Source organism: Dyadobacter sp. HNCC25DJ184, from assembly GCF_056895215.1.
On record NZ_JBXHAQ010000017.1, the window covers coordinates 1 to 57,671 of the forward strand.

48 protein-coding genes and 1 pseudogene (1 of these 49 running past the window's edge) are annotated in these 57,671 nt (G+C 43.3%); 27 read left to right on the top strand and 22 right to left on the bottom strand.

Annotated features, from left to right (window positions below; all coding sequences use genetic code 11):
* From AC1XUD_RS21835 to AC1XUD_RS21845, 3 genes and pseudogenes are all read right to left on the bottom strand, one after another.
* Positions 1 to 243, bottom strand: a pseudogene (locus AC1XUD_RS21835) (sterol desaturase family protein); the annotation flags it as partial.
* A gap of 140 nt (positions 244 to 383) precedes the next feature.
* The gene (locus tag AC1XUD_RS21840; RefSeq protein WP_483363149.1) at positions 384 to 815 is read right to left on the bottom strand and encodes a hypothetical protein; all 432 of its coding nucleotides are present in this window, start codon (positions 813 to 815) and stop codon (positions 384 to 386) included.
* A 227-nt stretch (positions 816 to 1,042) separates the two neighbouring features.
* A complete protein-coding gene (locus AC1XUD_RS21845; protein ID WP_483363150.1) occupies positions 1,043 to 1,813 on the bottom strand; it encodes an LOG family protein in 771 nt (256 codons plus the stop codon).
* A gap of 122 nt (positions 1,814 to 1,935) precedes the next feature.
* On the opposite strand from AC1XUD_RS21845, the gene rpiB reads away from it, so the two are divergent.
* Positions 1,936 to 2,367 (top strand): ribose 5-phosphate isomerase B, encoded by a 432-nt coding sequence (gene rpiB / locus AC1XUD_RS21850; RefSeq protein ID WP_483363151.1) that lies wholly within the window; start codon positions 1,936 to 1,938, stop codon positions 2,365 to 2,367.
* 236 nt (positions 2,368 to 2,603) lie between these two features.
* On the opposite strand, the gene AC1XUD_RS21855 is transcribed toward rpiB, so the two are convergent.
* Positions 2,604 to 4,019, bottom strand: coding sequence for a hypothetical protein (locus tag AC1XUD_RS21855; protein WP_483363152.1), 1,416 nt, complete (start codon positions 4,017 to 4,019; stop codon positions 2,604 to 2,606).
* Between the two features lie 158 nt (positions 4,020 to 4,177).
* On the opposite strand from AC1XUD_RS21855, the gene rbfA reads away from it, so the two are divergent.
* From rbfA to AC1XUD_RS21870, 3 genes are read left to right on the top strand one after another with little or no spacing between them, the layout of a single operon-like run.
* Positions 4,178 to 4,555 (top strand): 30S ribosome-binding factor RbfA, encoded by a 378-nt coding sequence (gene rbfA, locus AC1XUD_RS21860; RefSeq protein ID WP_483363153.1) that lies wholly within the window; start codon positions 4,178 to 4,180, stop codon positions 4,553 to 4,555.
* Positions 4,556 to 4,570: 15 nt separating this feature from the next.
* The gene (locus AC1XUD_RS21865; protein WP_483363154.1) at positions 4,571 to 5,797 is read left to right on the top strand and encodes an FtsX-like permease family protein; all 1,227 of its coding nucleotides are present in this window, start codon (positions 4,571 to 4,573) and stop codon (positions 5,795 to 5,797) included.
* Between the two features lie 40 nt (positions 5,798 to 5,837).
* Positions 5,838 to 8,456 carry a M1 family aminopeptidase gene (locus AC1XUD_RS21870; protein WP_483363155.1) on the top strand — a complete coding sequence of 873 codons (2,619 nt, stop codon included), beginning with the start codon at positions 5,838 to 5,840 and terminating at the stop codon, positions 8,454 to 8,456.
* A gap of 42 nt (positions 8,457 to 8,498) precedes the next feature.
* Here the strand turns inward: AC1XUD_RS21870 and AC1XUD_RS21875 are convergent, their stop codons facing one another.
* The 8 genes from AC1XUD_RS21875 to tsaE all read right to left on the bottom strand — a co-directional run bounded on the left by AC1XUD_RS21875 (position 8,499) and on the right by tsaE (position 17,117).
* Positions 8,499 to 10,106 carry a MutS-related protein gene (locus AC1XUD_RS21875; protein WP_483363156.1) on the bottom strand — a complete coding sequence of 536 codons (1,608 nt, stop codon included), beginning with the start codon at positions 10,104 to 10,106 and terminating at the stop codon, positions 8,499 to 8,501.
* A 20-nt stretch (positions 10,107 to 10,126) separates the two neighbouring features.
* Positions 10,127 to 11,185 (bottom strand): substrate-binding domain-containing protein, encoded by a 1,059-nt coding sequence (locus AC1XUD_RS21880; protein ID WP_483363157.1) that lies wholly within the window; start codon positions 11,183 to 11,185, stop codon positions 10,127 to 10,129.
* 440 nt (positions 11,186 to 11,625) lie between these two features.
* Entirely contained in the window at positions 11,626 to 12,675 is a 1,050-nt protein-coding gene (locus AC1XUD_RS21885; RefSeq protein ID WP_483363158.1) for a 2Fe-2S iron-sulfur cluster-binding protein, read from the bottom strand.
* A 4-nt stretch (positions 12,676 to 12,679) separates the two neighbouring features.
* Positions 12,680 to 13,789, bottom strand: a complete 1,110-nt coding sequence (locus AC1XUD_RS21890; RefSeq protein ID WP_483363159.1) for a hypothetical protein — start codon at positions 13,787 to 13,789, stop codon at positions 12,680 to 12,682.
* Positions 13,790 to 13,870: 81 nt separating this feature from the next.
* Positions 13,871 to 14,467 (bottom strand): NifU family protein, encoded by a 597-nt coding sequence (locus tag AC1XUD_RS21895; RefSeq protein WP_483363160.1) that lies wholly within the window; start codon positions 14,465 to 14,467, stop codon positions 13,871 to 13,873.
* A 187-nt stretch (positions 14,468 to 14,654) separates the two neighbouring features.
* Positions 14,655 to 15,059 carry a hypothetical protein gene (locus tag AC1XUD_RS21900; protein WP_483363161.1) on the bottom strand — a complete coding sequence of 135 codons (405 nt, stop codon included), beginning with the start codon at positions 15,057 to 15,059 and terminating at the stop codon, positions 14,655 to 14,657.
* 162 nt (positions 15,060 to 15,221) lie between these two features.
* Complete coding sequence (locus AC1XUD_RS21905; RefSeq protein WP_483363162.1) at positions 15,222 to 16,448, bottom strand: alanine dehydrogenase; 1,227 nt, start codon at positions 16,446 to 16,448, stop codon at positions 15,222 to 15,224.
* 222 nt (positions 16,449 to 16,670) lie between these two features.
* The gene (gene tsaE / locus AC1XUD_RS21910) at positions 16,671 to 17,117 is read right to left on the bottom strand and encodes a tRNA (adenosine(37)-N6)-threonylcarbamoyltransferase complex ATPase subunit type 1 TsaE (protein WP_483363163.1); all 447 of its coding nucleotides are present in this window, start codon (positions 17,115 to 17,117) and stop codon (positions 16,671 to 16,673) included.
* A 394-nt stretch (positions 17,118 to 17,511) separates the two neighbouring features.
* On the opposite strand from tsaE, the gene AC1XUD_RS21915 reads away from it, so the two are divergent.
* Positions 17,512 to 18,846 (top strand): DUF418 domain-containing protein, encoded by a 1,335-nt coding sequence (locus AC1XUD_RS21915; protein ID WP_483363164.1) that lies wholly within the window; start codon positions 17,512 to 17,514, stop codon positions 18,844 to 18,846.
* Positions 18,847 to 18,854: 8 nt separating this feature from the next.
* On the opposite strand, the gene AC1XUD_RS21920 is transcribed toward AC1XUD_RS21915, so the two are convergent.
* Positions 18,855 to 20,147, bottom strand: coding sequence for a Gfo/Idh/MocA family oxidoreductase (locus AC1XUD_RS21920; RefSeq protein WP_483363165.1), 1,293 nt, complete (start codon positions 20,145 to 20,147; stop codon positions 18,855 to 18,857).
* Positions 20,148 to 20,269: 122 nt separating this feature from the next.
* Between AC1XUD_RS21920 and AC1XUD_RS21925 the strand changes: the two genes are divergently transcribed.
* The 5 genes from AC1XUD_RS21925 to AC1XUD_RS21945 all read left to right on the top strand — a co-directional run bounded on the left by AC1XUD_RS21925 (position 20,270) and on the right by AC1XUD_RS21945 (position 27,158).
* Positions 20,270 to 21,223: a sugar phosphate isomerase/epimerase family protein gene (locus AC1XUD_RS21925; protein WP_483363166.1), complete on the top strand. Its 954-nt coding sequence runs from the start codon at positions 20,270 to 20,272 to the stop codon at positions 21,221 to 21,223.
* A gap of 9 nt (positions 21,224 to 21,232) precedes the next feature.
* The gene (locus tag AC1XUD_RS21930; RefSeq protein WP_483363167.1) at positions 21,233 to 23,329 is read left to right on the top strand and encodes an outer membrane protein assembly factor BamB family protein; all 2,097 of its coding nucleotides are present in this window, start codon (positions 21,233 to 21,235) and stop codon (positions 23,327 to 23,329) included.
* A 239-nt stretch (positions 23,330 to 23,568) separates the two neighbouring features.
* A complete protein-coding gene (locus tag AC1XUD_RS21935; RefSeq protein WP_483363168.1) occupies positions 23,569 to 24,606 on the top strand; it encodes a Gfo/Idh/MocA family oxidoreductase in 1,038 nt (345 codons plus the stop codon).
* Positions 24,607 to 24,713: 107 nt separating this feature from the next.
* Positions 24,714 to 25,136 carry a secondary thiamine-phosphate synthase enzyme YjbQ gene (locus tag AC1XUD_RS21940; RefSeq protein ID WP_483363169.1) on the top strand — a complete coding sequence of 141 codons (423 nt, stop codon included), beginning with the start codon at positions 24,714 to 24,716 and terminating at the stop codon, positions 25,134 to 25,136.
* Positions 25,137 to 25,277: 141 nt separating this feature from the next.
* Complete coding sequence (locus tag AC1XUD_RS21945) at positions 25,278 to 27,158, top strand: right-handed parallel beta-helix repeat-containing protein (protein ID WP_483363170.1); 1,881 nt, start codon at positions 25,278 to 25,280, stop codon at positions 27,156 to 27,158.
* 79 nt (positions 27,159 to 27,237) lie between these two features.
* Here the strand turns inward: AC1XUD_RS21945 and AC1XUD_RS21950 are convergent, their stop codons facing one another.
* Genes AC1XUD_RS21950 through AC1XUD_RS21960 form a run of 3 tightly spaced genes read right to left on the bottom strand, consistent with a single transcriptional unit; the run spans position 27,238 to position 30,849 of the window.
* Entirely contained in the window at positions 27,238 to 28,653 is a 1,416-nt protein-coding gene (locus AC1XUD_RS21950) for a S8 family serine peptidase (RefSeq protein ID WP_483363171.1), read from the bottom strand.
* Between the two features lie 21 nt (positions 28,654 to 28,674).
* Complete coding sequence (locus tag AC1XUD_RS21955) at positions 28,675 to 29,142, bottom strand: protease pro-enzyme activation domain-containing protein (protein WP_483363172.1); 468 nt, start codon at positions 29,140 to 29,142, stop codon at positions 28,675 to 28,677.
* 45 nt (positions 29,143 to 29,187) lie between these two features.
* Positions 29,188 to 30,849 (bottom strand): DUF6345 domain-containing protein, encoded by a 1,662-nt coding sequence (locus tag AC1XUD_RS21960; protein ID WP_483363173.1) that lies wholly within the window; start codon positions 30,847 to 30,849, stop codon positions 29,188 to 29,190.
* 201 nt (positions 30,850 to 31,050) lie between these two features.
* Between AC1XUD_RS21960 and AC1XUD_RS21965 the strand changes: the two genes are divergently transcribed.
* Entirely contained in the window at positions 31,051 to 31,905 is an 855-nt protein-coding gene (locus tag AC1XUD_RS21965; protein WP_483363174.1) for a tyrosine-type recombinase/integrase, read from the top strand.
* Between the two features lie 142 nt (positions 31,906 to 32,047).
* A complete protein-coding gene (locus AC1XUD_RS21970; RefSeq protein ID WP_483363175.1) occupies positions 32,048 to 32,788 on the top strand; it encodes a hypothetical protein in 741 nt (246 codons plus the stop codon).
* Between the two features lie 18 nt (positions 32,789 to 32,806).
* Here the strand turns inward: AC1XUD_RS21970 and AC1XUD_RS21975 are convergent, their stop codons facing one another.
* Positions 32,807 to 33,949, bottom strand: a complete 1,143-nt coding sequence (locus AC1XUD_RS21975) for a DEAD/DEAH box helicase (RefSeq protein ID WP_483363176.1) — start codon at positions 33,947 to 33,949, stop codon at positions 32,807 to 32,809.
* 248 nt (positions 33,950 to 34,197) lie between these two features.
* Between AC1XUD_RS21975 and AC1XUD_RS21980 the strand changes: the two genes are divergently transcribed.
* From AC1XUD_RS21980 to AC1XUD_RS22025, 10 genes are all read left to right on the top strand, one after another.
* Positions 34,198 to 36,639: a heavy metal translocating P-type ATPase gene (locus AC1XUD_RS21980; protein ID WP_483363177.1), complete on the top strand. Its 2,442-nt coding sequence runs from the start codon at positions 34,198 to 34,200 to the stop codon at positions 36,637 to 36,639.
* A 94-nt stretch (positions 36,640 to 36,733) separates the two neighbouring features.
* Positions 36,734 to 36,877, top strand: a complete 144-nt coding sequence (gene ccoS / locus AC1XUD_RS21985; RefSeq protein WP_483363178.1) for a cbb3-type cytochrome oxidase assembly protein CcoS — start codon at positions 36,734 to 36,736, stop codon at positions 36,875 to 36,877.
* 95 nt (positions 36,878 to 36,972) lie between these two features.
* Positions 36,973 to 39,144, top strand: a complete 2,172-nt coding sequence (ccoN, locus tag AC1XUD_RS21990; RefSeq protein ID WP_483363179.1) for a cytochrome-c oxidase, cbb3-type subunit I — start codon at positions 36,973 to 36,975, stop codon at positions 39,142 to 39,144.
* Positions 39,145 to 39,183: 39 nt separating this feature from the next.
* Entirely contained in the window at positions 39,184 to 40,233 is a 1,050-nt protein-coding gene (locus AC1XUD_RS21995) for a c-type cytochrome (RefSeq protein ID WP_483363180.1), read from the top strand.
* Between the two features lie 34 nt (positions 40,234 to 40,267).
* A complete protein-coding gene (gene ccoG, locus AC1XUD_RS22000) occupies positions 40,268 to 41,671 on the top strand; it encodes a cytochrome c oxidase accessory protein CcoG (RefSeq protein ID WP_483363181.1) in 1,404 nt (467 codons plus the stop codon).
* A gap of 232 nt (positions 41,672 to 41,903) precedes the next feature.
* Entirely contained in the window at positions 41,904 to 42,344 is a 441-nt protein-coding gene (locus AC1XUD_RS22005) for a FixH family protein (protein WP_483363182.1), read from the top strand.
* A 15-nt stretch (positions 42,345 to 42,359) separates the two neighbouring features.
* Positions 42,360 to 43,085: a sulfite exporter TauE/SafE family protein gene (locus AC1XUD_RS22010; protein WP_483363183.1), complete on the top strand. Its 726-nt coding sequence runs from the start codon at positions 42,360 to 42,362 to the stop codon at positions 43,083 to 43,085.
* Positions 43,086 to 43,173: 88 nt separating this feature from the next.
* Positions 43,174 to 44,535: an oxygen-independent coproporphyrinogen III oxidase gene (gene hemN, locus AC1XUD_RS22015; RefSeq protein WP_483363184.1), complete on the top strand. Its 1,362-nt coding sequence runs from the start codon at positions 43,174 to 43,176 to the stop codon at positions 44,533 to 44,535.
* Between the two features lie 141 nt (positions 44,536 to 44,676).
* Positions 44,677 to 45,927, top strand: coding sequence for a PAS domain-containing sensor histidine kinase (locus AC1XUD_RS22020; RefSeq protein ID WP_483363185.1), 1,251 nt, complete (start codon positions 44,677 to 44,679; stop codon positions 45,925 to 45,927).
* A 27-nt stretch (positions 45,928 to 45,954) separates the two neighbouring features.
* Positions 45,955 to 47,019, top strand: a complete 1,065-nt coding sequence (locus AC1XUD_RS22025; protein ID WP_483363186.1) for a response regulator — start codon at positions 45,955 to 45,957, stop codon at positions 47,017 to 47,019.
* 121 nt (positions 47,020 to 47,140) lie between these two features.
* Here AC1XUD_RS22025 and lpxB read toward each other — a convergent pair whose 3' ends face one another.
* On the bottom strand, positions 47,141 to 48,250 hold the full coding sequence (lpxB, locus tag AC1XUD_RS22030) for a lipid-A-disaccharide synthase (protein ID WP_483363187.1): 1,110 nt from the start codon (positions 48,248 to 48,250) through the stop codon (positions 47,141 to 47,143).
* Between the two features lie 68 nt (positions 48,251 to 48,318).
* Positions 48,319 to 48,738, bottom strand: a complete 420-nt coding sequence (locus AC1XUD_RS22035; RefSeq protein WP_483363188.1) for a 6-pyruvoyl trahydropterin synthase family protein — start codon at positions 48,736 to 48,738, stop codon at positions 48,319 to 48,321.
* Between the two features lie 217 nt (positions 48,739 to 48,955).
* Here AC1XUD_RS22035 and rfaD point away from each other — a divergent pair, with 217 nt between their 5' ends.
* The 3 genes from rfaD to AC1XUD_RS22050 all read left to right on the top strand — a co-directional run bounded on the left by rfaD (position 48,956) and on the right by AC1XUD_RS22050 (position 54,104).
* Positions 48,956 to 49,921 carry an ADP-glyceromanno-heptose 6-epimerase gene (rfaD, locus tag AC1XUD_RS22040; RefSeq protein ID WP_483363189.1) on the top strand — a complete coding sequence of 322 codons (966 nt, stop codon included), beginning with the start codon at positions 48,956 to 48,958 and terminating at the stop codon, positions 49,919 to 49,921.
* Between the two features lie 359 nt (positions 49,922 to 50,280).
* The gene (sufB, locus tag AC1XUD_RS22045; RefSeq protein ID WP_483363190.1) at positions 50,281 to 51,726 is read left to right on the top strand and encodes a Fe-S cluster assembly protein SufB; all 1,446 of its coding nucleotides are present in this window, start codon (positions 50,281 to 50,283) and stop codon (positions 51,724 to 51,726) included.
* Positions 51,727 to 51,833: 107 nt separating this feature from the next.
* A complete protein-coding gene (locus AC1XUD_RS22050) occupies positions 51,834 to 54,104 on the top strand; it encodes a monovalent cation:proton antiporter family protein (RefSeq protein ID WP_483363191.1) in 2,271 nt (756 codons plus the stop codon).
* Here the strand turns inward: AC1XUD_RS22050 and AC1XUD_RS22055 are convergent.
* Positions 54,091 to 54,996: a 1-aminocyclopropane-1-carboxylate deaminase/D-cysteine desulfhydrase gene (locus tag AC1XUD_RS22055; protein WP_483363192.1), complete on the bottom strand. Its 906-nt coding sequence runs from the start codon at positions 54,994 to 54,996 to the stop codon at positions 54,091 to 54,093. The two genes, AC1XUD_RS22050 and AC1XUD_RS22055, sit on opposite strands and share 14 nt — an antisense overlap.
* A gap of 81 nt (positions 54,997 to 55,077) precedes the next feature.
* Here AC1XUD_RS22055 and AC1XUD_RS22060 point away from each other — a divergent pair, with 81 nt between their 5' ends.
* Both AC1XUD_RS22060 and AC1XUD_RS22065 read left to right on the top strand, forming a co-directional pair.
* Positions 55,078 to 56,109, top strand: a complete 1,032-nt coding sequence (locus AC1XUD_RS22060) for an RluA family pseudouridine synthase (RefSeq protein WP_483363193.1) — start codon at positions 55,078 to 55,080, stop codon at positions 56,107 to 56,109.
* A 52-nt stretch (positions 56,110 to 56,161) separates the two neighbouring features.
* Entirely contained in the window at positions 56,162 to 56,605 is a 444-nt protein-coding gene (locus AC1XUD_RS22065) for a GNAT family N-acetyltransferase (protein ID WP_483363194.1), read from the top strand.
* Positions 56,606 to 56,769: 164 nt separating this feature from the next.
* Here the strand turns inward: AC1XUD_RS22065 and trmD are convergent, their stop codons facing one another.
* Positions 56,770 to 57,444: a tRNA (guanosine(37)-N1)-methyltransferase TrmD gene (gene trmD / locus AC1XUD_RS22070; RefSeq protein ID WP_483363195.1), complete on the bottom strand. Its 675-nt coding sequence runs from the start codon at positions 57,442 to 57,444 to the stop codon at positions 56,770 to 56,772.
* On the bottom strand, positions 57,434 to 57,671 hold the 3' end of the coding sequence (rimM, locus tag AC1XUD_RS22075; RefSeq protein WP_483363196.1) for a ribosome maturation factor RimM. It continues 323 nt past the right edge of the window; 238 of the gene's 561 nt are visible here — the last part of the coding sequence; the start codon falls outside the window, past its right edge; it ends in the stop codon at positions 57,434 to 57,436. Before rimM ends, trmD begins: the two co-directional genes overlap by 11 nt.

A 57,671-nucleotide genomic window follows, 5' to 3' on the forward strand; every position in this document is an offset into this window, starting at 1 on the left:
GGCAAGTTGCTGCTCCTTATCGATGTGTAAACCGCAGGTAGCTCTAAATTCTTTGGGGTTTTTGTAAGTATTGAACAGCATATCCCACCAAACAACATCGCCATAATTGCTGGTATGCTTTTCATATTCACGGTGAATCCGATGCATTTCCGGTCGCTGAAAAATATCGCCTGACCATTGCGGAGTCTTCACTTTGGTATGGTAGAAAAACTCTCCCAATGCGGCACAAAGCGTGTAAATCGCACCCGCCTCTGCATTGAGATCCCTGAATGGTAATAGATTTCATAAAAAAAGAGATTTGAGTGAACAAATAATTGAACACTCAAATCTCTTCTCATTGAATTGCAATTCCTTTGATAAATATCAAAAAGCAATTCAGGAGTTTAAAGAACTATGATACTGTCCTTCGGACATGATACAGAATCTACTTTGGCTACAATATATCGAGGAGCGGGTGCCACGGGTGACTCCAGGTAGCATTCAAGAGCTACATCTTCCTCTTTCGATGGCTTCCGGACAAGCAAATAGATCCGGCGGTTTTCTTTTGCATACTTTTCAGGCAACCCTAATAATCCGATCACGCCTGTTTTTGATATCAGGGAGTCCTCTCCCATCGAATCCAGTGTGTCCTTAGACCAACTGGTTTTTCCAAGTCTATATGCGGAATCCAGCTTTATCGCTGCCACTTCGCATTTGAAGCCAACAATAACGCCGGAAACACACTCCAGTTTCACTTCATTTAGTTCAGTTCCCTTGCAGTTGATCAACATAAAAAGAACAACCATATGTGGCAACATCCGTTTAATCACACCCATTTATATCTTGTTCGTTTTAAAAGTCAATTTTAAGCAGGACGGATAGTCCGGCATGGTTTATCGTTGCAAGTTATGTAAGAAAATATAGACGTGATAATCGAATGAGAAAGTTCTATTTTCGGTATCCCGCCCGAATGCGGCTCAAATGTTCTTGTGAAATTCCCAAATAGGATGCGATGAAACCTAGTTTTGCCTTTGCGTGAAATGTTTGAGACTTTCCGTCCTTCTTAAAAATTAGGCTTGAGCAAATATTTGGAATAAAAGTCATCAATCACCTTCACAGCCTGTTCAGGAGTGTCGACCAGGCTGATCAGCTTCATATCTTCCGGATTGATATTCTTTTCGTTCAGCATCGTTGTTTTGATCCAATCGATTAGGCCTGCCCAGAATTGACTTCCCACGAGCACAATAGGGAATCTACCGATTTTCTTGGTTTGAATGAGCGTCATCGCCTCGAAGAGTTCATCCAGCGTTCCGAATCCGCCCGGCATAACAACAAACCCCTGAGAATATTTCACAAACATCACTTTACGAACAAAGAAAAAGTCGAAGTTCATAAACTTGTCAGAATCGATATAGATATTGCTATGCTGCTCAAAAGGGAGCGTGATGTTCAACCCTACAGACTTACCTCCCTGTTCTTTTGCGCCTTTATTTCCCGCCTCCATGATTCCGGGTCCTCCGCCCGTGATCACACCATATCCGTGGCGTACCAATTTTGCGGCAATATCCTCGGCAATTTTATAATATGGATTGTCCGGAAGCGTCCTTGCGGACCCGAAGATTGAAACACAAGGGCCGATTTTAGCCAGCTTGTCAAAGCCTTCAACAAACTCAGCCATCACTTTAAAAACTACCCACGAATCAGCACTTTTTATCTCACTCCAGTTTCGATCTTCAAATGCTTCCTTTATCCTTTTTTCATCTTCCGGTACCGCAGGGTTTAAAAGAGATACGTCGGTAAGCTTATGTTCTTCATTGTTTATTTCGTCACTCATACTTCTGAATTCAGTTGTGTTGTTGATTTTGATATTACCTTTGCCGAAAAATAAAGTCTCGTAATTCACAGTCCGTCGCACGAACTCTATTTATAAAGGCAGTCACAAATAACAAAAAAGTAATGAGAAAAATTGCAATTGGCTCGGATCACGCGGGCTACGAGTATAAGGCCCCGATCACCGAATGGCTAACCGAAAAAGGCTTTGAGGTTAAGGATTTTGGTACTTATAGCGCCGATGCTGCCGATTACGCCGATTTTGCGCACCCGGTTTCGTCAGGAGTTGAAAGTGGTGAATTTGAGAAAGGTATATTGCTTTGTGGAAGTGGTCAGGGGGTTTGTATTACTGCTAACAAGCATCAGGGAATCAGAGCTGCGCTCGTTTGGGATCCGGAAATCGCGGGTCTTTCCCGTCAGCATAATGATGCAAATGTGATATGCTTCCCTGTGCGGTTTATAGACCTTTCTGTGGCTCTTGATGCACTGGATCAATTTCTCAAAACAGAATTTGAAGGAGGCCGCCATCAGACGCGTGTGAATAAGATAGCTTGCTGATTATGAGTTAGTGAAATCTAATGTTGAATGGGTGAATGTTGCGAGCGGTAAGTTTGCGGCTTTTGGTATAAATATTGAAAATGGGAAATGCCGTCGATCATAAATTGGCGGCATTTTTCTGTTAACGCAGGCCGTTCGAAATTAAAAACTCCGCGCGACTCTGTGGGAATTTCTCCATACCCCCTGTTTAACTTCGACGCAAGACTAAAAGCTAATCGCTAACAGCTAATAGCTCACTACACCCCTATCCGCTGGTATATTCCCTTCCACGGGCTTAAGGTATATTGCTTTTTCAGCGCAGGAACTCTCAGCAACAACTTTGGCATAATCCCCTGTTTGTCAATCACATAATCAGGTGGATCTTTCCGAAAATTGTCATATACGTGGATTACGCTGTCGAAATTATCCAAGTGCTCCAAATCGTAGCTTGCCAATTCCCAGTTCAGATACGGGGTTGCTGAAAAGTTATTCATATACTCTCCCGTGTGTTCACCCAGCACCAAAATTCTTTTGTTTTTTATTTCGTCAGGAAGCGAGGCAGATTTCGCCTGCAGATTTTCCAGCCTTCCCATCGGCGCACCAGGTATAAAACCTTTCAACCCCTGAAGATTTATGAGCACGATAATGCCGGCCATGGCCATAAACTGTAGTTCGTCCGACCAGCTGTTTCTTTTAAAGCTCTGGAAGTAATGCGTGGCAAAAAACGTCACTGGCGGTAAAAAAATCACAAATTGCATTGGCGCCAGATACTGCATCAACGGAATCGTGAATACAGCTATAATAAACCAAAGTGCCATTACCTGCTGGATACGGGTCTGGTAATTGACAAATCTGAGGGATGTGAATATGCGGGTATAACCCATCACCGCCGCGCAAAGTGGAAGAAAAAGCGAGGCAAACAGCGACGTAAAATCATTCAGATTATACTGTTTCACCTGAAAAACGGAGGTCAGCAAGTTTCTGTTCAGACTCTCGACACCGTCGTTCATATAGAAGAAAAGCAGCACCATCAATACCGGAAATACGGATCCAAATAGCCCTAGTAGGTGCTGACGAATAGAGGCGCCCGTGTAAAAAAGCATGGACAAAAATGCCCATACCATAAACAATGTTGCAGGTAAATAAAACAGTGTTGCCACACCGATATATATACCTAACTCAAATATGAGAGGAGAAACCTCGCGCCGGATGATAATTTTGACCACTGCACCAAAGGCAAAAAGCAAAAACGTGGTGGCCATGAGCATGGGTGATAATGTTCCCAAATCAAAGGATATATTGAGAAACAATGCATAAAGCGCACCTGGCACAAACGACCTTTCCGGAAATACTTCCCGTGAGTGGATGATATAGTTAAAATATAAAACCTGTATTAACCCAAGTGCCGTTGCGGCTAACTGAAATGCCAGTTGCGATCGGCCGAAAAGTGAATCGATGAGCCAGTAAGTCATTCCTGAAAACGGACTCACATTATCCCAAACGTCACGATAAAGCATGAAACCGTGACCCATCTGCTCTCCCACCAGCATCCAGCTAAGTTCGGGAACGAGAAGCGGGGCTCCGCCCAGGAAAAAAGGAACCCTCAAAAGAAGAAAAAACACGATCAGGCTGATGTTCTGATACCGCGCATTGACCCGAAAAAAACTAAGCAAAGGGTTTTAAATTTTGAGGCTAAAATCAATTAATTTACCGAAATTACGACTCCGGGATTAACAAAAACAAAATTAGTACGGATATTTGTTGTTATTTAAATAGTAGCCATAAATGATATTCAAGAAATCGCGAGTGGTTGCAATCAGCATTTTGTAAAATGGAATCGAAAAGACAACAAAAGGTAGGAAGGCAGATACAGAAAGATTTGGGGGAGATCCTACAAAAAGATGCGCAACATCTCATCAGCGGTTTCATCGCGACCATTACGGCAGTACGAGTTACACCGGATTTGGGTATTGCAAGAGCGTATCTTAGTTTTTTACCGGAAAAAAATAAGGAATTCGTACTTAAGTCTATCAAAGAAAATACCAAGTTTATCCGTCAGAAACTGGCCGAAAGGGTTAGACATCAGCTAAGAATTGTGCCTGATCTTCAATTCTATATGGACGACACTGCCGAATATGCCGCTAAAATGGATCAGTTGTTTTCTACGATCGAAATTCCTCCGGCCACACCGGACGAGGACGATAACTGAAACGAGTAGGCTCAAATGAATCTTCCGTATCGTATTGCAGTTCGCTATTTCTTCTCAAAAAACAAACGCAGCTTTATCAGTCTGATTGCCAGGATCGCCATGGCAGGTGTCGCAATCGGAACGATGGCCCTTGTGGTTGTACTTTCCGTTTTTAACGGAATGGAAGAACTGAACCGCAGTATCTTTAAGACTTTTGATGCTGACATCACCATATATCCTGCGCAGGGCAGGCGCTTCACAATTTCAGATTCGTTGTTAAAAATAGTATCGTCAGCTGACGGAGTGAAGCTCGTCACTCAGGTAATAGAAGACAACGCGCTTGCCGTTTACAATAACCAACAGAGTATCATCAAATTAAAGGGCGTAGATCGCACTTTCATTGAAAGAAAACAGCTGGATACTGCCATTATCGAAGGCTCATTGCAGCTTTATGGCACTAACGGAACACCTTTTGCACTGATGTCCGAGGGAGTTAGAAATTCACTATCAATTTCGCTTCGTGATATCCTGATTCCTCTTGAACTTTTATATCCGAATACCGGGGCCAAAAATATCAACCTCAATTCTACGGAGGCTTTTAATCAGGTATCCGTTAGACCGGGCGGCGTATTTTTCATTGAAACACGATATGACGACTATGTGATCGTGCCTCTTGAAGTGGCCGAAAACCTATTGCAATATCACGGACAGCGTTCTTCACTGGAAGTGCAGGTCAAACCAGGTTATTCGGAGAGCCAGGTAAGCCAGAATCTTGGTAAAATATTAGGACCCCGCTTTGTTGCAAAGGACCGTGATTCCATGAATGCGGATCTTCTTCGGGCGATAAGCGTCGAAAAACTTTTTGTTACTGTAACTTTGTCGTTCATAATTTTAGTAGCTGGCATTAATATTTTCTTTTCCCTAAGCATGCTGGCGATAGAAAAAAAGAAGGATATTTCCATGCTTTATGCGTTGGGAGCAACACCATCGCTGGTCAGAAGGATATTCCTGATGGAGGGTGCGATCGTGGCTTTTACGGGTGCAATATTTGGAATTATTGCCGGCATTGCCGTTTGCTGGGCACAAATCCAATACGGTTTTGTATCTATGGGTATGGTTTCCTCGATCGTGGACGCCTATCCGGTTAAATTAATCTGGAAGGATATACTTCTGGCAGGTGCTATTATCGTTATGATTACCTTGGCTGTTTCGTTCGTGCCTGCCCGGCGGGCAGCGCAGTCCGCTGAACCAGGGCGACTTTGATAAACAGGCTTTTTGAACTCATTGACTAATCCATTAATTTATGTCCCCACTTGTAGCGGATATTAATATCAACAAATCAAGGAAAACCCCTTTTTCCCTCTGCGGAGCTTTTTTTTTCAGCTTACTATTTATCGCCAATTCGATATATGCAGGTGGATCAAAGTACACGGCTGATACAACTTACCGTAGAAATCCGGGAATAAAAACGCCGGCCGGGCCATATCGTCCAGAAAGACCAATCAAAAACAACATCCTTCACACGCGTCTGGATGTTTCGTTTGACTGGGACAAACAGCAGGTTCCTGGAAGTGCCGTACTACAATTTAAACCTCATTTCTATCCCCAAAATTCAATTGAGCTCGACGCGAAAGGTTTTGAAATAAAAAGCGTGTCACTATTAAAATCCCGACCTGATTTCGGAGATTTGGAAGCCAAAGAAATCGCAGAGAACGTGGTCAAAAAGCTCGAATACAGCTATGACAAGCGGAAGCTCGTTGTTAAACTTGGGAAAACCTATACCAAAGGCGATACGGTGAATATCAAAATAGACTATATCGCCAAGCCAAACGAACTTCCGAAAGGAGCGGATGGCGACCACCCGACGGAAAAAGGGCTTTATTTCATCAACGCTGACGGTCTCGACGAAGACAAGCCGCGTCAGATCTGGACACAGGGGGAGACTTACGGTAGTTCCTGCTGGTTTCCTACTATTGACGCGCCAAACCAGAAGTTTACGCAGGATATATATATGACGGTCGACAGCTCATACAAGACGCTTTCGAACGGCCTGCTAGTGGCAAGTGATATTACCAACAAAGGCATGCGCCTCGATCATTGGAAACAAACTTTGCCTCACGCTCCATATTTGGCTATGGTCGCGGTTGGTGACTTTGCAGTTGCGAAGGATATGATGCCAAACGGAATGGAACTCAGCTACTATGTCGAACCAAAATATGGTCGCGATGCCCATGCCATTTTTGGGAGAACACCTGAAATGGTCGCGTTTTTCTCGAATATCTTCGGAGTTGACTTCCCCTGGGAAAAATATGCGCAGATAGCGGTAAGAGATTTTGTGGCTGGTGCTATGGAAAATACTACTGCGACTGTGCACGAAGAGGGTGTTCAGAACGACACAAGGTCACTGGTGGATGGAAATTCGGATGCCGTAATAGCCCACGAACTGGCTCATCACTGGTTTGGCGATTATGTAACAGCCGAGGAATGGGGACAATTGCCTCTCAACGAGTCATTTGCGAACTATTCTGAATATTTATGGGCGGAATATAACGACGGAAGAGACGAAGCAGATTGGGATAATTTACAGGAAACAAAACAATATCTTGCCGAATCGGAGACCAAGAATGTGCCCATGATCCGGTATTTCTATAAGAGTGCGGAGGATATGTTTGACAGCCATTCTTACGCAAAAGGAGGTCGGATACTGCATATGCTTCGAAACTACGTCGGTGATGAAGCATTTTACGCTTCTTTGACGACTTACCTGAAAAGCCATGCTTTCGGAACCGCGGAAATTGATGACCTGAGAATAGCATTTGAGAAAGTAACGGGAGAGGATCTGAATTGGTTTTTCGACCAGTGGTTTCACCGTCCGGGACATCCGAATATCAAAATTGACCAGGAATACTCGCAGGCTAACGGTAAGGTCCTCTTGAAAGTAAAGCAACTGCAGGATACGCTGGCAACAACGGTATATCGTCTTCCTTTGAAAGTGGATGTGTGGGTCGAAGGCAAAAAGAGCCGATATGAGGTGCTGGTTGACAAGGCTGCCCAAACACTGGAATTCCCTGCCGCCAAGAAACCAGACCTTGTACTTTTCGATAGCGATGCGCAATTGCTGGGCAATATCGATCATACCAAAGACCGGAAGGAAATGATCTTTCAATACCTTCATGCCGATCGTTTCTTGCCAAAATATGAGGCCCTTGCCCAATTAGAAGGAAAACTGGCTGATTCAACTGTTCGTAACCTGTTGGTAAAAGCGATGACCGACCCGTTCTGGAAGCTTCGTCAAATGGCGGTATCAAACTTTGCGGAATATGACGGCCCGGGGTTTGCAGATATTGAGTCAGTTATTCAAAGTCGGGCTCGTGTCGATGAGCATCCTCAGGTACGCGCTGAAGCATTGATTACCCTCGCATCATATGGCGACAACAACAGCGAACAAATATTTCGCGAGGCACTTTCCGATACCTCTTATCAGGTTGTTTCAGTAGCGATAGACAAATACTTGCTTGGCCTGCCAACGGACGCAGCGGACGTAGCTGCCCGGTTTGAAGCATCACCCAACGACGCCATAGTGACGGCGGTTGGCAACTACTACGCCGGATTGGCCCAGCCGGATCGTTTCGACTGGTTTTTGGAAAAAATGAAGCGTATGAAACCCGCGGAGAAATACAATTTCCTACAGGTTTTCGGGAAATATCTTATCAAATCAAAACAGGATATTCAAAGGAAAAGCATACCGGTTCTGGAAGGTTTAGCCAGAAACAACCCCGCTTATTTTGTGAGGTTTGGCGCGTTTCAGGTATTGGGTTTACTGACAGATATCCAAGGTGTTACCGCTCTGAGGAAAGATATAAAGGCTAAGGAAACTGAGCCGAAGTTAAAAGAAATGTATAGTCAGTTCGGGGAGTTTTGATTTGCGGAACTGATTTGGTTATGAGTATTTAAACCAAATCAATTACTCATTATTCTTATTTCTAAGTTCATAAACCTGATTCGCCAATCGGGTTGCCTCGTCAATTACTTCTTTAGGATAATTATTTAATTCTAAAATCCGTATCGCATTGGTATTGGTTAAGTTACCCTGTTTGATTTTATAGTCAAATACCACACTTCCATTCAGCACAACTTCTGTAAAATGAAATAAAGAAAAACCGTCTAAAAGTAAGTCGGCCAATTCAAGGTCGTGGGTGGCTACTAAGGCAATATTATTCCTATTGTTTAAATACTTCAAAACCGCGCAACCCGATGCGATTCGTTCAACCGTATTTGTTCCTTTAAACATTTCATCGAGCAAGAATAAATTTTGATCTCCCGAATTGCTTTCGTCAAGTAGTGCCTTAATTGCCAACACCTCCTCGAAATAATAACTTTTATCGTTCAAAAGATCGTCTGAAATTCGGATCGCAGAATAAACTTTTGAAACAGAAATATTGAAAACTTTTGAAAAGCAAGTATTTAAAGTTTGCGCAGTAATTGTATTGATTCCAATTGTGCGAATAAATGTGGTTTTTCCCGACATATTGGATCCTGTCAACAACGCAGACTTGTTTCTCAGATTTATTGAATTAGGAACAAATTGATAAATAAGTGGATGGTAAATCTCTACTGCTGCTATTTGCTTTGAATGCGGAACAATATTGGGAAAACAAAAATATGGTAAGTCCTCTCGTAAAAAATTAATGGATAAGGCAGTGTCAATTTCCCCCACAAAATGAAATACCTTTCCAATCTCGACTCTTTTCAAATCAAGTTCATTGAGCACATTATATAATACTAAAGGTTCTATGAGAAATATTGCCTTTATCAATTCAACAAAATATTCTACCGCTACTCCAATCTCACTTTGTAACTTCACCTCCAACTTGAAAAGAGACATTTGAAGTCCAAGACTATCCAACGCCCTGATTGACTCATTTATATCCGGGTATATGGCTTTGAAACTTTCAATGCCAGCAATAGATTTTGCGGCCTGATTCAATCTTAACAGTTGTGGAATTGAGCCGCTATACTGATAAAAATTAATCTTATTCCAGTAGTGAAAGCCAAAATTAACGGCCATTACCAAAATAAAAAGAATAAAAATTTTCGGGAAAATTAGCGACAGTATAATGGACAATAAGCTTGTCATTGAGAGTACAGGAATAATCCAAAACCATTTTGGCTTCTGTATATGATCTCCCAAAAATAGCGACGCGATAAAATGAGCTTCATTTTTGTTTAATGAAGATATTTCAAGCAGTACTTTATCCCGAAAATTCGGATCACTTTTTAAAATTTGAATTACTTTCTCAAATTTTTCGATCCTCCTATTATCGCGTGGAATGGTGCGGAACACCTTGTACAAAAACTGTTGCCCGACTTTAGAACTCGTTCGATCAATGAACATGAAAATCTCATTCATATCCAAATCGTGAAATGTTCGATCAGACACGACTTGATGAAAATCCCTTTTATCACTGAGTTGGAAAAAACGTTCGATTCTGTTAAAATCAAAAGTCCCCTCTTTAGCCTTACCAAAATTGGCTCTTAATTGGTCAATCAGTTTCCCTTTGGAGGTAAACATTTAAATCTATTTGAGTGATTTCACGCCGGATCCAGATAATAATCCAGATTCTCTTTTGTAATAATATCCAATGGCAAAAATTTGATGGGCAGGATTTCTTTACTGAAAACCAAATGATTAGCTAATTGATTAATCCCCCAATATCCCTGACCATGGGGATTTTGATTGATCAGGAAATCGATGACATCGTTGTTAAGATATTTCAAATTTTGAGCAAGCAAATCATAGCCAATCAATTTGATATGTGTAAGTTGTCTCTCTGTAAGATAGTCAGCGATTTCGAAAGCCTTAGAAGTCGTTACATATATTGCCTTAAGCTCAGGATTTCTCTCAATGACTTTATCTAATTGCGAAAAGAATTCGGATTTCTCTTTGAAATAGAATTCTTGGCGGAGCACTTCATAGGTTTCCGTCATTCCCGCGAAATAGTCTTTAAAACCTTCTTCTTTTGAAATTAAATGAGCAGAGTTAGGAATATCCTCGTTTACGTGTGCTACCAGTACGCTACACGGAAACGGCAACCCGTAATTCAAAATTTTGGCAGCCAAAGACCCGCTTCGGTAAGAATCCTGACCAATATAGCATAGTTGGCCTCCACCCTCTATCTGCGTATTAAAAAGCACAAATGGGATTTCCTGCCTCTTCCATTCCTCAAAAAATGGCTTAACCTCCTTAAAAAAAATAGGCGCCATCAATATTCCGTCGGGATGTTCCGCGGTCACCTCCTTTGCTTTCGTAATAAAAGAATTTACATCGTGAGGATCGAAAATATACTCGCTAACCGAAATTCCGTACTGGCGTAGTTCGCGCTCGGCTTTCTCCAACCCATGGCGCGGCGACTCCCAGTAGCTATCCACCTTATCGTCCGGAATCAAGGCGGCCAAATTGTATACCTTTTGCGATTTCAGCGATCTGGCGATAATATTAGGCTCATAATTCATTTCCTGAATAATGGCCAACACCTTTTCCCTCACATCGTCCGCTACCCTGCCCCTGTTATGCAATACCCTATCAACAGTCCCTTTGGACGTGCCAGCACGTTCCGCAATGTCTTTGATCCTGACAATTTTCTTTTTCAAAGTGAAGCAACCAATAATTTACAAGACAAAAACTCTTCATTCCTCAAATCTAACATAGGAAACGAAAGTTTTTTACAACCAACTTACCAAGATAGTGTGTATTTGACAATATCAGGTGGTCCCTTCGATCAATCGAAGTAATTTCATGAAATGTCGTCGTGTACATACCCGAATATACAAAATTCTCTGCGTGCTCGTACACTTTTTTTCAGCTGTCCGCTTGGATATTGTAACACAAGAACTAATTTTGCTACATAAACATTTGCTGAAATATTATTTCAGGACACACTAAATTTCCAGGTCTTTGTTTTTAATCCATTAAGAATAACAAATGTTATCTATTAGCCGCACACTTATCCTGACTGAGTATTCCTAAATTCTGAACACATTTGACATCCTGGACCTGGACCGCGCATAAGTGTAACTGCTTATGCGTTTTTTTATGGGATTCGAACTTCTACCTCATCGCCGTCAACATAAGCTGAACAAGTCAATATCCAGCCTTGTGCCAAATCTTTATCTGTAAGCACCTCATTCACTGTCATATGCAATTTCCCGCTGGTACATATCCCGGCGCAGGTTGAACAGCGTCCGCCTTTGCAGCTGTAGGGCAACTCTATTCCTTGAGCCAACGCAGCTTCCAGAATAGTGCTGTGCGCTGGCACGAGCAGGTTGTGTTCTAAATCTTTGAAAGTTAACTTAATCCAGTGCGGATTTGAGTCGGGAGGCGGTGGTGGCAACGGAATAATTACAAAATTCTCCTTCCTGATCTGATCAGCCGATATGCCCATAAAAATCAGTGAGATTTCAACGGTCCGCATCAATTCAGAAGGCCCGCAGATAAAAACTTTTGCATCCTGAATATCAAACCTGATATGTTTTCCAACTAGATGGACAAGCCGGGAATTATTTATACGCCCCTGAATTCCCGTCCAATCATCGCCTGGTTGACTGTGAATATGCACAATATTGAGCCTGTCCGCATATTTCGTTTTCCACTTATCCAGCTCGTTGAAAAACACCGTGCTTGACTCATTCTTATTGGCATATATTAATGTCACAAAAGTATCCGAGTCCCGGGTAAGCGTTTCTTTTAATAGTGAAAACAAGGGTGTAATACCGCTTCCGGCTCCAATTAATATGATATCATGTGGCCCAGGCGACTGCCCATGGTCTAAAACAAACCGGCCTGCCGCCGCCAAAACTTCAAACACTTCTCCCACTTTTGCGATATCAATCCAATATCTTGACGCCTCGCCATTTGATACTCTTTTCACTGTAATCGTCGGAAACTCATCAACCTCGGGAGCAGAACTGAAAGAGTAAGATCGGCGGACGATATGACCGTGGAGCGGAAGCAAAAAAGTCAGAAACTGTCCCGCGCGATATTCCAGCAACTGACCATCCAGTCGCTCAAAAACGAAGGTTTTTATATCATGCCTCTCGACAATGATTTCTCTTATCCTGATTTTGATAGTCTGATCTGACATAATTTTAAACCTGACCGGCAGCTACTGATCGGTTGTTATTCATCTGGAAAAGCATTTCAAATTCGGCAATCAAGGTCCAGCAATGCGCCTCGCATTGCCAGTGCATATGGAATAACTTAGTTCGTGAAATCTTATACAAAATTGGATTCTCATAAGCAGTCAACAGCCCCGCAATGAAGAAATAGAACTTTTCAAAATCGATGCTTTGGATCTTTTCGATATCGATATGCGCTGTCTCAATGCCAAATCTCAACAATGAGGTACTCAGAATTACCTTATCCATGACAGAGTCGCTATTAGCCAAAAGTCGTTTCGCGTCACTGATCAACTTATCTTTTAAATGTCGCAACGGTTCCGGATCAAATGCTGCCATAAGCCGCATGACATGGTAAATGATCAGCTCACTGCGGGGATATTGATGCGCACAGCGAAACGGAACTGTTAAATAGAGATCGCTTTCAATCACAAAACGTATATATTTCAGACTCGCCAAACCATGTTCGTCAGGTTGCAAACCATATTGATACAAACAATATAAAATGTTGCTCAAAACGCATGCGTCGAACTCGATATACATATTTTTCCCAAACCAGGTAGAATACGCTGGTAGATTTTTAACTTCAGAAAAAGTATTACGAATCCATTGCTTGGACCCATTGGCGTGTAAAGCCAGCTTTTGCCGAAGCCATTCCGCGTCCTCAGCATTCCGCCTACTTGTCAGGTAAATAAATGCAGTGTCGTCCACATCATCGGGTATTCTGAAATGTTCAAAATGCCGGAATATATATCCGTTTGGAAAATGACGAGAAGGTTTTGTTTTCCAAAAATTGTAGGTATCAAGCCCGTCTTTGTTCTGGAAATCTTTGTAATTACCAATTATTGAGGAAGTTATATCGTCAATCAAATTCCTTACATCCCCATCTTCCGATGCTCCTCTAAGCTTTTGAAGCGTAAAACAGATGATGGAAGAAAAGAATATCGTGGTATCCGGCCGATGATAGCCAATTTGCCGGTTTGCCCGGCTGGCAGGGAATATACCCGCCGGAAAATACCCATCGCCTTTCGATTGGAGCGACTTAATTTTTTGTAGCAAGTGGAGAACCCGAGTATTCATTCTCTGCAAACTAATGCATTTGCCTATAAAAAAGAAAGCCCTGCAGGTAAGGCAAGGCTTAAATTCGTTAAGAATCAGATATCAGACTCCCTCAGCGATTACTTCTTTCACGTCAGGCACCATTCTGGTCAGCAGATTTTCGATACCTGCTTTCAGCGTTAAGGTTGAAGATGGGCAGCCGCTGCAAGATCCTTGCAAAAGCACTTTCACTACACCTGAATCTTCATTAAAAGAATGGAAATTGATCGCTCCACCGTCTGATTCTACGGCCGGACGAACATATTGATCCAACGCTGCTTTTATTTTTTGAACCGTATCTGAATCTCTTGAATCAACGATTGTAGTATTTTTATCGATTGTTGATTGTTCGAATACCGGTTGATTTTCTTCAAAATAGATTTTGATAAACTGCTTGGTGTCTCTCATCACTTCATCCCAGGTGATATCATCATCTTTGGTGATCGTGATAAAATTGCTGGCGATAAACACGCGTTTCACGTGGGGAAACTGGAACAAATCCCCGGCGAGCGGCGAAACTCTTCCTTCTTCCAGAGCCGATTCCAATGAAGGATAATCAAATGACAAACCATCCGGCACGAGCTCGAAGTTCAAGACAAACTTCATGGAATTCGGATTCGGACTTAATTCTGTATATACAAAAATGGGACGTTTCAACATAACTCGTAATTGTTTATTGCTTGGGTAACACGATTGAGCATCAATTGGTTTTGGCAGCTGTTGGCTTTTAGCAATTAGCTTTTAGTTTAGGAGAATTAATAAGCACAACTAGCTAATATTCAGTTAATTATCAGCGATTCGTTTTTTTGCTATTTTAGAAAGCCTTTTCAACAACCCGCAACCACGCTTAATCTTCCGGATATGGGACATATATGAATCCTGAGAATTCGCCTATCAGCGCGAAGAGGCAGCAGTATTCATCGGGGTCTTTGTAGTTTTCTTTAAACAAAAGAACAGACTCTTCTCCAATCAATTTCCGTTGAACAAACTCTTCCATGTAGGACGCACGGTAGTTATATCTGTTTTCCAGCTCGGTAGCACCTATTAAAAGTGCTCCGAGATCTACCTCATTATGGGTAATTACGAAAATCGGATTCTCTGAAAAATCCCGTTTACGAATTTGGTAAGACGCTTCCTTTAATTGGTCTGACACTTTTATAAAATCTCCCGACACAAGCCCCATGATCTTGATATTCAACTCAGGCGAGTTGGCGTCATCCATCAGAGCATTTTCATTACTATTATTAATCATTTTTTAGCTGTTAGCTGTCAGCTGTTAGGCATTAGTTCGAAAGTCGAACTAAAGGCCCAAAAATTGGCAGTATTTCTTTCAATTAATTTTTTTTATTCTTAGACAACTGATACATTCCAACGCTGCGGCACTAATAGCTAATTGCTAATAGCCAGCAGCTCCTCACATTCTCGCCGCCATCAACAATGTCAGATCTTTGAAACGCATATTGAAACTTCGGGCGATATGGCTGTTGGTCAAAGTACCCTTATGACAATATACCCCTTTCATAAACCAACGATTGGCATAAATCATTTCCTCGATGCCTCCGATTGTTCCTGTTCTTAACAGAAACGGTAGAAAAACATTACTTAAAGCCGTGCTGGCTGTATGTGCGACGCGGGAGGGAATATTGGGAACGCAGTAGTGAATGACGTCTTTATATTTAAAAACGGGATTATTGTGAGTCGTCATGCGGGAAGTTTCGAACGAGCCTCCCTGATCAATGCTGACATCGATCACGACCGAACCCGGTTTCATCTGTTCGATCATTTCCGTACTTACAACCATCGGACTGAAAGAATTCTCAGCACGCATGGTACCAATTACCACATCTGCCCGGCTGATCGCCTCTGTCAAGGTATCCGAGTCAATGATTGAAGTATATAAATTTTGACCCACAGCATATTTCAGCCGTTGCAGACGGTATATATGTTTGTCGAAAACTTTTACATCAGCCCCTACACCCAAAGCCGCGCGGGTGGCAAATTCAGCAACCGTTCCTGCACCCAGAATCACAATTTTGGTCGGAGGAACGCCTGTTATTCCACCTAAAATCACGCCCCGGCCTCCGTTGGAATTGGAAAGATATTCAGCGGCAATCAATAAAACAGTACTACCGGCGATTTCACCCATCGCACGGATAATCGGCTTGCCGCCCACTTTGTCCTCGATCAACTCATAGCCGATACCCGTGATTTTGGCTTCGTTCAGTTTTTCAAAATATTTCTTTTGGAGCGAAGGCAAATTGAGGGCTGAAATTACCGTTGTGCCGGGCTTGATATGCTTAAATTCCTCCTCAACCAGCGGCTCCACTTTTAATATCAATTTGGCTTCATATACCTCTTTGGGGCTGTGGACGATCTGCGCACCAGCTTCGCTATAATCGTGGTCAGAAAGGTTGGCACCATTTCCTGCACCACTTTCCACCCAAACTTCATGTCCGTTACGCACCAAAAGCCGAACTGCGTCCGGCGTAAGCCCAATACGATTTTCTTGTAAAGAAACCTCCTTGGGCAACCCGATATGTAATGAATTTTGATTTTTCTTCACGGCAAGAAGTGACTCTTGCGGATACAAAACCGACTGTTTCGCCAGTTCCTCAAAACCCTTGATCTGCTGTTGCGCCATGTTTTAGTTTTTAGCTGTCGGCTTTTAGCGGTTAGCTATTAGCTGTGGTTTTAGCTGTTAGCAGTTAGCTATTAGCCCTTAGTTTTTAGTGAAACCGAATTCGTAAATTCCCGTTAACCGTCTATCCGTTAACCCATTACCTTTTCCAACGCGCCCCTTTCCTCCTTCTTCCCTTTCCTCCATTCTCCTTTCCTCCTTCTTCCCTTTCCTCCTTCCGCCCCTTCACCCCTTCCTTCCCACCTTCTCAACCACCAACTCCCTCTCCCCATCCTCATTAAGACTCAGATTCAGCAAAAGGTATTCCAATGGCCAGAGTCCCTCGATTTTTTGCGGCCATTCTACAAAACAAAAATCGCCGGAATCAAAATATTCTTCCACACCAATATCCAAAGCTTCCACTTCGTCCATGATCCTGTAAAAATCGAAATGATAGATCGTTAGCCGATTGCTGGTGATATATTCATTGACCAACGAGAAAGTCGGGCTGTGAACCATTGTTGTCACGCCAAGATTCCTGCACAATGCCTTGATCAGCGTCGTCTTGCCTGCACCCATCTGACCCTCAAAAAACCATATTGGAAACTCTCTCCCAAATTTTAACAACTTATCCGAAACTTCATCCAAATCTGACAGTTCCTTAAATCTAAAGACTTCCACTGCATTGCTCATGCAACAAAAATACCACATTTATGAAACACAAAACACTTTTTTAGGACAGGAATTCGACAGCTTGAATCCTTGAAGGAACAATTAAAAATTACAAATGCAAAAACCTTTGTAATTCCTAAGGTAAGTAAGGCAATTAATATTTTACACAGGATGTACCAAACATTATGAAACAATTAAATTAATGTTTTTCAGTGCCATATCACAAATCAAAACGCAAATGCATAACTCAAAGACAATTTCCGAATAATGATTCCGGTTGCAATTTTCGTTGGCCTCCTTATCTGAAAAAAAGGATGCGCTGACTCTCCGGTATATACTTTTGCCGTTAACTCATTGATATGATAAATAATCAGTTTTATTTTTAACTTTAAATGACTGATTATCAAGCATAAAAATGACCCCTCAGAACTCTTTGCAGACCATTGGGCCAGGCCAGCGTATTCATATTCTTGACGCGCAACGTGGCTTTGCACTTCTTGGAATTCTCTTGATGAATATCCCCTATTTCGGACTTCCGGAAGCCGTCGTCGGTGACCTTACCATTCGAAATGAATTTAGCGGGATCAATTACTACACATGGTGGATAGTCAATTTGTTCTTCGAAGGTTCGATGAGAGGAATGTTTTCATTGATGTTTGGCGCAACGATGGTATTGCTTACCGACAGGCTTTCAACCAAAACATCCGTAGATAGTGCCGCTGAGATCTATTATCGTCGTTTAATATGGCTTTTGCTTTTTGGTCTTTTCAATGCATTTGTCATTATGTGGCCGGGCGATATACTTTATTCCTATTCGTTGTGCGGATTATTTCTATTCCCGTTTCGCCGGATGCAGCCCAAATACCTGTTCCTCGTCGCGGGAATTTTGCTCACACTTTTTATATTCAAACGCACCTACGAAACCGGCGAGCCCCTCAGGTTGCAAAACGAGGCGACAATGCTGATGAAAATCGATTCAACCAAAAGGACTGAGGATCAAAAAGAGGTTATCTCAAAATGGAAAGACTTTCAGGAGAATCATACACTGGCAGCCAAGAAAAAAGCTGTTGAAAAAGAAATCAGGATAGTAAAAGGACCTTTCCCTGAATTCTATTCTTACTATACCGACATCAATATCATGCTCCAGACTACCGATTTTTACCGGAGTGGATTTCTGGATTGCCTTATTTTTATGATTGTCGGTATCGCGCTTTATAAACTGAAAATTCTGACTGGCGAAAGAAGTCTGAAATTTTATCTGATCATGGCTTGTGGCGGATATGCAGTCGCCTTACCGCTCACGTACTGGCATATGCAAACAGTAGTGACCGCGCATTTTGATATCATAAAAATCCTTGGGCACATTAAGATTGCATCATACGAAATTCGTCGATTAGGACTCACCCTGGGGCATATTGGTCTTTTACAAGTAGTATATCAACTTGGATTCTTTCAGTTTGTATACAATGCCTGGGCCAAAATCGGGCAAATGGCGCTAAGCAATTATTTCCTTCAAAATATCCTTTGCGGGCTGTTCTTTTATGGTTTTGCATTTAACCATTACAACGACCTGGAACGATATCAACTGTATATAGTGGTCGCCGTTGTTTGGGTTATTAATTTGATATTCAGCTATATATGGCTTATCTATTTCTTGATGGGGCCTTTCGAATGGATATGGAGGAGCCTGACTTACTGGCATCCCCAACCCATGCGAAAAGCCCGAATATTAGAGAAAAGTCTGATATAATTCTCAACCTAAACCTTCCATTCCTTTTTCATCCGGCGACCTAAAAATGCGTTCGCCTCCTTGTCTTTTTTAAATTCTTCGGCCACTGGATCCCAGGTAAGCGAGCGTTTCAAGCGGTATGCGATGTTTCCAATATTGCAGACACTCGCGGTGCGATGACCGACTTCCACGTCGCATATGGGTGGTTTTCTGGTTTTTATCGCGTTCAGAAAGTCCTTGTAGTGGTTTTCACTGACATATACCCCGTCATTGGTTTCTTCAAAGACTTTATCTTTCATCGTTTCCGGTGTCACTTTCAGATCGCCTCGTGCTACCCAAACTTCGCCGTCACTACCCACAAAATGGCAATGCTGTTTTCCTTCCATCGGGCGATGAATCATTTCGACTCCATTGTCATACTTAAAAACAAGACCTTTTCCAGGCTCGGAATAGATTAGTTCACTCGGACCACTTGCATCCATATTCAATCCCCACTGGGCAATATCAAACATATGGGCGCCCCAGTCGGTCATACCGCCGCCACCGAATTCATCATAATCACGCCATCTCGGCCAAAATGTTGCCGCCATATCCGGCGCCAGTTCGTTGTTATATGGACGTTCAAGACTATTCGGCCCCATCCAGCGATCCCAGTTTAGTCCAGTCGGTAATTCTTCTTTTGCCAAATCCCAAGGTTTCGGAGGGCCCCCAACATTGACATATACCTTCGTCACTTTCCCGATCACCCCATTTCTGACCAAACGGACCGCCTGGCGAAATTCCGGCTGCGAACGCTGCATACTCCCGGTCTGAAAAACCCGGTTATTCTTTCGCGTCGCATTCACCATCGCCCGTCCTTCCTTAACCGTCAGCGAAAGTGGTTTTTCACAATATATATCTTTCCCAGCCTCCGCCGCTCTCACGGCTACAGCCGCATGCCAGTGGTCTGGCGTGGCAATCACAACCGCGTCAATGTCCTTGCGATCAAGCAGTTCTCTAAAATCAGGTATCCCAACAGCGGTAGTATATCTGGTCTCGCCCAGTTTTTCGGCATACCACTTATTCACAGCCGCTACGAATGTATCCTGTTTGATTTTATATACATCCGATGCCGCCACAACCTGCGTTTCCATCGTATCCAGAAAACGATTCCGCAATCCACCGCTTTGGCGCCCGCATCCGATGAAACCAAGGGTAATCTTGTCGCTCGGAGCTATAAAACCTTTTCCTCCCAGTACATGTCGGGGCACGATGGTGAAAGCACCCAGCACACCAGCCGCTTTCAGAAAATCCCGACGCTTTAAGTTTTTGCCAAATTCCATAGTTTCGATCAGTAGTTTTGATAGTACCTGCGCATTACTACTTAAAGAATCCAGTCCGGATTTTTACTATATCGCTGATAACCAATTCCACAGCACACTCAAAGTATTTGAAGCAATAAGATATGCAGGTAAACATTTCAAGAAGAAAATTTCTGGCGAGCGCGGCCATTGCAGGCACTATCACGCCATTAATTCAAGCAAAGTCAATTGGTCAAACAGCTCAAATGAGCAGCGAAGTCCCTAAGGTTAATGTATTTTCAAAACACCTTCAATTCCTCAATTATCAGGATATGACGGAAGCCGCAAAAGAAATTGGTTTTGACGGAATTGACCTGACGATCCGGCCAAAAGGACATGTCCTTCCGGAAAATGTTGAAATGGATTTGCCTCGCGCAGTGGAAGCGATGAAAAAGGTTGGTTTTTCGCCTAATATGTTTTGCTCTGCTGTCGAAGATGCCAAAAATCCCGTTGACAAAAAGCTACTTGAAACTGCTGCTGCTCAGGGATTTAAGTATTATAGAATGAACTGGTATCGTTACGGAAAGGATAAAACAATACCGGAATATATCCGTGAGTACCGGGAAAAAATTACGGGCTTGAGCCATCTCAATAAAAAGCTGGGACTGATAGGATGCTACCAGAATCATGCGGGCCGTATGGTAGGCGCGTCTTTATGGGAAATTTGGGAAATGTTGCAAAAAGCTGATCAGTCGGCTTTGGGAGCACAATATGATATTCGACATGCTACGCTGGAAGGTGGACTTTCCTGGCAAACCGGCTTTGAGTTGATTCAACCCAACATCAAAACCATTGTTGTCAAGGATTTCATATGGGAAAAAACCAATGGAAAATGGGGACCCAAAAATGTTCCTTTAGGCGAAGGGATGGTAGACTTCAAAACTTACTTCAAATTATTAAAGACAACTGGCCCCGACGTACCACTTTGTCTCCATTTCGAGTATCCTCTGGGCGGTGCGGATCAGGGAATGGATAAAATTTCAGTCGAGCCCAAAGTGGTCTTTGATGCCATGAAAAGGGATCTGAAGAGATTAAAAGAACTTTGGGTAGAAGCATAACTGAACGATATGTCGCGGAAAATTCTGGTTCTTTTATTAGCCTCTGTCATTGCGATGGCGTTTTTCTTTCCGGAAAATGAACAAACCGATTGGCCTGAATATAACGGCGATGGCACTCGAAACCACTATTCGCCACTTACGCAGATTAATACTAGTAATCTGGAGCGATTGAAAGTTGTCTGGAGCTACTCCTCTGGCGGTGCGGACAATGTCAATAACAGAAGCCAGATTCAGTGTAACCCGATCATTATCAAAGGTATACTATATGGTGTTTCAGCAGGCACTCAGGCATTTGCCATCGACGCAGGAACGGGGAACGAACTATGGAAAACCGACGTCAAAGACAATGGCGGTACTACGAGCCGGGGTGTTGCGTATTGGTCAGATGGAAAAGATGAACGGATATTTTTTGGTGCAGGTAAATGGCTATATGCGCTGGATGCCAAATCAGGAGTGCCAATTACAACCTTTGGACAACAAGGCAGAATCGATCTAATGGAGGATATTCAACGCCCCAACGCGGACGAATACGTTTTGTCGAATACACCCAATACCATTTACAAAAACCTGATCATAGTCGGGACGCGTGTCAATGAAAATGAAACAGCGCTTCTGGGCGATATCCGCGCGTTCGATACCCGAACCGGAAAGAAGATATGGACTTTTCATACCATCCCGGAAAAGGGAGAATATGGCTACGAAACCTGGTTGAAAGGAAATCCAAGACAACATATCGGCGGCGCCAACGCGTGGACTGGAATGGCCATCGACCGTGAAAGAGGTATTGTGTATATTCCAACGGGTTCAGCTGCATATGATTTTTATGGAGGAAATCGCCCCGGCAATAACTTATATGCCAACTGTTTGCTGGCCCTGGATGCGGCAACCGGTAAAAGAAAATGGCATTATCAGTTGGTCCATCATGACATATGGGATCGTGACCCGCCCGCACCACCGAATTTGATATCGGTAACGCATAAAGGAAAAAGAACAGATGCGGTTTCCCTGATCACAAAGCAGGGTCAGATATTCGTTTTTGACCGAGTGACAGGAAAACCCATATTTCCAATTGTTGAAAAAACGTTTTCGAATGTGTCGGCAGTACCGGGTGAAGTTCCTGCGAAAACGCAACCGATACCAACCCTTCCTGTTCCATTTACAAGACAAGGTTTTACAGAAAAAGATCTGAATCCGTTCGTCGCCGATAGGGATTCACTGATCTCCATTATCCGAAAATCAACGACCGGCTCGCCTTACTTACCGATAGGCATTCAGCGTACTATATTCTATCCGGGAACGGACGGAGGAGCGCAATGGGGAGGCGCAGCGGCTGACGAAGACGGGATTTTATATATTCCTGCCAAAGAAATTCCGGTATATACTTCTCTTATAAAAAAAGAAACACCAACTGGTAAAGCATTAAATGGAAGTCATTTATATCAAAATTATTGTTCCGCCTGCCACGGTGCAGACCGCGCCGGAAATCACGACGGATCTTACCCTTCCTTGCTGACGATAGAGAAGCGATTGACTTCGGGTCAGATTGAACAAATTCTTGCGAAAGGCCGCGGAATGATGCCTTCCTTTGCACATATATCCGAGGGCGAACGTAAAACAATTATCGATTTCATTTCCAACAAGCAATCCGGTCAAAATGTGAAAGTTACTACCATTAGCGAAGTACCTTATCAACACACCGGCTATAACCGATGGTATGACAGCGAGGGATATCCGATCAGCAAGCCACCTTGGGGGACATTGACGGCTGTCGATTTGAATACAGGTCAACATCGCTGGCAAATTCCGTTGGGACATTATCCGGAGTTAACAAAAAAAGGCATCCCGGCCACAGGAACAGACAATTACGGCGGGCCATTGGTAACGGCAAGCGGTATCATTTTTATAGCCGCAACCCGCGACGAAATGTTCAGAGCAATTGACAAAAAGACGGGAAAGATATTGTGGGAAACTAAATTACCAGTCGCCGGATACGCCTCGCCCAGCACATATATGGTGAATGGAAAACAATATATAGTAATCGCTTGTGGAGGAGGGAAACTGAATACTAAATCGGGGGATCGATTTGTGGCGTTTGGGTTGGAATGAGTTTTTTCGGGAGGATGGAGGAAGGGGACGAAAGGAAGGAAGTGATCGCGGGACGGAAGGGAGGAATGGTCAAAAGGTAAATGGGCTAACGGCCTTACTTGGTGACGCTCGCGCTAATTGCTAACAGCTAAGGGCTAAAAGCTCTTTTCCACGTCAATTATTCGCTGTTGCGGCTCTGGGCTTATCGGTTACCTTTGTAAATCTAATACCCTTGACCAGTTTTCAAATATTCAAAAATTATGTCTTCAAGAATTGTCAATGTTGGTTTAATAGGCTTCGGACTGTCGGGGCGGTATTTTCATTCTCCGTTTTTGTCAGTCAATCCACGATTTAAACTAAAAAAAGTTGTAGAAAGAAGTAAAAACGAGGCGCAGGACTTTGATCCTACCATAGAAAACGCCCGTTCGGTAGACGAGCTATTAAGCGACGAATCGATTGATCTGGTTTTCATATGTACTCCCAATGAATCACATTTTCCATACGCCATGGATGCCTTGCAAAACGGCAAACATGTGGTGATTGAGAAGCCATTTGCAGCGACGGAAGATGAAGCTAAACAGCTGGTTGCGGTAGCAAAAGAAAAAGGATTGGTGTTGACAGCATATCAAAACCGTCGTTGGGACTCTGATTTTTTGACTATCAAAAAGATAATCGAAAGTGGCCAGATTGGTGACGTAGTTGAATATGAGTCGCGTTATGACCGGTTCCGCCCGGTCGTTCCTACCGAGTCGTGGAAGGAAAAAGCGGTACCTGTTGGCGGCAACCTATACAACCTTGGCCCACACTTGATCGACCAGGCACTCGTTCTTTTTGGTGCTCCAAAAGCTGTTTCCGCAGACATTCGTTCAGCCAGGCCCAATAGTGAAATCGACGACTATTTTGATGTACGCATGATATATGACGACAAAGTGATTATCCTGAAGTCGAGCCTGATGGTTTTTGAGTCATCCAACCGGTATAATATCCACGGCACAAAGGGTTCGTTCAAAAAAGGAGGGCTTGATCCACAGGAAGAAAGACTAAGAAAAGACCATATGCCAACCGACGAAAATCTGGGTGTGGAACCGGAAGAGCGTTGGGGAAAAGTATATACGGAAGGTTTCTCGGGCGTTGTTAAAAGTGAAACGGGCAATTACATGCCGTTCTATGATAATGTATATGAAGCGATTGTTGACGGAGCAGAGCTTGCCGTAAAACCGGAAGAAATATTAAGAACAGCCCGGGTAATCGACCTCGCTTTTGCCAGCCAGAAAGAGGGAAAAGTAATGAAATACTGACTTTTTAAACGCAGAGTTAGGGGAGTTAGAACGCAGAGTTACGCGGAAAATAAACTCAGCGGAACTCTGGGTTTCAACTCCCTTTACGCTGCGTTTAAGCACAACAAATGAAAATATACCAAAAACATATCGTCCTGAAGGAACGCAGGCGTGGGTTTCATCTAATCACGGGTGAAGTACTTCAGGCACTGCCGGAGTTGCGTGAAATTTCCAAAGGAATATGCCAGGTTTTCATCCAGCATACTTCAGCTTCGCTCACCATCAACGAAAATGCAGATCCGACTGTCAGAGTGGATTTTGAAATGTTTTTCAATAAAACAGTCAAAGAAAACGACCCGGACTATGAACATGATTACGAAGGTTCCGACGACATGCCAGCCCATCTCAAGGCCGCAATTCTTGGATCTTCAGTAACTATACCTGTCACCAACGGAGCATTCGCGCTGGGTATTTGGCAAGGCATATACCTTTGTGAGCATCGTAATGCTGGAGGAAGACGTAGTTTGGTGATAACGGTGTGGGGAGAATAGGCGTCCATTTTTCTTTAAAAGGGTTAGCCGCAATAGGCGCCATGGATTACGAGATGGGCGCAAAGGCTGTCTTTCATTGCGACCCTTGCGAAATCTATTGCGACTATCGCGGTTAAAAAAATTGTCAAATCAGCCAAATTGATGAAAAGGTATAGGATTAAATCTCTAATTATCGCCTCATTTTTCTTTATTCAGTTGTCACTTTTTGGGCAAAAATCGTCCTTAAACTTAAAAGTGGACCGTGTTCTGAACAAAAGCTCTAGCCTATATCCTGCTTATAAAAACCGCAAGCAATCGCCGGGAAAAACTATCTACTATATCGACCCCAAAAACGGAAACGATCATAATAAGGGTACGGGCGCCAAACAAGCCTGGAAGACATTTGGACCGGCAAATCAGTTTGTATTTTCAGCCGGAGACGAGCTGCGTATTACCGCTCCGGGCAGTTTCGATCAATCGCTGGTTTTGATGGCCAACGGAAGTAAAACAGCACCTGTTACCGTCAGTTTTGCGCCGGGCAGATATGATATTTTCCCAACCAACTCTTTCAAAGCGACGTTTAATATTTCAAACACCAACGACACGCCGGATTCTTTGAAAGCAGTCGCTCTTTATTTTTTAAATTCGAAGTATATACAGGTTGAAGGCATCGGAGCTAAAATCGTATTGAGGGGCAAAATGATTGAAATGTGCGTCCACAAAACGGACGATATTAGCTTCGATGGCATTTCGTTTGACTATCAGCGTCCTACTGTATCCGAATTAACCGTTGCCAGTACCGGAAATAATTTCGCCGATTTGAAAATTCACCCCGACTCAAAATATAGTATCAAAGACAGCATATTGACATGGGAAGGAGAAGGCTGGCGACATCAGGCGGATTGGTACTGGCAGGTTTTGAACCCCGGGACAGGCGATCTGGCCCGACAGAGCATCAATTTAAAAAATGTAAAATTCTCAGAAAATGGCAATTTTGTGAGAGCTACCTTTCCTAAAAACCCCGGGTTTCAGGCAAATTCCACGTATCAGAACCGCGATGTCACGAGAGATTGTGCCGGTATATTCATGGAGAGAAGCAGCAATATCTCTATCAAAAAAATGCATATCAATTTCATGCATGGAATGGGGGTTGTAAGTCAGTTTTGTACCAACATCAGCATAGATTCGCTTGTTGTAAAGCCAGATGAAAAATCGGGAAGAACCTGTGCCGCATGGGCTGACATTTTACATTTCTCGGGTTGTAGAGGCTTGATAAAAATTGAAAACTCATTCCTTTCCGCAGCCAACGATGACGCGATCAATATTCATGGAACGCATTTGAAAGTTACTGACAGAGTGAGCCCGAAACAGATAAAGGTTCGGTTTATGCACAATCAGACTTACGGATTTGACGCATTTACAGTGGGCGACAGTATCAGTTATATCCATGCTTCGAATCTGCTTGCGACCGGGGATAATGTGGTCAGCAAAGTCGAAAAACTGAACGAAAGGGAAATCATTCTAACATTGCAAAAACCTATTCCTGACAAGATATCTGATTATGTGATAGAAAATACTTCATGGACACCCACAGTCCTGATTAATAATAACATCATCTCCACCATACCCACCCGCGGGATGTTGATAACCACCCGACGGAAGGCAATCATCGAAAATTGTATATTTCAGAATGTGTATATGAGCGGTATACTGGTTGCCGATGATGCCGAAAGCTGGTATGAATCCGGAATGGTGCAGGACCTGACAATTCGTAAGAATAGATTTGAATTATGTGGAGAACCCGTCATCAATATTCACCCTGAAAATAAGGTTCACAGCGCGGCGGTTCACAATAATATCCGAATCATTGACAACTCTTTTCAATTGAAGAATATGGCTTTGTTGAGTGCAAAAAGCACATCCGGCATTCTTTTCAAAGGGAATACTATCAGAGCGAAAACAATTTTACCAGTGGATGATTATTTGAAGTTGACGAATTGCGAGCATATTCAACAAACAGATAATCAAGTTTCGAAGCAATAATCATTGTCTGACATTAAAAAGAGCGGGATCGCACATCACACGCAATCCCGCTCTTTCTTTATATTAACTTTTCACGCTGCTATACCGAATCAACGGCTGCGAAAGCATCTGTCAGTCCGTGACCAGTTGCCAGATCGGGGCCAACTGTTGCAGCATTTCCGCCAGTACTTGCACTGGCGTTTCCGGCTTTCACATCCCGGGCGGTGTTCATCAGTATCTTTTTGATCTCGGCTGGTTTCAGGGTCGATTTCCTTTGTTTAAGCAACGCACAGGCTCCGGCTATCTGAGGCGCAGCCGCCGACGTACCACTGATCGCCGCCCAACCATCTTTTTTGGTCGTTTCATCTCCATTCGGGTGAGTGGAACCGTTGGCTAAATCTTTGTCAATATCGTCATTGGGTTGGACAGGAAGCATGATATAGGCAGCTCGCGGAAGCATACCCACCAATCCGCTTACATCCGGCACTTTTCTTCCGGGATATATATTGCTGGCAAATCCACTCGCATAATCGCTTGCCTGCATCGAACCATCGATTTTCATAAAGACCCCACCGGCAGATATCACATCCGGATGCTGACCAGGGAATCCCCAGTGACCATTTCCAGCCGAAAACACGACCGTAATACCCTTGCTTACTGCCAGCGCAATCGCTGCTGCCAGAGTATTCTGCCCAGCCGAAAGCGGTCCATTTTGAACGCTCCATCCCCAGCTGCAACTGATGATATGCGGTTTCAGTGCGACAGCCGTATTAAATGCAGCAACAGAATCAATACCGGATTTGACCATGGTGAATATTACATCTGGAGCCACGGCGAAAATATTCGCTGATTCGGCGGTGCCGTGTCCCACTTCGTCGTCATCAGGATTGGTCGCGCCGGGCGCCAAAACAACCGGATTTACATTATATCCCCGTTGCACGAAATAGGGATGTTTATACCAGCCAGTATCCACCATCACTACTTTGATCTTTTTACCGGTATATCCTTTCCGGTGCGCTTTGTCAGCATTAAGCCCTAGCGACACGTCACCAGGTACTTTCAGATGCCAGTAAGCCTTAGTGGGCGCGAAAGCATTTTCAAAATATTCGACCGGTTCAACGATTGCCACGCCTTCCAGCAAATTGGAAAGTGAACTTTGGTCAGTAGCAATCAGACCTTGCATCTGACTGTTATTGGAATCTATAAAACTGCGTGTAACCGTTTCATTCAATGAGCTTAACACCTCCTTATCCTGACTAAATACACTGGTTTTGAAAACTCGCTCATATAGCTCCGGCGACCCAGCAATGGAAATCGAGGCTTCGCTCACAAGCAGTACCTCAAACCCCTCTGCTTTTAATTTCCTGACTGCTGCGGCAGTTTTTTGTTTGCTGGAAGTAAAATCCTTTGCGTTATTATGGTTAATGGATTTAGCATCCACATTAAATAATGAGGTCCCGCCCAGTGATTCAACAGAAGCCTGAGCATATATCTTTGGAGGAAGTGGCTTGGCCATATCAATAAATTTTTTAGTGAACTAATGATATTCAACGGGTTCGGGTAGATCTACCGATTCGACTACATTTTTCCAGTGGTTCGGGACGGGAATCTTTTTCTGGGTTTTATATACCGTAAATCGCTTGACTTTGGTTTCCAAAACTTTGACACCCAAAACCTTTTCAAAATTTTCAACAGAAGTCGACGCCGACAATCCGATACCACTCTCAGTCACGTCAAAACCGTCCGATTTCAAAAGCTTTTTAGCCTTGCGAACCGTGGCAGCCGCGGGCTGATATTTGCTAACTGTCTCGCTTGTCACCAAAGCATCTTTGTCCAGAAGCGAGGAGCCTGAAGCCGATTTCAGCGTAATTAGGGCTACAATCATGGGTGATTTGAGGTTTGTCTGTGCTGACAGCTCATTGGATATAAGCATCGGGAAAATACATAACCATTTATATATTAGCACTTTGCAAGCATCCATTTGCCATTCAATTATTGATATCATATAAGATCCGAAAATTATTTCATCTTTCCGGATCTTATATTCATTTTATGAAAACAGCGGCACCCTCACAATGTGAGCTTTCTGAATCGATTCGCCATTGGCTTCTCCGTGATCAACTGAATATTCCCTTTGGGCGGTCAGTTCTCCAGTTTGACCAGAGAAATCATATCCGTCCAATGCTTCGATAATCTCACTTTTGAGCGGACTACCGTTGCGGCTGCTCGCAAATTCAATTCCCGTAACGCGGCCCAGCTCTGAACGGACAGCGTTGTTGAGTGAAATTCCTTCCTGCAACTCAAATTTTAACGCTTTTGAACCTTTCACCGGATCCGGCACAACTCTTTTTGGTTTATTAGTTACCCCAAGAACCTGTTTGGTAGAATTATGAATACGGGTCAGTTTACCGTCGTTATCATAAGTCATCATCACCAAACCGTGGTTGTTATTGATACTTTTCACGCCCTTGTGAGCCTGTCTGAATATCACCGTGGTATCCGTTACAAACGCATCCTCAATCTTTCCACTTCCTTCCAATGTACCGCTTTGAGCCCGGTCAACTCTCAGCGAGTCAAATACCAGCTCAATGCCGTCCTGTTCAAAACGAAGATCTTTCAGTGATTTTTCAGCAGACTTGATCGCCTTATCAGGTTGTAGCGTTTTTGTGTTTTCATAGTTCGCATCACCCAATACTGCCAGCAATCGTCCTTCTGCGTCCACTGTCAGTTTCCTTTCTTCTCCGCTGGCAACAATTGTTCCGTTCCGTTCGAATCCGAAAGTTTCCAGGTCGTTTTTTGTAAAGCCAAGTTCTTTACCCAAAGCCGCCAACCTTTTTTCATCAAAAACCGGTTTTCCAAAAAGTAGCACTTCCGGCTTTTTGGGTAACTCCTGCCGGTCGGCTGCCTGAAATACGGGTCTTTCAAAACCTCCCCATCTCCAGCTATACCAGTTCTTCGCAACGGCCCCCCACTCAAAACTCCGCTCATTAAATAGCCGGTTTTGAGATTCCTGAACATTCGCACCCATTGCACAAACCGTTGGAATTTGGTTATGAGATATTGCCCAACTTGAGTTAATCCATGCTTCGCTGAATTTTTGTCCCGCGTTCCAGTTATTGCCAAAGTTCTTTCCATAATTCGGATTGTCAACACTGTTTGACTGGTATCCAAAGATCATCCGTAAGCCACGGTTGGCAGCGTCCCAGGTTTTCATAGGCGTGATCCGATTAGGGTTAACATCCAATATTTCAGGCACTTTCAATGACTGACAGGTAGACCAGAACAAATACCTCAGCTGTTCATTTCCAATGACCATATTAGAAGAAAAGGCATCGATTCTACCATCCCACGAGCCTCCCATGGGTGCAAAAAAGAGCCCATTACCATCCATACCACCGTGACCAGAGTGATAGAAAGCCACGACGGAGTCCATTCCATACGAATCCTGCCAATTGTCGTAAGTTTCTTCGTAAGCCCACACTTTCACGCCGTCGTCGCGGAACCAAAAGTTTCCGGAATTCCATGTTCCATACCACTCCATGAAACCCTGAGCATCCGCGTGAGTAGCATGAAGGTTTCCAGCCGCACCCATCGAAGGGAATATCTGAATACTGTGAGCACCATATCTATCCTCGGATCCGCTTACATTGAGCGCGAGATTTGCCGCTTTTTCGGCAAATGGTGAAGTTCTTTCAAGCAGTTTAAAATTCATTTTGTTAAAAATATAGGTGAGCGATTCCCAGTTTCGCCGGAAAATTTACACGCCTGCCACTCAAAGGTCAGACAGGATGACCTGCGGTTACCGTTAAAAAAGATAAGCCTCTGAAAACGACCGCTTAATAAGACGAAAATACCACCCGCACCAACATCGATTACATTTGTTGCGTGTAACATGCCGATAATAGATAACATTATGAACACCAAAAACTTAGAACCGTTTTCAGGAGGACTGCTGCAGTTTGTCAGTTTTTTGGAAAAGAACAGATATAGTTACAGCACGATCAAGGCATACAAAAAAGCCTTGTATTCCTTCTTTATTTCTACCGGAGCATCATCTCCGGCGTCCATCGACGAGCGGGATGTGGCGGCCTATCTGGAGGAAAAGCAATCGGAGAATATCTCTGCCTGTTTCCGAAGACAGATCGTCAGCGCGCTTAAGTTGTTTTTTCAGGATGCCTTTCAGCAAAAACTGGAGGTAGTGCATCCCGTCAGCGTTCCGCGGGAATATCGCGTTCCGGAAACGCTGTCGAAAGCTGAAATAGGCAGACTTCTAGAAGCGACAGAGAATATTAAACACAGAGCAATTCTGACCGGCCTATATAGTGGCGGCCTGAGACTAAGCGAGATAACCAGGTTGAAAATCGCTGATATTGATTTTAAAAGAATGATTATTCAGGTGAAAGGAGAAGATGGCGGGAACGGTCGCGAGGTGATGCTCTCTACTATTTTTAAGGATTTGCTCATCCGGTATATGCGTATGTATATGCCGAAGGTATGGCTTTTTGAGGGGAATGGACCGACACGCCAATATTCCAACAGGAGCGTTCAGCAGATATTCTCAAATGCATTGACTAAATCCGGAATTGATAAAAAGGTAAGTGTACATACATTGCGCCACAGTTTTGCGACGCATTTGCTGGAAAGCGGCACAGATATCTACATCATCCAATCCTTCCTCGGCCACCGTTCCGTAAAAACTACGAAGATGTATCAGATGGTCGCCAAGGCCGATAAGCACAAAATTTTGAGCCCGATGGATATGCTTTGAATTGATGCTCACGTTTCATATCAAAAGAAATCAAATTCATCTTATAGCGATTCCAACCATTTCGTTCTGAGATGTGCCATGGAATATGATGCTTTAAATAATTTTTGTCATCATTTTTATGAGCGACCTCAAAATCACGGATATGAAATCTATTTATTTTCTGCTCTTTATTGCACTACTTTTTTCATGCAAAAAGGATAATGTCGAGGCCGATATAAATCCACCTGAGCAGGCTTTGACGAAAATAATTGTGAATGGAAAAGTATCTGAACTGTATGAATATAAGGATGGTAGGTTGGTAAAGGAAAGTTCATATTTCAATTGCGATACACCGAGGATGATATTCAACTATGTGTATGACGGTGATCTGCTGAGCCTATTAAAGACTCAGTCGAGGGGAATGTATTCGTCTTCCAGCACCGAACTCTGCAATCCCAACAGCAAATTTGACGACCGGGAAGAGACTCTGAAATATGATGGAGACAAACGATTGGTCAGAAGAGAAGGCCCCAACACATACTTCTTGTATGAACGAAATGGGCAAAATCAGGTGGTGACGATCACACAACATTTTGGTACAACCAGCAAAAAGACATTTTTAAAATATGATCGCAACGGAAATTTGGCGGAAATCAGCGGAGCCGCCAATATCAACGGAGATCCAATAAGATATGAGTACGACAATCAAACCAACCCATATCACTATATGACCAGGTTTGACAACCTATATGCCTCTCCATACAACGGGCCAAACAACGTGATCAAGGCATTCGACAAAGACGGCAAACAGCTTTGGGAAAGGAAGTTTACTTACAATTCGGCGGGGTTGCCAATTGAATGCCTAGAGACCAATGGGGTTGTGTACGAATATCAGTATCAATAACTTGCGAGTGAACGGGGATTAATATCCCATCAATTCCAGATCATAACTTTCACGCATTTCAACCTTCTTGCCCATCTTTTTCTGGATGATTTTAAAATGGTGGACATCTTCGGGAACGATCAGTGATATAGCTTCACCCGACGCTTCTGCCCTACCCGTCCGGCCGATGCGGTGAACGTAATCTTTTGGTGATCTTGGCAATTCAAAGTTGATCACATAAGGCAGAAACTGAATATCAATACCTCTTGAAACGAGGTCGGTAGCCACCAGAACGGTCAACTTTCCGGATTTGAACTTATTCAACGCTTCCGTTCTTGCTCCCTGACTTTTTTTACTATGCATCGCCGCCGCCTGGATACCGTTTTTAGTCAGTTTTTCAACCAGATTGTCTGCAGTTCTCGTCGCGGAAACGAACACAAGCACTTGCTTCATTTCTTCCGTTTTGATCAGATACCGAAGCAAAGGCCCTTTTCTGTCAGGATCAACAAAATAGCCGATTTGCTTGATCTGATCTATGTTTTGCTCTTCTTCAATGATCTCAATTTTAACCGGATTCCGTAAAATGCTTTTGTGAATGGCGTCCACTTCATCTCCCAAAGTGGCGGAAAAAAGAATGCTCTGGCGCTGCTTCGGCAAAAGGAAAAAGATATCCTTCATCTCGTCGGCAAAGCCCATATTGAGCATTTTATCGGCTTCGTCCAAAACCAGTATTTCGGTATTAGAAATCGTCAGTGCCTTGTGCCTCAATAAATCGATTAGCCGTCCGGGAGTAGCCACCAAAATCTCAACATTCTGTAAACCAATCATTTGTGGATTAATAGAAACCCCGCCATATACCGCCAAAGTCTTCACTTTGCGAGGTAATTTTTCTCCGAATGTTTGAAAAACGACGGCGATCTGAACAGCAAGTTCCCGAGTCGGAACCAAAACCAGTACCCGTATCGAACGATTCTGGGGAGCGCCTTTTGTTTGAAACCATTCCAGTATGGGCAGAACAAATCCGGCTGTTTTACCGGAGCCCGTTTTGGCAATTCCTAATATATCTTTTCCATTTAAAATCGCCGGAATAGCCTCTTTCTGAATCGGATATGGCTGTTCATAGCTTTGATCAGCGATGGATTTTAAAAGAGATTCGGATAGGCCGAGCGATTGAAAAGACATAATAATCTGGAATACTGAGCGGATGTTTTTTGCAAAGATACCATTAATCGAAAGACTATTCGTCTGTATTGGGAAAGCTTAGCGAGGTCCGCACCTGCGTTTCATGACAAATGTCATAATTTAAACCGCACATTAGTCGTCATTTATGCAGTCTCGCAGCTACAATTTTGTATTCGGTTTACTACCTTAGCAGAAATATATAACCTGCTGTTAGAAAGTAAATTACACATCTTACCGATGCTCAATTTATGGAATCAGCATTATATAATACTCAACAAGAAATTCTGGAAAGCAAAACCTGTTATCACTGCGGTGAGAAAATTCAGGACCAAGAGGTCATTCTCGACGAACTGCAATTCTGCTGCCAGGGTTGTTCTGCAGTTTATGATATACTCAAGGAAAACGAGCTTTGTAGTTATTACAATATAGAAGGAGCTCAGGGCAATTCTCCATCGGACAATTTTTTCAAAGGCAAGTTCGATCACCTCGATCTGCCCGAAGTTGAAAGTAAACTCATCGATTTTACCGACGGACGATATTCCAGAGTCAACTGGCACATACCGAAAATCCACTGCAGCTCCTGCATATGGCTGCTGGAACAACTCCACCGACTTAACCCGGCAATTGTTACTTCGCTTGTCAATTTTCCTGAAAAACAGGTGACGATTACTTTTCGCTCAAAGGATATTAAGCTAAGCGAACTGGCGGGATTAATTACCAGGATCGGATACGAACCCTACCTGAGTTTGAATGATATCGACGGAAAGAAAAAAGGCAATATCAACCGTTTGCGCCTTTACAAAATCGGAATCGCCGGCTTTGCTTTCGGGAATATCATGATGATGAGTTTCCCTGAATATTTTCATATCCAGAATACCGGAAACGATGCAGGACTAAGTCGTATGTTCAGTATATTGAATATCGTCCTGAGCATACCCGTTTTGTTTTTTTGTGCCTCTGATTTTTTCAGATCTGCCTGGACTGCATTAAAGGCTGGATATCTGAACATCGACGCGCCGATCGCGCTGGCATTGATCTGCGTTTTTCTGACTAGTCTTTATCAAATCAGTACCGGAACAGGACCGGGATATTTCGATTCTCTGACGGGGGCTGTATTCTTCATGCTTTTAGGGCGCTACTTTCAGGATAAAACCTATCAGGGTATTTCTTTCGAACGCGATTACAAATCCTATTTTCCAGTAGCGGTAACCGTTGTCAGAGGTCAAAAGGAGGCTCGCAGACCGATTGTGAATCTGGAAAAAGGAGACCATATGTTTGTCAGAAATGAAGAGATGATTCCTGCAGACTCCGTTCTCATCAGTCCAACCGCCCTGATTGATTACAGTTTCGTCTCCGGAGAAGCAGACCCTGTTTTAAGAAAGAAAGGAGAAACCATATACGCAGGTGGAAAACAAAAAGGTGCGGCCATTAATCTGGAAGTATTACGCCCTGTATCCCAGGCCTACCTGACGCAGCTTTGGAATAATGACATTTTCACGCAACAAAAAGAAAACCAACAACATACGCTCGCAACGAGGATCAATAAGTACTTTTCGGCGGTCGTTTTGACCATTGCATTTCTGACATTCCTTTTTTGGTTTTTTGCCAAAAATGAGCACGCTATTGCCTTTAATGCATTCACAACCATACTGCTTGTGGCCTGCCCTTGTGCACTTCTTTTATCATCGACTTTCACCAACGGGAATTTATTGAGCCTTTTCGGAAGACATAAATTTTACCCTAAAAACGCCCACGCGCTGGAAATGCTAGCGGCAATTGACACTATTGTTTTCGACAAAACAGGCACGATAACGGTCGCTAACGAAGGCCAGCTCAAATTTGTGGGAAGATGTTTGACCGCAGATGAAGAAATAATGGTGAAAACCATCGCACATCAATCCGCCCATCCCCTCAGCCGTATGTTGGCCGAAAAACTTAATACTTCCATCAGCAAGCGCTCATTGATTGACTTTAAGGAAATTCCGGGAGCGGGTATACAGTGTATGTGGGGTAATAAAAACGTAAAATTGGGTTCAGCAAAATGGACTGCTGCCGACGCAACGGACGACTCGAAAAAGCATTCGACTGTTTTCTTATCCATCGACGGAGCCACTATCGGATATTTTATTTTCAACAATAAATACCGATCCGAACTTCCTGAAACCATTGAAAAACTCGCCGATTCCGGATATGCAACTTATTTACTATCAGGGGATAAACTCACAGATGAAAGTTATCTGGGAGCAATCTTCAAAGGAAAGTCAAATCTCTTTTTCAACCAGACTCCCGAAGGCAAACTGAATTTCGTCAGAAATCTGCAGAAGCAAAATTCAAATGTACTGATGGTCGGCGATGGACTCAATGATGCCGGGGCATTACGACAAAGTAATGTAGGGCTGGCGGTCTCTGACGATATCAACAATTTCTCGCCTTCCTGTGATGCGATTGTCCAGTCATCTCAACTCGCCAAATTACCGGAGTATATCAAACTGGCTAAAAAAGGTCAGCAGATCATCAAGATCAGTTTTTCCATCTCACTCCTTTATAACCTCGTCGGACTCTCATTTGCAGTCGCCGGTGAGCTTACACCTGTGGTTGCAGCGATATTAATGCCTATCAGTTCAATCAGTATTGTTTTGTTTACCACAGTGGCCACCAATATGGCGGCAAGGCAATTATTCGCTAACTGATTATTGTCATAAAAACAGACATCAGCCATCATGCTTGGTGTCTGAATGCAGCAGTAGTTTTGACTTGTTATTGAGCACCTAAATAGTCGAATACATGACAGCCCTGTACATTTTAATAATCGCAAGTTTAGTTGTCGCCCTGGGATTCCTGGCCGCATTTATCTGGTCAGTGAAGAAGGGACACTACGACGACGACTATACCCCATCGGTCAGGATACTGCTCGACGACGAAAAATGAAATCACATTTCTTATAACCTAATCAGTGACCGAACCCGGATATAACAAACTGATTAAAAACATATTACTTATTTACCACTTGTATTAATTCTGTTATGTCAAACATTCCCAACCCACTTAATCCGGTGGTTGAACTGGAAGAATTTCAGTACGACAATAAGATAGTCAGGGATTTTGCGATCGCCTGTATCCTGTTCGGACTTATCGGGATGCTCGTTGGTCTGCTGGCTGCCTTTCAGCTGGTCTTCCCCGATTTAAATTTCAATTTACCATTTACCACTTTTAGCCGGATTCGGCCGCTGCATACCAACGCGGTCATTTTCGCATTTGTCGGCAACGGCTTTTTCACTGGTCTTTACTACTCCGTTCCGCGCGTGCTGCGCACACCCATCTGGAGCCCGGCATTAAGCCGGTTCCATTTTTGGGGATGGCAGGCGATCATTATTGGAGCAGCCATTTCCCTTCCGATGGGATTCACGACCTCCAAAGAATATGCAGAACTGGAATGGCCATTTGATATAGCTATCGCCGTAGTTTGGGTATCGGCGCTGGTGAATATTGTCATGACGACTATCAACCGCCGGGTCGAACATATATACGCTGCCGTTTGGTTCTATATCGCGTCTTTCGTCACTGTGGCGATGCTGCATGTGGTTAACAGCGTTGAGATTCCAGTTTCGTTTTTAAAGAGTTATCCGGTATATGCCGGGGTTCAGGATGCGCTTGTACAGTGGTGGTATGGACACAATGCGGTGGCATTTTTCCTGACCACGCCCTACCTCGGTTTAATGTATTACTTTTTACCAAAAGCAGCCAACCGTCCTATTTATTCTTACCGACTCTCCATCGTCCATTTTTGGGCTTTAATATTCCTTTACATCTGGGCCGGGCCGCACCACCTGCTGTATACCGCCCTTCCTGAATGGGCTCAGACTTTGGGTACCATATTCTCAGTTATGCTGATCGCACCTTCATGGGGAGGTATGATGAATGGATTGATGACGCTGCGCGGGGCATGGGATAAAGTGCGGGAAGATGTGGTTTTGAAATTCATGGTCGTAGCGATTACCGCATATGGTATGGCTACTTTCGAAGGTCCGATGCTGTCTTTCAAAAATGTAAACGCCATCGCCCACTATACCGACTGGATCGTTGCGCACGTTCACGTGGGGGCGTTGGGCTGGAATGGTTTCCTGACTTTTGGTATCCTTTACTGGCTGTTTCCGCGCCTGTACAGCCGACCGTTATATTCTCCTAAAGCGGCAAATTTTCACTTCTGGATTGGCACTTTGGGTATACTTTTCTATACCATCCCAATGTATTGGGCAGGTTGGGTGCAGAGCTCGATGTGGAAAGAATTTACACAGGAAGGGCTTTTAAAATATCCCAATTTCCTTGAAACCGTAACACAACTGGCTCCATTATACCTGATGCGGAGCATAGGTGGAACGCTATATCTGATCGGATTTGCGGTCATGATTTACAACTTGTGGATGACAGCCTTGAGTGGAAAACTAGTGCCATATGAAACCGCAAGGGCACTGCCGTTGAAAGCAATTTGGCATACTTCTGAAAACGAGCACTGGCATCGTAAAATATTCGAACGCAAACCTGTAACGCTGACCGTCATATCGCTTGTCGCGGTGGCGATCGGGGGTATGATCGAAATGATACCGACATTTATGGTTAAGTCCAATATCCCGACGATTGCGAGCGTGAAACCATATACCCCGCTCGAATTGCAGGGGAGGGATATATATGTACGTGAAGGGTGCTATGTATGTCATACTCAGATGATTCGCCCATTCCGCTCAGAAATTGAAAGATATGGTGAGTACTCCAAATCGGGTGAGTTTGTTTACGACCATCCACATCAATGGGGGTCGAAAAGAACCGGCCCGGATCTCCATCGGTTAGGCGGCAAATATCCTGACTCATGGCATTACAACCATATGGAAGATCCGACCAGCATGTCGCCGGGCTCCATTATGCCAAAATACGGCTGGTTGCTGGAAGATGATCTGGATACGACGACAACTATTGCCAAAATAAAGGCCATGCAAACTCTGGGTGTGCCATATGAAAAAGGTTATGAAAAAATCGCGAATCTGGATCTGCATAGGCAGTCGAAGGAGATTCAGGAAAGACTGAAACAAAGTGGAATCAAAACAAGCGAAAACAAAGAGATCATTGCTTTAATCGCCTATCTGCAAAGATTGGGGACGGATATAAAAGGTGAAAATAAAACACAAAAGTCCGGATTCTGATTGTTTTTAAGTCATTGTTACCCATAGATATCTGAAACTATGAAATTTCGAAATTACCTTGAGACCATTGCAGGCGTTGGAATATTCCCTCTGATCTCACTTCTCATATTCTTTGTGTTTTTTGTGGTACTGCTGATTCATGTTTTTCGAATCGACAAAAAGACACTGAACTCCATGAAGAACATTCCGCTGGACGACGGAAACACGTCTAAAATCGTGCTTTCATTCTTACTGTTTCTTTTCATCGATACACCCTCATTCGCACAACAAACCGAGGAAACCAAAAGAATTTTTACCGGCACGGACTTTATCCTGTATGCGACGCTGGCCGCGCTGGTATTCCTTCTGGTAATGATCCTCATCGTTTTGTTTCGAGCGATTTCAGTTTTAAGAACCATGAAATTAAACGGTGCTCCGGAGCAAGAATCAAAATTGGTCTTCAGCAAAAACTGGTGGAGAAATTTTCGTGGAATTGGAATTGCGTTGACCGAAGAAGATAAAATATTGATCAAGGGCCACGACTACGACGGCATTCAGGAACTGGATAATAGTATGCCGCCGTGGCTCCAGTCGCTTTTTATCGGTACTGTCGTGATTGGCTTTGCATATGGTATATATTATTTCGGTGGGTTTGGCGATATGCAAATCGCCGAGCTTGACAAGGAAGTCGCAATGGCCGATGCTGCAAAAAAAGCGTATATGGAAAAAGTAGGTGCCAGTATGGACGAAAATACAGTAACCCTCCTGAAGGATCCTAACGATATAAGCAAAGGCCAAACCATCTTCACAGAAAAATGTGTTGCCTGCCATGGACCCGAAGCCGGTGGTGGTGTAGGGCCTAATCTGACGGATAAATACTGGCTGCACGGGGGCAGCATCAACAGCATATTCAAAGTGATAAAATACGGTGTCCCTGAAAAAGGTATGATATCATGGGAAAAACAGCTTTCGCCGACAGACATTCAGAAACTGGCAAGTTTTATAATTTCTAAAAAAGGATCCAAACCTGCGAACCCCAAAGAACCTCAGGGTGAGTTATTTGAAGAAGGAGCCACCGCTTCCAAAGACAGTACCGTTGCAGTAAGATAAAGGAAAAAAGCCTTAATAAATTTAGAGAGAGGGGATGAAAACACCATTGATCACAGAAAATCCGGAAAGCTTTCGCGACCATTTCAACGCAGTGAGTGAAGATGGAAAACGTAACTGGTTTTATCCACAAAAACCTGCGGGAAAGTGGCATACGCGGAGGGCTTGGTTTACGGTTGTGATATTGAGCCTGCTTTTTGTTTCGCCCTTCATCTATATCAATGACCAGCCCCTGCTATTGTTCAACGTACTTGAAAGAAAATTCATCATTTTCGGAGTATTCATCGGCCCGCAGGATTATTGGCTTTTCGGACTTACAATGCTTTCGATGGCGGTTTTCATTGTGCTTTTTACAACTATTTTCGGGCGATTATGGTGTGGCTGGGCTTGTCCGCAGACCGTATTTATGGAAATGGTTTTCCGAAAAATAGAATACGCTATTGAAGGTGATGCAGGCAAACAAAAGCTGCTGAACAAGGCTCCGTGGAATACTGAAAAAATCGTTAAAAAAGGGATTAAATACGCACTTTTTCTAACCATTTCATTTCTCATTGCCAATCTGCTTTTGTCATATATTATTGGTGTAAAAGAATTGTCGGTCATCATCACCGAACCGATTGAAGATCATGTGAGTTTGTTCGCTGGAATCGTTGCCTTCACTGCCATTTTCTATTTCAATTTTGCCTGGTTGCGAGATCAGGCTTGTACGGTAGTTTGTCCATATGGCCGTCTTCAGAGTGTATTGCTGGACAGAAATTCGGTGATGGTTGCCTACGATCATAAACGCGGAGAGCCTCGGGAGAAACTTCATAAGGGACAGGAACGTTCAGCAGGCGATTGCATCAACTGTTTTCAATGCGTAAACGTATGCCCGACTGGTATTGATATTAGAAACGGCACACAAATGGAGTGCATAAATTGCACCGCCTGCATCGACGCCTGTGACCATATCATGGACAAGATTGGATTTGACGAGGGATTGATTAGATACACTTCCGAAAATGCGATTACCAGCGGCAATAATAAGCTTTTTACCAAACGTGTGGCCGCATATGTTTTCGTGCTGCTCGCCTTATGGAGCGTGCTGGGATATACCGTTGCGACGAGGACTGATACGCAAACCACCCTATTACGCGCACCTGGTTCCCAGTACATCGAAAATGTCGACGGCACGATTAGTAATCTATATACTTTCAAGATTTTCAATAAAACGAACAGGCCCATTAGTCCGCAAATAAGATTGGAAAACCCGAAAGGAAAACTTCTTTTTGCAGGAACACCAAACCTCAAAATGGAAGCAGCAGGTTTTTCAGAAGGAACCGTTTTTATTATCATTCCAAAAAAAGAATTAACCAAAAGGAAAACCCAGATAAAGCTGGCAGTATATCAGGGATCGCAAAAATTGGAAGAATTTGAGACGTCGTTTATGGCGCCGGAGTAGCTCGTAGGTGTTAGCTTTTAGAGATTAGGGGTTGGTACGTTTGCTCTGATTGCTGTTGTGCGAAGTGAATAACATCATTTGAAAACTACGGTTGTGATGGTGACGGTTGGGCGGCCTTAGCCAATTCTCTTTTTCTCTGCGTAAAATATTTCGAACCAATGCATTCATAATCAACTAACTAAAACTAACAACTAATCACTAAAAGCTAACAACTAAAAAGCTAACAGCTAAAATGAAAAGATTCAACTGGGGTACCGGAATAATTGCTTTTTACATCGGCTTTGTCGTGATGATATTGGCGCTGGTGGTGATGAGTATGAGGCAAAAAGTGGATCTGGCTACGGATTCCTACTATGCCGAAGAGCTTGTTTTTCAGGACAAAATTGATAAGATAAACAATGCAAAAGCACTTGCCCAGCCCGTAACCTGGCTAGTCGAAAAAGATGGAATTCAAATCAGATTCCCACGGGACTTATCCACCGGAAAATTTTCGGGAATAGTTAAATTATACTGTCCGGCTGACAACGGGAAAGACCGGGAGTTTGAAATTAATATATCGGGAACCGAAATGTTTATCCCTGTCAAATCGATACCATCCGGTAGATATTCGCTGCAAATCGACTGGGAGCATCTACAAAAAAAATATTGGAGTGAAGGCGTTATTGTTATGTGATTAATCCCAAGGCAAATGCATACCCTCTTACCATATCTGGCAATTTCAATGGGGCTGATCAGCAGCTTTCATTGCGTTGCCATGTGTGGGCCGATTGCGTTGGCTTTGCCTGTTTATAAGGGATCCAGATGGCAACAAAACGCTGGTCTTTTGACCTATAATATCGGGCGGGCGGCTACGTATGCATCGATGGGAGTGCTTGTTGGAACATTGGGTTCTTCCATCGCCTGGGTCGGATATCTTCGTTTTCTTTCCATCGGAGCTGGTGCTTCAATTCTTGCATATGTGTTCTTTTCAACCCAAATAGAGCGTCATCTTAACGCACCTGGAATTTGGAAGCGAGCTATTGACAAGCTCAAAAAAAGTATGGCCAGACTATTGAAAAGCAATAACTACCTCGGTTGGCTTTCGTTGGGAATGCTGAATGGATTATTGCCTTGCGGCATGGTATATCTCGCACTTATCAGCTCTATGGCTACGGGAACCATCACCGGATCGGCCGGATATATGTTTCTATTTGGCATAGGCACAATCCCTATGATGATGCTCATCGGTTCTTTTCGAACCCTTGTCACCCCCGCGTTGCGAACTCGTATGCGGCGCCTCATCCCATGTGCCCTGGCATGCATTGGAGTTTGGCTTGTGGTCCGTGGCGTGATCATTGAATATCCGAATACCAGTTCTGAACACAATAACGTTATCTCGATCTGCCGTACTGCCGTATCGAAAATGATGGAATAAGTAAGTTTTCCAAGTGACCTCGGTCATGTTTTTGACCGATCTGCATTCCTAGTTTTGAACCATCAATTAAGTATTAAAAGACGTTCAAATGGAAAAGGATTTGCTATTTAAATATAACGTCGCCGCTCCTCGTTATACAAGCTACCCGACTGTGCCGTACTGGCAAAAAAACCAACTTACCGAGCATACCTGGAAACAGTTTGTCAGCAAGTCGTTTCAAAGTTCCAATTCATCTGAAGGGATTAGTATATACATCCATCTGCCGTTTTGCGAAAGCTTGTGCACCTATTGTGGCTGCAACACGCGCATCACTACCAATCACAAAGTCGAAAACAGATATGTTGAAACTGTGCTTAAGGAATGGAATATGTATCTGAACATATTCGGAAATTCTCCCAAACCGCTGATCAAAGAAATTCATTTAGGTGGCGGGACGCCAACCTTTTTCAGTCCTGAAAACCTACAGTTTTTGATCCGGAATCTTTTGGAAAAATGCGAGGTTCATCCGGACGCCCAGTTTAGTTTTGAAGCACATCCGGGCAATACGACCGACGAACATCTTACTGCACTTTACGAAGTTGGTTTCAGAAGAATCAGCATTGGCGTTCAGGATTTTAACCCCATGGTACTGGCTGTAATCAACCGTCATCAAACTTATGAACAGGTTTGTCATCTTACCCGGAAAGCCAGGGAAATCGGTTTTACCTCCGTCAATTTCGATGTGGTATATGGACTGCCCATGCAGAAAAGTTGCTATATGATGGAAACGATGATGAAGGTCGTCAAACTGAATCCGGACCGGATCGCTTTCTATAGCTACGCCCACGTTCCATGGATCAAACCCGGCCAGCGTCGGTACACGGAAAGCGACCTGCCAGATTCAGATAAAAAGATGGCCCTTTACGAAACAGGGCGCAATGTCCTTGAACTTGCGGGATATCAGGACGTAGGCATGGATCATTTTGCCCGCGAAACAGATTCCCTTTTTGAGGCGAAAAAGCAGGGGAAACTGCACCGCAATTTCATGGGATATACCGACACACATACTCAATTGCTGATCGGTTTGGGCGTATCTGCCATCAGCGATTCATGGTGGGGATATGCGCAAAATGAAAAGAAACTGGAAGACTATTATCTTAAAGTTGAAAGTGGCCATCTTCCCATATTCCGCGGCCATGAGCTATCGCCAACAGATATCGTTCTCAGAGGTCATATCCTCAACCTGATGACAAAATTCGAGACTTCGTGGACTTCTGAATCACCGGACGAAGTGAATGAAGCAGTGGAAAGATTGAACGAGGCCGAGAGCGACGAATTGGTTGAGATTTTCGAAAAATGCGTGAGAATCACAGAGAAGGGCAAGCCTTTTATCAGGAATATATGCATGGCATTCGACGCAAGGCTGTGGGAAGAAGTTTCTGAAAAAACAGTGTTCAGTCAGTCTATATAGTGATATGAACGCAGCAAAGCTTATACAAAACAACTCTGGAACAGGGTTGTGAATTCAGGTAAATTCAATTCGTAATTTGCGACATACAATAAAGTCCGATAACTTGGCATGTTAGAACTTTTATTAAAACATACACAGGCCATGACTCAGCAAATAGAAATGCTGGACGCGCTTTTCAAACATGCCACGGAAGGAATTGTAGTGGTCAACAAAGAAGGGGTTGTCGTGTTACTCAACCCAAAAGCACAAGAGCTGTTTGGATATACTACTGAGGAATTAATCGGCAGAAAAATTGAGACGTTGATTCCGCATCGCCTGAGCGGCAATCACACGCAGTACCGCGACACCTATTTTGAAGCACCTAAAGCAAGGGGAATGGGACGTATGATGGATCTTTTCGGACTCAAAAGCAACGGTACGGAATTTCCGGTTGAAGTAAGTCTGAGCCCTTTCAAAACCACAAAAGGAGAGTTTGTCGTAAGTTTTGTGATTGATATTACTGATCGAAAAATACAGGAAAACCGAATTCAGGAAGCAAACCTCGAAATTCAGAAACTGAATGCAGAACTGGAAGAAAGAGTACAACAACGTACCCAGGAACTGGCAATGGCTATCAAAAAAGTGGAAGAGTCACAAGAGGAAGTAATGAGGGCTTTGAAAAAAGAACGGGAGCTTAACAATATGAAAAGTCAGTTTGTGACGATTGCTTCGCATGAATTCAGGACGCCGTTGGCTACCATATTATCATCGGCATCGCTGATCGGAAGATATCCTCATACAGAGGAAGATGACAAGCGCCTTAAGCATATTAACAGGATCAAATCGTCGGTCAATAATTTGACCGAGATACTGAACGATTTTCTTTCTATTGGTAAAATTGAGGAAGGAAGAGTTTCGACAGTTCCGGTTGCCACGAATTTATCAAATTTTTGCGGTGGCATTGTCGATGAGATAAAGGGTGTCGCGAAAGAAGGTCAAAACATTGATTTCTCATATTCCGGAGATAAAGAAGTATGGATCGACAAGCAACTTTTGAGAAACGTTTTGTTTAATCTAACTTCCAATGCGATTAAATATTCTCAGCCGGGCAAAAACATTCAACTCAAGGTAGAAGGCAACGCCAGTAATGTTTTCATCGAGGTTGTTGATCAGGGCATTGGAATACCGCTCCAAGACCAAAACCACATTTTCGACCGCTTTTATCGTGCCAAAAATGCTGATATGGCTTCTGGTACAGGCTTAGGCCTGAATATAGTGCAGAGCTACGTTAATATCATGGGAGGCAGTATCTCTTTTGAAAGTGTATTGAATAAAGGCACCACGTTCCGGGTCAAGCTCCCGAATCATATACCTGCTTCAGAAGCAAATCTGCCGGACTATCATGGTATTTAGAAAAACATCAATTTAAAACTTACGAAATTGGAATCTAAAACAATTCTCCTGATTGAAGACAATCCCGATATGCGGGATAATACTTCGGAGATACTCGAGCTGGCCAACTATCATGTAATCACCGCGGAAAATGGCAAAACAGGTATCCAGATGGCGCACAACAGCTCGCCGGATCTGATTATATGCGATATCATGATGCCCGAGCTCGACGGCTATGGTGTTCTCCATATGCTCGGGAAAGACGATCAAACTGCTGGAATCCCATTCATTTTTCTCACTGCAAAAGCTGAAAAAGGGGATTATCGAAAAGGGATGATCATGGGCGCGGATGATTACCTGACCAAACCATATGACGATGTAGAGCTCTTGAACGCGGTGGAAATGCGCCTAAAAAAAAGCGAGCGGTTAAAAAAGAAATTCGACCGCTCAGCAGAAGGCCTGGAAGAGTTCATTCAGGAAATCAAATCCTTTGACCTCATTGCCAAACTGGCGGAGGATAAAAAGGTAAAAACGCTGAAAAAGAAGGAGACGCTATATACCGAAGGGAGCTATCCCTCTCACATTTATTTCCTTCAAAAAGGAAAAGTAAAGGCCTGCAAATCAAACGATTCAGGGAAAGAGTATATCACCGATCTTTTCAAAGAAGGCGATTTCTTCGGATATCTTGATCTGCTACAAGGTATTCCCTATCAGGAATCAACCATAACGCTGGAAAATTCGGAAGTGGCTATTATTCCAAAGGAGGACTTTTTTGCCCTTATTCAGAGCAGTCGGGAAGTGTCGACCAAGTTTATAAAAATGCTTTCCAACGAAATCAAAGAACGGGAAGAGCGACTACTTCAACTGGCCTATAACTCCGTCAGAAAAAGAGTTGCGCAGGCATTGGTTATGCTAGTAAACAGGTATCAGGAAGATCGTAGTATACCCTTTTCTATGTCTATCACCAGAGAAGATATCGCATCAATGGTCGGCACAGCCACTGAAACAGTGATCAGGACCTTGTCTGATTTCAAAGAGGAAAAACTGGTAGATTTGAAAGGAAGCCTGATAACCGTGCTGGAATATGAAAAGCTTGCCAAAATGCGGAACTGATACAGATTCTTATTTTTACCATTAAGGAGTTAAGGAAATTTAAGTTACTCATTATGTGCGCCTTTATGACCTTAATTTCTTAATGGTTCAATATTTTTTCCTGCTTTGTGCCGTTCTGGCATTACACTTTAAGATATTGAACCATCAACTTACCGGCTCTTTGTGACGCGCCACTGCCTCCCACGGCTTCTCTTAACCTCGCATAATTACGAAGTTGAATTTCACGCTTTTCACCACCGACAAGCAGAGATTTGAGCTCCGAAATCAGGTTTGTTTCGTTTAACTCATCTTGTATTAATTCCCTCACAACCTCCTCATTCATAATAAGATTGACCAGCGAAATATATTCCACTTTGATCAGCGATTTGGCAACGGCATAAGAAACGCCGCTCGTTCGATAGCATACTACCTCCGGGACATTCAATAAAGCAGTTTCCAGCGTAGCCGTACCAGAGGTTACCAAAGCTGCCTCGGCGACCGATAGTAAGTCATAGGTAGCATCAAAAACTATGTCTGTTCCTGACGTTAAATATTGATCGTACAATTCTCTCGGCAGGTTTTTCACACCCGCAATTACAAACTGATGATCGGGAAAGTTGGGCTGCACCCTGAGCATAAGATCAAGCATGTTGATTACCTCCTGTTTCCGGCTGCCTGGCAATAAAGCGATGATCGGTTTTGGCGAAGCAACTTTATATTGAAGCTGAAACTCGGAATTGGGCTTGAAAGCTTCAATCGCATCCATCAAAGGATTCCCCACATAATCGACTTTGAAATCATACTTTTTGTAAAAATCAACTTCAAACGGAAAGATCACAAACATATGATCCACGTTCTTTTTGATCTTCCATGCCCGCTTCTGATTCCAAGCCCACACTTTTGGCGAGATATAATAAAATGTCTTGATTCCCTTTTTCTTGGCAAACCCAGCTATACGAAGGTTAAAGCCAGGATAGTCGATCAGTATCACGACATCGGGCTGAAACTCTAGTATATCCTTTTTACACTTTTTCAGGAAGCCAAGAATGGTAGGAAGATTCAGCGCCACTTCCAGAAAACCCATAAAAGCGGTGTCTTTGTAATGTGTCACCAGCTCCATCCCTTCTTCCTGCATCAGATCACCTCCCCATCCTCGAAACACTGCCGCCGGATCACTGTCCTTTATTCCTTTGATCAGGTTGGCCCCGTGTAAATCGCCCGACCTTTCGCCGGCTATGAGGTAGTATTTCATGTATGGGGTTGGGGGAAGGTGCTTAGGGAAGGGATTTGGGGTTATTTGAGCTGATTAACGCATGTGGATTACTCTCCGTAATATTCGACAAAATTTTTCGGCGTCTCTACCAGCTTGATGTAGTGCAATTTGGCACCTGGCTCTGCCGCAGCGATGGCCGGGGCAAGGATTTTCCAAATCTCATATACGAAAATTTCGCATGAGGCCATTTTACCGGCCATGAAATCAACGTCCAGATTCAGATTCTTATGGTCAACCTTGTCAATGATCTTCTCTTTAACGATATCTCCTAAAACTTTAAGATCAATCACAAACCCGGTTTCGGGATTAGGAATCCCCTTTACCGTCACGATCAACTCAAAGTTGTGACCGTGCCAGTTATTATTGGCGCATGGACCAAAAACCTCCTGATTTTTTTCTTCGGACCAGGATGGATTGAAGAGCCTGTGCGCGGCATTAAAATGCTCTTTTCTTGTTACGTAAATCATAAAACTTCTCTTCACTCAAAAAATTGAGTACAAAATTACATCATGTATTGGTAGTTTTGCGCATATTCTGCGTATTTAACAAAATGGTCATCGAATAATTCCACTGTTTTGTTATTCCGGCAGAAATCTGATTAACAACACTAAAACATTGACGACCAACGTAATCCAAAATGTATAATGAATTACGAAGGCGGATTTACTTTAAAATAAAACCAATATGATTATTGTCACCGGCGCAGCTGGCTTCATTGGCAGCGGCCTCATCAGCCAGCTTAATAAGGAAGGCTTCACGAGTATTATTGCAGTAGACGACTTTTCTAAAATCGAAAAAGCGAGCAATCTGGAAGGAAAAACTATTCTCGAAAAAGTAGAAAGAACGGAGCTTTTTGACTGGATTGATTCCAACTCCCGCGACGTACAATTTATTTTCCATATTGGAGCAAGAACCGATACGACTGAATTTGATAAAGAAATTTTTGATGAATTGAACGTCAACTACTCGAAGGAGATCTGGAAGCGTTGCGTTGCCTTTCAAATCCCATTGGTATATGCATCCTCAGCAGCGACTTATGGTTTGGGAGAACTGGGATATGACGACAATGAAGCTATAATCCCCCAGTTGAAACCATTAAATCCATACGGCGATTCTAAAAATGACTTCGATATATGGGCATTGGAACAAGAAGAAAAGCCATTTTTCTGGGTTGGACTGAAGTTCTTCAATGTATATGGGCCAAATGAATATCACAAAGCGCGCATGGCTTCTGTGATATATCATGCCTTCAACCAGATCAAAGCAACTGACAAAATGAAGCTTTTCCGTTCACATAACCCTGATTTTAAGGATGGTGAGCAGATGCGCGATTTTATATATGTAAAGGATTTGATTGACGTATGTATTTTCTTCATGCACCATCGTAAAAATTCAGGTATATATAATCTGGGGAGCGGCCAGGCCAGAACTTTTAAAGACCTGGTTACCAACACCTTCCATGCGATGGATAAAACACCGGACATCTCTTTTATCGACACGCCGATCGATATCCGTGACAAATATCAGTATTTCACGGAAGCCAATATGAACAAGCTTAGATCCATAGGATATGACAAGCCGTTTCATACTTTGGAAGAAGGTGTGGAAGATTACGTAAAAAATTACCTGAGCTCGCATAGTTACCTGTAATTCCACGGCGTGGCAAAACTGGTGGAGCATATCTAAATGTGGTCAGGTTTTGACAAGTGTGGCCATTTCTTATCATGCTTGGTCAGGAAATGGTCGGGACGTGAGGTCATTCATTGTAAAATTGAAACAAATTTTACTTGAAAACGATAAGGTTCTATACTTTCACAACTTTCATTCATTTGTGCCCACTGCGAATTGCTACGGCATTTAATGAACTCAACGCTAACGAATGCTGACAGAAGTTATGACATGTGTCATAATTTTGTCAGCATTTTTCTATATTTTTGGGCTTTTTATTAAACTCTCTATCGCTTCTCCGTGTTACCTTTCAGTAAGTACAGCGCGATAATTATAAGACTATGAGCAAAGAAGAAGAATTGTTGGAAGAAATCACCAGTTCGGAATATAAGTATGGATTTGTGACTAATATCGAAGCCGATGAAGCTCCTCCGGGACTCAGCGATGATATTGTTCGGTTTATCTCTGCAAAAAAGAACGAACCGGATTGGATGCTTCAATGGAGACTTAAGGCTTATCATCACTGGCTTACGCTTGCTGAACCGAAGTGGCCGAATGTTCATTATCCTGAAATCAACTTCCAGGCTATCAAGTATTATTCAGCTCCAAAAAAGAAAAAAGCTGTTGAAAGTCTTGAAGATATCGATCCGGAATTGAGAGATACTTTTGAACGTTTGGGTATATCACTTAACGAGCAGAAAAGAATTTCAGGAATCGCGGTAGATGCGGTAATGGATTCGGAGTCTGTATTCACCACATTCAAAGGTTCATTAAAGGAAAAAGGTATCATTTTCTGCTCCATCAGCGAGGCGATTCGTGAACATCCGGAGTTGGTGAAGAAATATCTTGGATCGGTTGTGCCGGTAAGAGACAATTACTATGCGGCTTTGAACTCTGCGGTGTTCTCTGACGGATCTTTCGTATATATACCAAAAGGCGTTCGTTGCCCGATGGAGCTTTCCACCTATTTCCGTATTAATGCAGCAGGAACCGGTCAGTTCGAAAGAACGTTGATCGTTGCAGACGCGGACAGTCATGTCAGCTATCTGGAAGGTTGTACTGCTCCGATGCGCGATGAAAATCAGTTGCACGCAGCGGTAGTTGAAATATTTGCACATGAAAATGCAAATGTTAAATACTCAACCGTTCAAAACTGGTATCCCGGCGACAAAGAAGGAAAAGGTGGAATCTACAATTTCGTAACCAAACGCGGTCTTTGTGACGGAGCAGGTTCGAAAATTTCGTGGACGCAGGTAGAAACCGGTTCTGCGATTACATGGAAATATCCGTCTGTCATATTAAAAGGCGACAACTCGATCGGAGAATTCTATTCGGTGGCCGTAACTAACAATATGCAGCAGGCTGACACGGGTACCAAGATGATCCACGTTGGAAAAAATACCAAAAGCCGTATCGTTTCAAAAGGTATATCAGCTGGAAAAAGCCAGAACTCATATCGTGGTTTGGTAGAAGTTTTCAAACGTGCCGACAAAGCCCGTAACTTCTCTCAGTGTGACTCACTCTTGCTTGGTGATAAATGTGGAGCACATACTTTCCCATATATCGAAGTAAGCAATCCGAGCGCAACGGTAGAACACGAAGCAACGACTTCAAAAATCGGTGAAGATATACTTTTCTATTGCAACCAACGCGGTATCCCGACCGAACAAGCCGTAGCTTTGATCGTAAATGGATATGCAAAAGAGGTGTTGAACCAATTGCCGATGGAATTTGCTGTTGAAGCTCAGAAGTTACTGGAAATCAGCCTCGAAGGAAGCGTTGGATAAGAATTAGAGAACCTGAATTCGGAAATTTATAAGCAAAAAGCCTTTGATTCGTCAAAGGCTTTTTGTATTTTATTGAATTACGGATAATTCATGTTACTCTACTCACAATGACTCACGTTCCTCAATTAATTGTTGACCTATCACTTATTCTTGCAATGGCGGGTATCATTACCCTCATTTTCAAGAAAATGAAGCAGCCCGTCGTGCTCGGATATATCCTGGCAGGACTGATTGTTGGGCCCAATTTTTCGATCTTTCCAACGATTACCGAAGTAAAAAATATCGAAGTCTGGGCCGAAATCGGCGTTATCGTTCTTTTGTTTAATCTTGGTTTAGAGTTCAGTTTTAAAAAGCTCGTCAAGGTCGGCAGCACGGCTGCGATCACCGGACTTTTTGAAGTAGCCTTAATGCTCGTAACCGGATTCACTGTCGGCCAGTTACTCGGCTGGACTAAAATTGACAGCCTTTTCCTGGGAGGTATCATCGCCATATCATCCACCACCATTATATTCCGGGCTTTTGACGAATTGGGACTTAAGACCCAACAGTTCACCAAAGTAGTTTTTGGTATCCTCGTGATTGAAGATTTGGCTGCGGTATTACTCATCGTATTACTTTCAACCCTTTCCATCAGCCAGCAATTTGCGGGAATGGAGCTAATTCAGTCCATTCTCAAATTATTCTTCTTCCTCACGATCTGGTTTTTAGGCGGGATATTCATTTTCCCAACTTTGCTTCGGAAATATAGAAATTTGATGAATGATGAAAGCGTGTTAATTACGTCACTCGCTTTGTGTTTCGGAATGGTATTCCTTGTGACGCAAGCTGGGTTTTCTGCAGCGCTGGGCGCATTTATAATGGGCTCAATTTTAGCAGAAACAACACATGCTGAGAAAATCGAGCATTTATTAAAACCTGTCAAAGATTTATTCGGGGCTATATTCTTCATCTCGGTTGGTATGCTGATCAATCCGAAACTATTGATGGAATATGCCGTTCCGACCATGATCCTTGTCTTCGTGGTCATTATCGGAAAATCATTATACGTCTCGCTGGGAGCTCTCATTTCCGGACAGCCTTTGAAGAAATCGATGCAGGCCGGGATGAGCTTATCGCAGATCGGAGAATTCTCCTTCATCATTGCCAACCTGGGGCTGGCCTTGAAGGTTACCAGCGACTTCCTATATCCAATTGCCGTGGGAGTATCTGTAATCACCACATTTACAACGCCTTATATGATGCGCGCATCTGAGCCACTGTACAATTGGCTGGAAAAGTCAATCCCAACCAAATGGAAGGTATATCTGAGCAGATACAGTAGTAGCACGGATACAATTGCACAGACAACACATTGGAACAAAATCCTGAAATCTTATTTTCAAAGTATCCTGATTAACTCTGTGGTGGTAATCGGAATCATCTTATTATGTTCAAGACAACTCGCCAGCCAACTGCATTCAAGAGTTCCGGAAACTTACCTTACCAATTCGGCTTTGGCTGGAATTACCTTTTTGCTGACAGCACCTTTTCTTTGGGCATTAGTATTTAAAAGAGGTGCCCATAAGGCATATTCTGCACTTTGGCTTAGCAGAAAATATAGCCGTGGGCCACTGCTGATGCTCGAAGTTTCGAAGGTCTTGATTGCCATTTTATTAATGGGATTTCTACTTAGTTCCTTTTATGCCACACCGACAGCGCTGTCCGTTGCAGGGGGTATCATGGGCCTCGCGTTCATTATCTTTTATACAAGAATCCAGGCCTTTTACCACAAAATTGAGACCAGATTTTTAAACAATCTTAATGCGCGTGCCCTGGAAGGAAGTGGGAAATCTAAAAATTTGTTACTGCCTTGGGATGCTCACTTTGCGTTTCTGGAAGTAAGTCCGGATTCAAGCCTTATAGGGAAAAGTCTGAAGGAACTGGCAATACGGGAAAAGTTCGGAATCAATGTAGTGTTGATTGAACGTGGAAGCAAAACCATTCAACTGCCAAGGCCAACTGAAGTACTTTATCCATTTGACCGCATCGAGGTGATTGGGACGGATTTACAACTGGAAGCGTTCAGAGGGCACGTCGAAGTAAGTGCAAGCGGAGATATCTATATGGCTCATGAGGATGCAATTGTGCTTCAGAGAATTGAAGTTCCTAACGACTCTATATTAAAAGGAGAAACGATCAGAAATAGCCAGATTCGAGAAAAGACGCACTGTATGATCATTGGCCTGGAACGAAATGGCGAACGTATTTTGAACCCGGATGCGAGCATGGTCATTCGGGAACAAGACATACTCTGGATCGCAGGCGACAAGACTCTAATCAAAGATTTCTTCAAGGAAACAAACGAATCCCGGAACTCCGGCATGATCAGCGCAGTATAGGCAAGAGTCCTTGCAGCCCGCCGGTGTGGACGGCAACGATATTCGAATTTTGATCAAAATGGCCTTTCGATATTAGCTCGTAAAGGCCATTTATCATTTTACCGGTATATACCTGTTCAAGCTGAATATTATGTTTTTGCTTAAAATCAATAATAAACTTCAGAAGCTCAGGAGTCCATTTCCCATATCCTCCAAAGTGATATGCAGTTTTCAAATCAAGTTTGTCTATATCAGATTCATCTGGAATTAGATGGGCAATTTCCTTTTTCAAAAATCCCCCGTCTTTCAAAACCGCGAAACTAATTACTTTATTTCCAGATGATAATATGCCTGCAGTTGTACCGCCTGTTCCGGCGGCCAGTGCATAGCAATCAGGTTGAAAGCCAAGTTGCTGTTCCACTTCGCGGGTCATCTCCGCTACCCCCTTCAAAGCAAGTATCGAACTTCCTCCTTCAGGTATGACAAATGGATTATTATAATCCACTTTAATCCCTTCCAAAAAGGCTTCAGAATCTTTCTCCCTATACTCCGCACGACTGACGTAATGGAGTTTCATTCCATATTCTCTGCAAAATCTGAGCGTTTCCGACTCTTGTTGAAAAGTATGCGCTTCCCCTCTGACAATACCAACAGTGGACAAACCTAATTCCTTTCCAGCTGCAGCGACGGCGAACAAGTGATTCGAATAGGGACCGCCAAATGTGAGGATAGAAGTCGCCTTTTGATGAATTGCCTCGCTTAGGTTATATTTTAATTTTCGCCACTTATTACCCGACACAAGGGGGTGAATCAGATCATCGCGTTTGATATACAGTCGCACGCCCGCCTCTTCTGTCACCTTATCTTTTACCTCAATAAGCGGAGTCGGAAGATTGCTGCTAAGTAAATTCACTTTATTTGGTAATTTTGTGTCAATATAAGGGTTTTACGAATTGCTACTATCCCTTCCATTTCTTCATTACATCCATCATTAATGCTTTCAGACGAGCCCGAAATTATTTCAGAAGAAGACGATTTATTTGAACATTATCGCATCGTAGCCGACAAAGGCCAGAGTCTGATGCGTCTGGACAAATTTCTTAGTCTGCACGTACCTAACGCTTCGAGGACAAAAATACAAAATGGAATTGAGGCGGAAGCGGTCAAAGTAAATGGGCATATCACAAAGGCAAGCTATAAGATTAAACCACTTGATGTGGTGACGCTGTCATTGCCCGAGCCACCGCGTGATACTGAGATCATTCCGGAGAATATCCCGTTGGATATTATATATGAAGATGACGTTCTCCTGATCGTCAATAAGCCGACGGCAATGGTGGTTCACCCTGCGTTTGGAAACTGGACCGGAACACTGATCAATGCATTGGTATATCATTTTCAACAATTGCCAACGGGAAGAAACGGACAAGGTCGCCCGGGGCTTGTTCACCGAATTGACAAGGATACTTCCGGTATTTTGGTAATTGCCAAGACAGAATTTGCCATGTCTTTTTTGGCGAAACAATTTTCAGATCATTCGATCGAAAGAACGTATCAGGCGTTGATATGGGGAAGCCCGAAAGAACCACAAGGCACGATAACCGGCAATATCGGTCGTAGTACCCGCGACCGTCGCGTAATGGATGTATATCCGGATGGTTCGCAGGGAAAACATGCGGTGACTCACTATGAGGTCCTGAATTCATATCACTATGTTTCTTTGATCAAATGCAATCTGGAAACAGGCCGTACACATCAGATACGTGCCCATATGAAGTATCTGGGCCATCCGATATTCAATGACGGGACATATGGCGGAGATCGCGTATTGCGGAGCTCAACAAGCGGTGCATACAAGATGATGGTGCAAAATTCTTTCGATCTTTTACCCGGGCAGGCATTGCACGCGAAGTCGTTGGGGTTTATTCATCCGACTACAAAAGAATGGATCCAGTTTGATACGGACTTACCTGCCAACTTTCAGCAGATCGTGGACAAATGGGAGGCTTACACCAACAATCGATAAAAAATACAGTAAATTTCGAACGGCTTAGAATTTTAAAATAAAAATCCATTCTATGAGAGTAACCACCCGTCTTGGAACAATCGATGATATACCGTCAGTATTTGAGTTAGTCAAAGAGCTTGCGATTTACGAAAAAGCGCTTTCTCAGGTAACGAATAATGTTGAGAAAATGAAAAAGGACTATGAAGAAAAGCTCTATAATTTCTTTGTAGCCGAAGTAGACTCCAAAATCATCGGCCTGTCTCTATATTACTACCGCTACTCCACCTGGAAAGGAAAAAGACTTTACCTGGAAGACATCATCGTCACCGAGGATATGAGGGGAAACGGAATCGGGAAAATACTTTTTGACTCCACTGTAAAAGAGGCCAAAGACTCTCACTGTTCGGGAATGATGTGGCAGGTGCTGGATTGGAATACTTCCGCCGTCGGATTTTACCGAAAATACGGCACAAACTTTGACAATGAATGGATCAATTGTAATCTGGATTTTTAGGAGCTGTTAGCTGTTAGCTGTTAGCTGTTAGCTGTTAGCTGTTAGCTGTTAGCTGTTAGCTGAAAAGAAGTTACCGGATTTGTAAGTTCCCGAAACTTGATATACTTCCCGCTATTGATCTTATAAGTGATTTAAGGTAACTAAAAGCTAATACCTAATAGCTTTTAGCTCAAAAGATCCGGCCTTCGGGCCTTTGTTCTTTCCAGAGCTTGGTTGTAGCGCCATTCTTCTATTTTCGCTTCATGGCCTGAAAGTAGAACTTCGGGCACTTTATGACCTTCAAAATCTGCCGGTCTGGAATATACCGGTGGTGCAAGTAAATCATCCTGAAATGAGTCGGTTAGCGCCGAAGTTTCGTCGTTCAAAACTCCGGGAATTAACCGGATGATTGCATCGGCCAAAACTGCCGCGGCCAGTTCCCCACCAGATAGTACGTAATCCCCGATGCTAATCTCCTTAGTCACAAACATATCCCTAACCCGCTGATCTACCCCTTTGTAGTGACCACAAAGCATCATCAGATTTCCTTTTAATGACAAACCATTCACCATTCGCTGGTTCATTTGTGCCCCATCCGGGGTCAGGTATATAATTTCATCGTACTCTCTTTCGGACAAGAGCTGTCGAATACAGCGGGCAATTGGTTCAATTTGTAATACCATACCTGCACCTCCACCGAAGGCGTAATCGTCAATCGTGCGGTGTTTGTTCACAGAATAGTCTCTGATGTCATTGATCACCACTTCAACATGCTGTGCCTGCTGCGCCCTTTTTAGAATAGAATGTGCAAAAAAGCTATCCAGCAAGTCAGGCACGCAGCTGATAATATCAATCCGCATCGTCAGGAGTTGTTTCAGATGAATCTTCCAAATATACTTCCAGCAGACCTTCCGGAAGATTCACGATTAGCCTTTGGTTTTCCTTATCAGCCTTGATGACGATATCATTAACAGTTGGAATCAGAACTTCGACCCCTTTATATTGCATCGATATCAAATCCTGACCATTCACCTCATATACCTCTTTCACAATTCCAAGCTCGCCTTCTTTTTCATCAACTACCTGA

Excerpts from the sequence above, each read along its gene's own strand:
- AC1XUD_RS21840 (WP_483363149.1), bottom strand. The coding sequence starts at position 815 with ATGGGTGTGATTAAACGGATGTTGCCACATATGGTTGTTCTTTTTATG.
- AC1XUD_RS21845 (WP_483363150.1), bottom strand. The coding sequence starts at position 1,813 with ATGAGTGACGAAATAAACAATGAAGAACATAAGCTTACCGACGTATCT.
- rpiB (WP_483363151.1), top strand. The coding sequence starts at position 1,936 with ATGAGAAAAATTGCAATTGGCTCGGATCACGCGGGCTACGAGTATAAG.
- rbfA (WP_483363153.1), top strand. The coding sequence starts at position 4,178 with ATGGAATCGAAAAGACAACAAAAGGTAGGAAGGCAGATACAGAAAGAT.
- AC1XUD_RS21865 (WP_483363154.1), top strand. The coding sequence starts at position 4,571 with ATGAATCTTCCGTATCGTATTGCAGTTCGCTATTTCTTCTCAAAAAAC.
- AC1XUD_RS21870 (WP_483363155.1), top strand. The coding sequence starts at position 5,838 with ATGTCCCCACTTGTAGCGGATATTAATATCAACAAATCAAGGAAAACC.
- AC1XUD_RS21875 (WP_483363156.1), bottom strand. The coding sequence starts at position 10,106 with ATGTTTACCTCCAAAGGGAAACTGATTGACCAATTAAGAGCCAATTTT.
- AC1XUD_RS21885 (WP_483363158.1), bottom strand. The coding sequence starts at position 12,675 with ATGTCAGATCAGACTATCAAAATCAGGATAAGAGAAATCATTGTCGAG.
- AC1XUD_RS21890 (WP_483363159.1), bottom strand. The coding sequence starts at position 13,789 with ATGAATACTCGGGTTCTCCACTTGCTACAAAAAATTAAGTCGCTCCAA.
- AC1XUD_RS21895 (WP_483363160.1), bottom strand. The coding sequence starts at position 14,467 with ATGTTGAAACGTCCCATTTTTGTATATACAGAATTAAGTCCGAATCCG.
- AC1XUD_RS21900 (WP_483363161.1), bottom strand. The coding sequence starts at position 15,059 with ATGATTAATAATAGTAATGAAAATGCTCTGATGGATGACGCCAACTCG.
- AC1XUD_RS21905 (WP_483363162.1), bottom strand. The coding sequence starts at position 16,448 with ATGGCGCAACAGCAGATCAAGGGTTTTGAGGAACTGGCGAAACAGTCG.
- tsaE (WP_483363163.1), bottom strand. The coding sequence starts at position 17,117 with ATGAGCAATGCAGTGGAAGTCTTTAGATTTAAGGAACTGTCAGATTTG.
- AC1XUD_RS21915 (WP_483363164.1), top strand. The coding sequence starts at position 17,512 with ATGACCCCTCAGAACTCTTTGCAGACCATTGGGCCAGGCCAGCGTATT.
- AC1XUD_RS21920 (WP_483363165.1), bottom strand. The coding sequence starts at position 20,147 with ATGGAATTTGGCAAAAACTTAAAGCGTCGGGATTTTCTGAAAGCGGCT.
- AC1XUD_RS21925 (WP_483363166.1), top strand. The coding sequence starts at position 20,270 with ATGCAGGTAAACATTTCAAGAAGAAAATTTCTGGCGAGCGCGGCCATT.
- AC1XUD_RS21930 (WP_483363167.1), top strand. The coding sequence starts at position 21,233 with ATGTCGCGGAAAATTCTGGTTCTTTTATTAGCCTCTGTCATTGCGATG.
- AC1XUD_RS21935 (WP_483363168.1), top strand. The coding sequence starts at position 23,569 with ATGTCTTCAAGAATTGTCAATGTTGGTTTAATAGGCTTCGGACTGTCG.
- AC1XUD_RS21940 (WP_483363169.1), top strand. The coding sequence starts at position 24,714 with ATGAAAATATACCAAAAACATATCGTCCTGAAGGAACGCAGGCGTGGG.
- AC1XUD_RS21945 (WP_483363170.1), top strand. The coding sequence starts at position 25,278 with ATGAAAAGGTATAGGATTAAATCTCTAATTATCGCCTCATTTTTCTTT.
- AC1XUD_RS21950 (WP_483363171.1), bottom strand. The coding sequence starts at position 28,653 with ATGGCCAAGCCACTTCCTCCAAAGATATATGCTCAGGCTTCTGTTGAA.
- AC1XUD_RS21955 (WP_483363172.1), bottom strand. The coding sequence starts at position 29,142 with ATGATATCAATAATTGAATGGCAAATGGATGCTTGCAAAGTGCTAATA.
- AC1XUD_RS21960 (WP_483363173.1), bottom strand. The coding sequence starts at position 30,849 with ATGAATTTTAAACTGCTTGAAAGAACTTCACCATTTGCCGAAAAAGCG.
- AC1XUD_RS21965 (WP_483363174.1), top strand. The coding sequence starts at position 31,051 with ATGAACACCAAAAACTTAGAACCGTTTTCAGGAGGACTGCTGCAGTTT.
- AC1XUD_RS21970 (WP_483363175.1), top strand. The coding sequence starts at position 32,048 with ATGAAATCTATTTATTTTCTGCTCTTTATTGCACTACTTTTTTCATGC.
- AC1XUD_RS21975 (WP_483363176.1), bottom strand. The coding sequence starts at position 33,949 with ATGTCTTTTCAATCGCTCGGCCTATCCGAATCTCTTTTAAAATCCATC.
- AC1XUD_RS21980 (WP_483363177.1), top strand. The coding sequence starts at position 34,198 with ATGGAATCAGCATTATATAATACTCAACAAGAAATTCTGGAAAGCAAA.
- ccoS (WP_483363178.1), top strand. The coding sequence starts at position 36,734 with ATGACAGCCCTGTACATTTTAATAATCGCAAGTTTAGTTGTCGCCCTG.
- ccoN (WP_483363179.1), top strand. The coding sequence starts at position 36,973 with ATGTCAAACATTCCCAACCCACTTAATCCGGTGGTTGAACTGGAAGAA.
- AC1XUD_RS21995 (WP_483363180.1), top strand. The coding sequence starts at position 39,184 with ATGAAATTTCGAAATTACCTTGAGACCATTGCAGGCGTTGGAATATTC.
- ccoG (WP_483363181.1), top strand. The coding sequence starts at position 40,268 with ATGAAAACACCATTGATCACAGAAAATCCGGAAAGCTTTCGCGACCAT.
- AC1XUD_RS22005 (WP_483363182.1), top strand. The coding sequence starts at position 41,904 with ATGAAAAGATTCAACTGGGGTACCGGAATAATTGCTTTTTACATCGGC.
- AC1XUD_RS22010 (WP_483363183.1), top strand. The coding sequence starts at position 42,360 with ATGCATACCCTCTTACCATATCTGGCAATTTCAATGGGGCTGATCAGC.
- hemN (WP_483363184.1), top strand. The coding sequence starts at position 43,174 with ATGGAAAAGGATTTGCTATTTAAATATAACGTCGCCGCTCCTCGTTAT.
- AC1XUD_RS22020 (WP_483363185.1), top strand. The coding sequence starts at position 44,677 with ATGACTCAGCAAATAGAAATGCTGGACGCGCTTTTCAAACATGCCACG.
- lpxB (WP_483363187.1), bottom strand. The coding sequence starts at position 48,250 with ATGAAATACTACCTCATAGCCGGCGAAAGGTCGGGCGATTTACACGGG.
- AC1XUD_RS22035 (WP_483363188.1), bottom strand. The coding sequence starts at position 48,738 with ATGATTTACGTAACAAGAAAAGAGCATTTTAATGCCGCGCACAGGCTC.
- rfaD (WP_483363189.1), top strand. The coding sequence starts at position 48,956 with ATGATTATTGTCACCGGCGCAGCTGGCTTCATTGGCAGCGGCCTCATC.
- sufB (WP_483363190.1), top strand. The coding sequence starts at position 50,281 with ATGAGCAAAGAAGAAGAATTGTTGGAAGAAATCACCAGTTCGGAATAT.
- AC1XUD_RS22050 (WP_483363191.1), top strand. The coding sequence starts at position 51,834 with ATGACTCACGTTCCTCAATTAATTGTTGACCTATCACTTATTCTTGCA.
- AC1XUD_RS22060 (WP_483363193.1), top strand. The coding sequence starts at position 55,078 with ATGCTTTCAGACGAGCCCGAAATTATTTCAGAAGAAGACGATTTATTT.
- AC1XUD_RS22065 (WP_483363194.1), top strand. The coding sequence starts at position 56,162 with ATGAGAGTAACCACCCGTCTTGGAACAATCGATGATATACCGTCAGTA.
- trmD (WP_483363195.1), bottom strand. The coding sequence starts at position 57,444 with ATGCGGATTGATATTATCAGCTGCGTGCCTGACTTGCTGGATAGCTTT.